Raw genomic sequence first — 57671 nt, forward strand, 5'->3', positions numbered from 1 at the left:
GGTGGCTCTGGCCGTAAAACTGCTAACATCGGTGATATCGTTGTTTGTACAGTTAAGAAAGCAACACCAGGTGGCGTTGTTAAGAAGGGTGACGTTGTTAAAGCTGTTATCGTTCGTACTAAATCAGGCGTTCGTCGTAAAGACGGTACGTACATCAAATTTGATGAAAATGCTTGTGTAATTATTCGTGACGATAAATCACCACGCGGAACTCGTATTTTCGGACCTGTTGCACGTGAATTACGTGACAGCAACTTCATGAAAATCGTTTCTCTAGCTCCAGAAGTTCTTTAATTTCATGATAGTGCCAATCAAGGAGGTGCGACAGCATGCATGTAAAAAAAGGTGACAAGGTTAAGGTTATCACTGGTAAGGATAAAGGCAAAGAAGGCGTTATTCTTGCAGCTTACCCTAAACAAGATCGCGTTCTTGTTGAAGGTGTGAACATCGTGAAAAAACACGTAAAACCTAACCAATTGAATCCACAAGGTGGCATTGTAAGCCAAGAGGCTGCAATTCACATTTCGAACGTAATGCTAATCGATCCTAAATCTGGCGAGCCGACTCGTGTAGGTTATAAAATCGAAAACGGTAAAAAAGTTCGTGTTGCAAAAAAATCAGGTGCAGTAATCGACTAATTTCTATAAAAGAAGGGAGGTACACAAATGAGCCGCCTAAAAGAAAAATATTTAAATGAAGTTTCACCTGCTCTTATGAGCAAGTTTGGATATAAATCAGTTATGCAATTGCCGAAAGTTGACAAAATCGTTATCAACATGGGTGTTGGTGACGCAGTTCAAAACTCAAAAGCATTAGATGCAGCTGTAGAAGAATTAACAATTATCACTGGTCAAAAACCAGTTGTAACTAAAGCAAAAAAATCGATCGCAGGTTTCCGTCTACGTGAAGGTATGCCTATCGGTGCGAAAGTTACATTACGCGGTGAGCGTATGTATGAATTCCTGGATAAATTAATCTCAATTTCACTACCTCGTGTACGTGACTTCCGTGGTGTTTCTAAAAAAGCATTCGACGGTCGCGGTAACTACACTTTAGGTGTTAAAGAGCAATTAATTTTCCCAGAAATCGATTACGATAAAGTTTCGAAAGTACGCGGTATGGACATCGTGATCGTAACGACAGCGAATTCTGATGAAGAAGCTCGCGAGTTATTGACACAATTCGGTATGCCGTTCCAAAAGTAATTAAACAAGGAGGGCTAAAACGTGGCTAAAAAATCTATGATCGTTAAACAACAACGTAAGCAAAAGTTTAAAGTGCAAGAATATACACGTTGTGAACGCTGTGGCCGTCCACACTCTGTATATCGTAAATTTAAACTTTGCCGTATTTGTTTCCGAGAACTTGCATATAAGGGACAAATTCCTGGCGTGAAAAAAGCCAGCTGGTAATCCCCTAATTTGGGAAGGAGGTAAATGTAATGACAATGACTGATCCGATTGCAGATATGCTTACTCGCATTCGTAATGCGAACATGGTTCGTCACGAGAAGTTAGAAGTACCGGCTTCCAACGTGAAAAAAGAAATCGCTGAAATTTTAAAGCGTGAAGGTTTCGTACGTGACGTAGAATACGTGGAAGACAACAAGCAAGGTATTATCCGTATCTTCTTAAAATACGGTAAAGATAACGAGCGCGTTATCACTGGCCTAAAACGTATTTCTAAACCTGGTCTACGAGTATATGCAAAAACAAATGAAGTTCCTAAAGTACTGAACGGTCTTGGTATCGCTTTAGTGTCAACTTCACAAGGTTTATTAACAGATAAAGAAGCTCGCGCTAAACAAGTTGGCGGCGAAGTTCTAGCATACGTTTGGTAATTAGCAATAAATGAATGGAGGTGCAACTAAATGTCTCGTGTAGGTAAAAAAATTATCGAGGTACCAGCTAACGTAACTGTTACTGTTGCAGCTGACAACTCAGTTACCGTTAAAGGTCCTAAAGGCGAACTTGTTCGTTCTTTCCACCTAGATATGAAAATTGAACAAGAAGGTAACGTTATCACAGTATCACGTCCTTCTGACTCGAAAGAACACCGCACAAACCACGGTACGACTCGTGCGCTATTAGCGAACATGATTACTGGTGTTTCTGTAGGTTTCGAAAAATCATTAGAACTAATCGGTGTCGGTTACCGTGCGCAATTACAAGGTAAAAAACTTGTTCTTAACGTAGGTTACTCACATCCAGTTGAGTTCACACCTGAAGATGGTCTAGAAGTAGAAGTTCCTTCTAACACTAAAATCATCGTTAAAGGTATTAGCAAAGAACGTGTTGGTGCTCTTGCATCTAACATCCGTGACGTGCGTCCACCAGAGCCTTACAAAGGTAAAGGTATCCGTTATGAAGGCGAATATGTTCGTCGTAAAGAAGGTAAAACAGGTAAATAATGCTTCCTAAGCATTAGAAAGGAGTGACCCTTGTGATTACGAAACAAGATAAAAATCAGGTTCGTAAAAAACGTCATGCACGTGTACGTTCTAAAATTACGGGTACTGCTGAGCGTCCACGCTTAAACGTATTCCGTTCTAACAAGAACATCTACGCGCAACTTATCGATGACGTAGCAGGCGTAACAATTGTTAGCGCATCTTCTCAAGAAAATGTTTTTGAAGGTGCTGGTAGCAATGTTGATGCTGCAACTAAAGTCGGTGAAACAATCGCAAAACGCGCTACGGAAAAAAATATTACTGCTGTAGTATTTGACCGTGGTGGTTACTTATATCATGGACGTGTAAAAGCTTTAGCTGAAGCTGCACGTGAGAACGGTTTACAATTTTAATAAAAAGGAGGGACACATTTCATGAGTCGAATTGACGCAAACAAACTTGGAGAACTTGAAGAACGCGTAGTTACTATTAACCGTGTTGCTAAAGTTGTTAAAGGTGGACGTCGCTTCCGCTTCACTGCATTAGTTGTAGTTGGCGATAAAAACGGACATGTTGGTTTCGGTACTGGTAAAGCTCAAGAGGTGCCAGATGCTATCCGTAAAGCTGTTGAAGATGCGAAGAAAAACTTAATCGAAGTGCCACGCGTAGGTGGAACAACTCCACACTTAGTGCAAGGTCGCTTTGGTGCAGGAGAAATCCTAATTAAACCTGCTGCTCCTGGTACAGGGGTTATCGCTGGTGGTCCAGTACGTGCAGTACTAGAACTTGCTGGTATTACTGATATTCTTTCAAAATCACTTGGAACTAACACACCAATCAATATGGTGCGTGCAACTGTTCAAGGTTTAACTGAATTAAAACGCGTAGAGGACGTAGCTAAATTACGTGGTAAATCAGTGGAAGAAATATTAGGATAAGGGGGGAAAGATAATGGCTAACAAATTAGAAATCACCCTTACAAAATCTGTGATTGGTTCTAAACCAGCACAACGCAAAACTATTGAAGCATTAGGTTTACGTAAATTAAACCAAACTGTTGAGAAAGCTGATAATGCAGCAACTCGCGGTATGATCGATGTAGTAGCGCACTTAGTTACTGTAAAAGAAAACTAATTTTTAATTAACGAACAAGGAGGTGCCATCCAATATGAAACTTCATGAGTTAAAACCAGCAGAAGGTTCCCGTAAAGTACGTAACCGCGTAGGTCGCGGTATCGGTTCTGGTAACGGTAAAACTGCAGGTAGAGGTCATAAAGGTCAAAACTCTCGTTCTGGCGGCGGTGTACGCCCAGGATTCGAAGGTGGTCAAAACCCTTTATTCCGTCGTTTACCGAAACGCGGCTTTACTAACATTAACCGTAAAGAGTACGCGATCGTTAATCTTGACACATTAAATCGTTTTGAAGATGGTGCAGAGGTAACAACTGCATTATTACTTGAAACAGGTTTAGTGAGCAATGAAAAAGCTGGAATTAAAGTTCTTGGAAACGGAACTCTTAACAAAAAGCTTACAGTAAAAGCTCATAAATTCTCAGCTTCGGCTAAAGAAGCAATTGAAAATGCCGGCGGAACTACTGAGGTGATTTAATGTTTCAGACGATCTCTAACTTTATGCGTGTTCGAGATATACGAAATAAAATCATTTTCACTCTTTTAATGTTAATCGTTTTCCGTATTGGTACGTTTGTACCGGTACCAAACGTTGACGCTAATGTATTAAAGGCAACTGATGAGTTCAATCTCGTTGGTTTCCTAAATACTTTTGGCGGTGGTGCTTTGAAAAACTTCTCTATCTTCGCGATGGGAATTATGCCTTACATCACTGCTTCAATCATTGTTCAGTTATTGCAAATGGATGTAGTACCGAAATTTGCTGAGTGGGCAAAGCAAGGTGAAGTCGGAAGACGAAAACTTGCTCAATTTACTCGTTACTTTACAATTATTCTTGCTTTTATCCAATCATTCGCAATGTCATTTGGTTTTAATAGAATGTATGGCGGATCATTGATTAAAGAAGAGGGAATTTTAACATATGTTACAATTTCTATTGTATTAACAGCGGGTACAGCATTCCTAGTATGGCTTGCTGACCAAATTACTGCACATGGTGTTGGGAATGGTATTTCTATTGTAATTTTCGCAGGTATTACTGCGGCATTACCGAATGCCATTAACCAAATCTATGCACAGCAAATCGAGGGTGCTGGTGATAAACTATTTATCAATCTAGTAATTCTTGGATTGCTTGTTTTAGTCATGCTTGCAGTTGTTGTTGGAGTTATTTACGTGCAACAAGCACTACGTAAAATTCCAATTCAATATGCCAAACGAGTTACTGGACGCAACCAACAAACAGGTGGTCAACAAACGCATTTACCGTTAAAAGTAAATGCTGCAGGGGTTATTCCGGTAATCTTTGCATCAGCGTTTCTGACGACACCACGTGTGTTAGCTCCATTCTTTGGTGATGGTCCTGTATCAAAATTCATTGAACACACGTTTAATTATACTAATCCTGTTGGGATGATTATTTACATTGTATTGATCATCGCGTTCACATATTTCTATGCATTCGTACAAGTGAATCCAGAAAATGTGGCAGATAACTTGAAAAAGCAAGGTGCTTACATTCCGGGTATTCGTCCGGGTGAAAGTACTCAAACGTATTTAACAAGCGTGTTATATCGTCTGACATTTGTCGGTGCGATTTTCTTAACTGTTATTGCAGTAATGCCGATGATTATCATAAACTTTATGAATCTACCTGCCACAGTGCAGATCGGTGGTACTAGTATTATTATCGTAGTCGGTGTAGCGCTGGAAACGATGAAACAGCTAGAATCTCAACTTGTTAAACGTCACTACAAAGGCTTTATGAAATAATGTTGGTTTTTAGGGAACGTTCTATCGTTTCCTGAAATCAGCAAACCTTTTGTGGGAGGAATATTTCCGTATGAATATCGTTTTAATGGGTCTGCCAGGTGCTGGTAAAGGTACACAGGCAGATAAAATTGTTGAGAAGTACGCGATTCCTCATATTTCTACAGGCGATATGTTCCGTGCTGCTATGAAAGATGGTACAGAACTAGGCTTGCAGGCTAAATCGTTTATTGATCAAGGTGCTCTAGTACCGGATGAAGTTACGATTGGTATTGTTCGTGAACGACTTGCTAAACATGATTGTGAAAAGGGCTTCTTATTAGATGGGTTCCCACGTACTGTTCCTCAAGCTGAAGCTTTAGACAGCATCCTTGCTGATCTTGGTAAAGCTATTGAACATACAATTAACATCCAAGTTGAAAAAGATGAGCTAGTTGCTCGTCTATCAGGTCGTCGTATTTGTAAAACTTGTGGTACATCTTATCATCTAATTTTCAATCCTCCAGCAGAGGAAGGAAAATGTGATAAAGATGGTGGCGAGCTTTATACACGTGCGGATGATAATCCTGAAACGGTTGCAAACCGTCTGGAAGTAAATATGAAACAAGCACAACCTTTACTTGACTACTATGAAGTAAAAAGTGTGTTAAAAAATATAGATGGACAGCAAGATATTAATAAAGTGTTTGCTGATCTTGATGCTCTATTACAGAGCAGCCGCAGCTGATACCCGGCTCCGGGCGCAGAATACTGCTTCCGCGGGAGGCATGCGGGAGCAACACCGAAACATAATTTTTTGAGAGTTGCAAAAGCATATTGTGCCCGGTATATATTTCTTTTAAAAAGTGCAACATTACTTTTGAAAGAGTATAATGGGTTTCGTGGAAGCATCTGTGTAACGGGTATGAATATCTCATCAAAGACATTCCGGTATTCGTGTAAACATGGGAGGTTCAGTCCCTTTATGGTTCTGTATGTTCCGTGGATTGTGTGAAGCGAAACCAGACGAGCGTCTTTCAAACATCTCTCATACAATCCAAACATATGTTGAAACGAGGTTGCTTCTATAGTTGCAGCAGATATCCGTTTGATGTAACGATGAGAACTTTAATTTGCATATAGAGAGGAGACAGAGTAGATGGCGAAAGATGATGTAATTGAAGTCGAAGGGACAGTTGTTGAGACTTTGCCAAACGCGATGTTTAAGGTAGAATTAGAAAATGGACATGTGATTCTAGCACACGTTTCTGGTAAGATTCGTATGCACTTTATCCGTATTCTACCTGGAGATAAGGTTACTATCGAGTTATCTCCTTATGATTTAACTCGCGGTCGTATCACATACCGTTTTAAATAATCTTTTGCGCTCCGGACTACTAAGGAGGTTAGGTTGAGATGAAAGTAAGACCATCTGTAAAACCGATCTGCGAAAAATGTAAAGTAATTCGCCGACGCGGTAAAGTAATGGTAATTTGTGAAAATCCTAAACACAAACAAAAACAAGGTTAATTCTAAAGGAGGTGCACAACGTACATGGCACGTATTGCTGGTGTTGACATTCCTCGCGACAAACGCGTGGTAATTTCATTAACTTACATTTACGGTATTGGTAAAACTACAGCTCAGAAAGTATTAGCTGACGCAGGTATTTCAGAAGATACACGCGTACGCGACTTAACTGAAGATGAGTTAAACAAAATCCGTGAACAATTAGACTCATACAAACTTGAAGGTGACTTACGTCGCGAAACTTCACTAAATATTAAACGTCTGATGGAAATCGGTTCATTCCGTGGTATCCGTCACCGTCGTGGTTTACCTGTTCGTGGTCAAAATACGAAGAACAATGCGCGTACGCGTAAAGGTCCTCGTAAAACAGTAGCGAACAAGAAAAAATAATCAGTAAAGGAGGTTCCTTCTTAACATGGCTCGTAAACAACAAACTCGTAAACGTCGTGTGAAAAAGAATATCGAATCTGGTATTGCACACATTCGTTCTACATTCAACAATACAATCGTAACGATTACAGATATGCAAGGTAACGCTGTATCTTGGTCAAGTGCTGGTTCTCTTGGTTTCCGTGGTTCACGTAAATCTACACCATTCGCTGCTCAAATGGCTGCAGAAACTGCTGCTAAAGCATCCCTTGAACATGGTCTAAAAACGTTGGAAGTAACTGTTAAAGGTCCTGGTGCAGGTCGTGAAGCTGCAATTCGTGCACTTCAAGCTGCTGGTTTAGATGTAACTGCTATTAAAGACGTTACTCCAGTTCCTCATAATGGTTGCCGTCCGCCAAAACGTCGTCGCGTGTAATGGGTGCGTCTCATATTGTATGAGAACATCATTTTTTGTACAGACTGTCTTGTGCAGATAATAAACGATACGTCAATGACGATCGAATCTATGATGGAAAGAACCTATACAATCGATGTTTTGAAGGAGGGTAAATAAAATGATCGAAATTGAAAAACCAAAGATTGAAACGGTGGAGATCAGCGAAGATTCCAAATATGGAAAGTTTGTTGTAGAACCGCTTGAACGCGGATATGGAAACACTTTGGGTAATTCTTTACGTCGTATCCTTCTGTCTTCATTACCAGGAGCTGCTGTCACTTCTATTCAAATTGACGGTGTTCTTCACGAATTCTCAACTGTAGAAGGCGTTGTAGAAGATGTAGCTTCAATTATTTTGAATGTGAAAAAACTAGCTCTTAAAATCTACTCTGACGAAGAAAAAGTTATTGAGATTGATGTAAAAGGCGATGGTACAGTTACAGCTGCTGACATTACACATGACAGTGATGTAGAAATTTTAAACCCGGATCTATATATTGCAACAATCGCTAAAAACGGTCATTTACGTATGCGTATGTACGCACAACGCGGCCGTGGTTACACTCCTGCTGATCAAAACAAACGTGAGGATCTTCCTATCGGCGTGATCCCGATCGACTCTATTTACACTCCAGTATCACGCGTCAATTTCCAAGTGGAAAATACTCGTGTAGGTCAGTCTTCTGACTACGATAAACTTTCTCTTGATGTGTGGACAGATGGTAGCATCGGTCCGAAAGAGGCGATTTCGCTCGGAGCAAAAATTTTAACCGAGCATCTAAACATCTTCGTAGGCATGACAGACGAGGCACAAACAGCTGAAATCATGGTCGAAAAAGAAGAAGATCAAAAAGAAAAAGTTTTAGAGATGACTATCGAAGAACTTGATCTTTCTGTTCGTTCTTACAACTGCTTAAAACGCGCTGGTATTAACACAGTACTAGAACTTGCAAATAAGTCAGAAGACGATATGATGAAAGTTCGTAACCTTGGACGTAAGTCACTTGAAGAAGTAAAAGCGAAGTTAGAAGAGCTTGGTTTAGGGTTACGCAAAGAAGACTAAGCGATTTAAACAAAACTTACAAGATCAGATATTTTTTATAAAGGAGGGAAACATCCATGGGTTACAGAAAACTTGGTCGTACAAGTTCTCAACGTAAAGCGATGTTACGTGACTTAGCTACTGATTTAATCATCAACGAGCGTATCGAAACTACTGAGGCTCGCGCTAAAGAAGTACGTAAAGCTGTTGAAAAAATGATTACTTTAGGTAAACGCGGTGATTTACATGCACGCCGTCAAGCTGCTGCATTCATCCGTCGTGAACTAGTAACAACTACTGATGCAGAAGGTAACGAAACAACTTCATTTGCACTTCAAAAGTTATTTGATGATGTTGCACCACGTTATGCAGAGCGTCAAGGTGGTTACACTCGTATTCTTAAAGTAGGTCCTCGTCGTGGTGACGGTGCACCTGTTGTAGTGATTGAATTAGTTTAATCATAAGAGAACAAGTGGTGGAAGAGGGTGGAATCACCACCCTCTTTATTTATAAACGATTTATACGACAAATAATTAAGCTGAGCGTTATGATGAGCGGACACTGTTGTGTGGCGTCTCGTTTAGCTCTCCGCACCTCATTCAAACGGAACAAGGGCTTGAGCACCCGTGTTTCTTGAAAATGTAACGACTAGCGCATTTCTATCGAATGAGGTGCGCGCTTTTTTATTTTTTAGGGAAGTATGATAGCGCCAACTTAGTGGTGCTTTTTTTTATAGTTTCGTTTTTAGAATGGCAGTCACCTGAATGTTTGGGGTGCTGTACTCCAATATTTGATATATTTTATAAATTACATTTAGTTCTATTTGTTCTAAATAAAATAAACGAGAAGTGATTTTAGCACTTTTCTTTTATCGACATAATGATTGTAGTAGAATTCATACATAAAAAAGTGTAAGTTAGTTAGTAGAGCTGAGCATGTAGAGAGGGGTTTCTGAAATGCCAGAAATTTTATCATTAAATAATGTGACATTTTCATATACACCAGAAGAGAAAGAAAGTCGTAATGCTGTTGAAAATGTAAGCTTTGCGGTTCAAGAAGGGGAATGGATTGCCATTGTTGGCCATAATGGTTCTGGTAAATCCACCATTGCAAAGCTTATGAATGGTTTGCTATACCCACAGCAGGGCGATGTACGTATATTACGTGAACCATTAAGTGAAGATAACCTATGGGAAAGCCGTTCACAGATAGGTATGGTTTTCCAAAATCCAGATAATCAATTCGTTGGAGCGACAGTGCAGGATGATGTTGCTTTTGCTCTTGAAAATAATGGTGTACCGTTCGAAGAGATGGTAGAACGTGTACATGCAGCACTCGAACAAGTTAAAATGAACAACTTTTTAGATCATGAGCCACACCATTTATCAGGTGGTCAAAAGCAGCGTGTTGCCATTGCAGGTGCACTTGCGATGAAACCCAAGCTTCTTATACTAGATGAAGCTACTTCTATGCTAGATCCTCAGGGGCGTGCTGAGGTATTACAAACAGTTCAAACTTTACGTGCTGAAACAGGGTTAACTGTAATATCAATTACGCATGATTTAGAGGAAGCCATGCTTGCAGATTGTGTTCTCTTTATGAATGATGGAAAGAAATTTGCTGAGGGTACACCTGCTGAAATTTTTGCATTTGGGGACAAGCTAGTTGAGTTTGGACTAGACTTACCATTTGCCATGAAGTTATCAAAGCTGTTGCAAAAGGAAGGTGTTCCGTTAATGGGACAACATATGACAGAAGAAGAGTTGGTGAATGATTTATGGACATCAAACTTCAACAAGTAAGCTATGCCTATTCACAGGGTACACCTTTTGAGAAACGTGCATTATTCGATGTAGATTTTGAAATTCCTTCACATACGTATCAAGCAATTATCGGACATACGGGTTCCGGTAAATCGACAATTCTTCAGCATTTTAATGCACTTCTAAGACCAACCTCTGGGGAAGTACATATTGGAGATCGCATTGTTGTAGCTGGAAAAAAGGCGAAGGATTTAAAGGCTGTACGACAAAAGGTTGGTATTGTGTTTCAATTCCCCGAGCATCAGCTATTTGAAGAAACTGTATTAAAGGATATTATGTTTGGGCCTATGAACTTTGGTGTTTCTGAGCAAGAGGCAGAAGCACGAGCAAAAGAACTTATAGGCTTAGTAGGCTTACCAGAGAACGTACTTGAGAAATCACCTTTTGATTTATCGGGTGGACAAATGCGCAGGGTAGCAATTGCTGGCGTTTTAGCGATGGAACCTGAAGTTATTGTTTTAGATGAACCAACTGCAGGGCTTGATCCACGCGGTCAGAAAGAGATTATGGATATGTTTTATAAGCTGCACAAGGAACGTGGCCTAACGACGATTCTTGTAACGCACAGTATGGAGGACGCAGCTCGTTATGCAGACAATATTGTCATTATGCATGAAGGGAAAAATGTACTAAGTGGCACACCACAAGAAATTTTCAAAGATGTAGAGACATTAAAAAATTTCCGCTTAGAACCACCTCGTATCGTCCGCTTTCAACAAAAAATCGAAACAATGATAAACAAATCCTTCTCAAAAATATGCTTAACGGAAGAAGAGCTAGCAACTGAAATTGCTCGGGTACTAAGAGAGGAGCGTGGACAGTCATGATGGAGAAAATGATATTTGGTCGCTTCCTTCCTGGAAATTCTCCAGTCCATAAGCTCGATCCACGATCAAAGCTTATATTTGTGTTTGCATTCATTATTATTGTTTTTTTAGCAAACAACACAGTGACATATGCTTTGCTATTAGCTTTTACTTTACTCGTTGTTCTAATATCAAATATTCGTCTGTATTTTTTAATTAATGGTCTAAAGCCGGTGATTTTTTTAATGGCATTTACCTTCTTAATTCATATATTTATGACGAAAGAAGGTGCCATAGTATTTGAGTGGAAGTTTATTACCATTTATGAAGAAGGTATCCGACAAGGGATATTTATTTCGATACGGTTTTTAGTTCTAGTGTTTATGACATCTATCTTAACGCTTACAACATCACCGATTTCAATTACGGATGGCATTGAAGTACTGCTAAATCCATTAAAAGCGGTGAAAGTGCCAGTACATGAGTTAGCTTTGATGATGTCTATTTCATTACGCTTTATTCCAACGTTAATGGATGAAACAGATAAAATTATGAAAGCACAAATGGCACGTGGTTCGGATTTATCTTCTGGACCAATAAAGGATCGTATTAAAGCGGTTGTGCCATTACTGGTGCCTCTCTTTGTAAGTGCTTTTAAACGAGCCGAGGATTTAGCAACAGCTATGGAAGTAAGAGGCTACCGTGGAGGCGAAGGGCGTACGAGATATCGCAAGTTAAAATGGGATATGAGTGATACATTTTCACTTGTGTTATTAGTAGCAATGGCCATTTTACTATTCTTCTATAGAAGTTAAAAGGAGTAAGCTTTATGCGACGATTAAAAGCAATTATAAGTTATGATGGGACGCAATTTTCTGGGTATCAAGTACAACCTGGAGAGCGCACAGTACAGGCTGAGATTGAGCGTGTTCTAGCCATTATGCATAAAGGGGAAAAGATAAAGGTAACAGCTAGTGGACGTACAGATGCAAGGGTACATGCAACTGGCCAAACATTGCATTTTGATTCACCACTCGCGATTCCAGTAGATAAATACATGAAGGCATTAAATGTTCAACTGCCAAGAGATATACGGGTAATGTCGATTGAAGAAGTAGCTGTTAATTTTCATGCGCGCTACAGTGTATCAGGAAAGCGGTACCGATATATATGGTCGTGTGAGTCTGTACAGAGTCCATTCCGCAGACAATACACTGTTGAGACAAATGGTGTTAAACCAAATGTTGAGGCAATGCAGGAGGCAGCAAAGGCTATTATCGGTACACATGACTTTTCTTGCTTTTGTGCAGCCAATACAAGTGTCAAAGATAAGGTGCGCACAGTAACTACACTGCAATTTGAATGGTGTGGTGAAGAGCTTCATATGGTGATTGAAGGAAATGGCTTCTTATATAATATGGTACGTATTATTGCAGGCACTTTGTGGGAAGTTGGTATAGGACGTCGCGACATTGAGAACGTGGAGTTAGTCGTTAAATCTATGAATCGTGATAAGGCGGGCAAAACTGCACCCCCACAAGGTCTGTATCTTGAGAAAGTCTTCTATTAAAGAATCACCACCAAAAGTTAAGATGCCATTTTAGAACGGATGCCATGCATATAAGTTGATTGGAGTGGAGGCTGGGCGACTCCTTGGGGATCAGCGAATAGAGGAACGAAGGCTAAAACCATCAGGTCCTGTGATAACGCCTTCGTGACCAACGTCGTGCTGTCGCTTCGTTGCACTACGCTTTCGCACAGAATGAACCCTTTTTGCTGTCGCTACGTTAGCACTTCGCTTTCGCGCAAAAAACACCTGTTGCCCCAAGCGGCTCATCGGACGCCCCCAGGAAGCTCTGTGCGAAAGCAAAGCGACAGCTATAAAGCGCCCAGCCGGAACGGAAATCAACCCCACGTTATGGTGACGAATCATTAAGAAGAACAAATAGCAAATGTTATAGAATTCTTGAAGCGAAATATCATTGTATTTTTATAAAATAAAGGCTCACAACTGCCCTAATTTTAACAATCAATGAATCTGAACAACTTCTCCAGGTGTTTATTGAAATTGCTTGACTTTAAAAGTCATTCATTATATGATAACAGATGGTATTTTCATTACCACCACAAATAAGCCCCGAAAACTTATAGTGTAGTTTAATGAAAAATAACGGTAATCGAATCGATTAGGAGGATATATACATGCGTACAACATTCATGGCTAAAGGTCACGAAGTAGACCGTAAATGGCTAGTAGTTGATGCAGAAGGCCAAACTCTTGGACGTTTAGCTTCTGAAGTAGCTGCTATCTTACGTGGTAAACATAAACCAACATTCACACCAAACGTTGACACAGGTGATCACGTAATCATCATCAACGCTGACAAAATCCATTTAACTGGTAACAAATTAGAGGGTAAACTTTACCGTCACCATACTCAATTTGCGGGTGGTTTAAAAACTCGTACTGCTGGTGAAATGTTAGATAAGTACCCAACAAGAATGATCGAATTAGCAATTAAAGGGATGCTTCCTAAAAACTCTTTAGGTCGCAAAATGTTCACTAAACTTAACGTTTACACTGGAACAGAGCATCCACATGCTGCACAAAAACCAGAAGCTTACGAGCTTCGCGGATAATATAAATTAAGAGGAGGATATTACTTTGGCACAAGTTCAATACATCGGCACTGGTCGCCGTAAAAGCTCTGTAGCTCGCGTACGTTTAGTACCAGGTACAGGTAAAATTGTTATCAATAAACGTGAAATCGAAGAATACGTACCATTCGCTGCTTTACGTGAAGTAATTAAACAACCATTAGTAGCTACTGAAACTACAGGAAGCTATGATATCCACGTAAACGTTAACGGTGGTGGATACACTGGTCAAGCTGGTGCTGTACGTCACGGTATCGCTCGTGCTCTACTTCAAGTAGACCCAGATTTCCGTGCTGCATTAAAATCTGCTGGATTACTTACTCGTGATTCACGCATGAAAGAACGTAAAAAACCAGGTCTACGCGGCGCTCGTCGTGCACCTCAGTTCTCAAAACGTTAATATCGTTTTTATATCAACGTTTTCAAACCCTTTCTCGAATTTTCGAGAAAGGGTTTTTTGTGTAAAAAATGCAACGCTTTGTTTCTGTACTTTTATATTAATAGCAATTGCGATGTGTATTTTATATAGAAATGGCTGATACTATTTTCAAGTTGGTTATTCTGAAAATGGAGGTCAATATATGAAAAGGCTATTAATATTATCACTTGCAGCAGTTGCACTTCTTGGTGCATGTGGTAATAAAACTGATGTAAAAAAAACTGAGGAAGTAAAAACAGGAAATACTGCAGAACAAAGACAGGCAGAAATAACAGACGGTCATGCGAATGCCAAAATTCTTAGTAGTACAGACTGGGAAGCCACAAAAGTTTATGACAAAAATAATAAAGATTTAACAGCAGAAAATTCAAATTTACTTGGCCTTGCGAAATATGACGCTGATTCCGCACGCTATGAATTCTTCGATCCAAAAACAGCTGGAAGCCTTGACGATAAAGGGGTTTTCTTTTTTACGAATGATGGAAAGCATAGAATATTGATCTCAGAAACGAAAAATTACCAAGAAATTGTGGATATTACTAAGGTAACAAATAAAATGTTTACTTATAAACGCATGGGGAAAGATGCAAATGGTAGCGATGTAGAGGTATTCGTTGAGCATGTCCCTTATACGGAAAAACACCTAACGTTTACTGCACCAGATAAACCATTAAATGAATCTACAGGCCCTATCGTTAAGGACGTAGATGGAGATAAAATTTTAGCTGGATCGCTTTGGCAAGGAACAGTTGTATTAGATGTAAACAAGAATGACGTAACACAATATAATACGAATTTTATTAGCATTGCGAAATATGATGCTAATACGAATAAATATGAATTTTTCAATACTGATACAGGTAAAAGTCGCGGTGACTATGGATACTTTAATGTGATTGATGGAAATAAATTAAGAGCTCATGTTTCAATTGGCGACAATAAATATGGGGCTGTGCTCGAAATTACTGAGCTAAATAATAAGAAATTCACATACAAAAGAACCGGTAAAGATAAAGACGGTAAGGATATAACAGTATTTGTTGAGCATGAACCTTATACAGGTAAGTTTAAACCAGAATTTACACAAAAATAAAAAATTAACGGCATTAGTCCTTGTACTATTAATGGATTAATGCCGTTAAGCATTACTAAAAAAGTATCTTCCACTACAAGTTAAACTCTCAATTTTAATACTTGAGAGTTTTTTTTACTTTCTGGAATAGTTCAATCACTAACTTCGTACACTATATGTAAAAGGGTGGTGGATATGGGTGAAGCGCTGGCTTGCACTAGGAGTAATTATGCTAATGAGTATAGTGGTCGTGGCATATGAAACGAATGCTTCGAACCGTAACTTCTTCTTACCGAACCCACTTGGTGGCATAAAAATTGTCATTGATGCGGGACACGGTGGTCAGGATGGAGGTGCTTCAAAGGGCGAAGTAATTGAAAAGGAAATTACACTTGCAATTGCTCAGCATGTGGAGAAGCAATTAAAGAAGAAAGGCGCAACAGTCGTAATGACACGAACAAAAGATGGAGATGTTATCGACGAACACGCGTCATCAGAAAAGTATGGAACATTGAGAGAACGAAAGAAGCAGGACATTTTTTTAAGAAAAGATATAGTAGAAAAAGAAAAACCGGATCTTTTTATTACAATTCATGCAAATGCCATTCCTGAAACAAAGTGGCGTGGTGCACAGGTCTTTTATCATAAAGAAGGACATGCTGAAAGTGAATTCTTAGCAAAGAGCATTCAAGATTCCATTCGCACTAATTTGAAAAATACAGACCGAGAAGCAATGTCTATACAACAAATATATTTACTGAAAAAAGCTGAGGTGCCTGCTGCACTAGTAGAAACAGGATTTATAAGTAATGATGAGGAACGTGCGCTATTGACTGATAAGAAATACCAAGAAAAAATGGGAGATGCAATTGTTGAAGGTATAGAAGAGTATCTATTAGCTAAAATTGAATAGAGCAACAAAACAACGTAAATCAAATCATTATGATATACTAACATTGAGATAATATAAGGGGAGTGTTCGTCGTGATAACTGAACAACAAGTACGAGAAATACTAGGACAACTACAAGATCCATTTTTACATAAATCATTTGCAGAAACAGACGCTATTACAAACGTAACGATAAAAGAAGAGAAGAATCATGTCAGTGTAAAAATTGCGATTGCTAAAACAAATACACCTGAACAATTACAGCTACAAATGAAAATTGTTGAAGTTTTGAAAGAAGCGGGTGCAAATACAGTTGGTATTCGTTTCGAAGAGCTGTCAGCAGAAAAACTACAGAGCTTCCGTGGCGTAGCAACTGAGGCTGAGGCACAAGATATTTTATCTCCACTTAGCACAGTACAAGTTATTTCAATTGCCTCTGGTAAAGGCGGTGTAGGGAAATCTACAGTATCAGTTAACTTAGCAGTTGCATTAGCACGTCTAGGTAAAAAGGTTGGCTTAATTGATGCTGATATTTATGGATTCAGTGTGCCTGATATGATGGGTGTTACAGATATGCCTAAAGTGGTAGACAATCGAATTTTCCCTGTTGATCGTTTAGGTGTGAAAATGATTTCAATGGGCTTCTTTGTTGAAAATAACGCACCGATTGTATGGCGTGGGCCAATGTTAGGTAAAGTGTTAGATCAGTTCTTCCGTGATGTAGAATGGGGGGAGCTAGACTATCTACTATTGGATTTACCACCAGGTACAGGTGACGTTGCATTAGATATTCACCAAATGCTTCCTTCGTCAAAAGAAATTGTTGTAACAACACCACATCCAACGGCAGCGTTCGTTGCAGCTCGTGCGGGTGCAATGGCGTTACAAACTGATCATGAAATTTTAGGCGTTATTGAAAACATGGCATGGTATGAATCGAAATCGGGTGACCGTGAATTCGTATTCGGTCAAGGTGGAGGTCCAAAGTTAGCAGAAGAGCTACGTACAGAGCTACTTGGACAAATTCCTCTTGGTCAACCTGACTGGTCAGAAGAAGATTTTGCACCTTCTGTTTATGCTGAAAAACATACAACTGGACAAATCTATTTAGACATCGCGACGAACATCATCAATAAATTAAATAAATAATGAAAACGGATTTCCTCAAACAATGGAGGAAATCCGTTTTTACATATATATATAGGGTTATTGTGTGCTCGATTGCTCCGAGTCTGAGCCTCCGCCACCAGAACCACCACCGCCAGCTTCCTTTTTCCCACCGCCAGCTTCTTTTGTCTCACCACCAGCTTTACCTGCCTCACCACCGCTCTTCCTAATAAGTTCCTGCCACTTTGTTTGCATAAGCGGACTTTCAATTGTTTCCTTGACGACTTCCTCCATTTGTTTTCGCATATTGGAGGATTTTAGAATATTCTCTAACTGCTTTTGCATATCTGGCTGGCCAAAGAAAGCCTCCATATCTTTTTGGAAAGAGGGGTCCTTTATTAATTCCTTCATAATATCCTGTTGTTGCTTCTGCATACTTTTAGCTACGGTTTCCTTAAATTTTGGATCTTCGAATGTTTTCTTCCAAAAGTCTTCTGCTTCTTTGGAAAGCAAGGTAGATTCGGTAGCTTTCTTCACTTCATCATGCTCCAAAACCAATAATTCACGGAAACTTGGTTCCTCTAAAAGCTTCCGCAACGCCTTTTTACCATCCTCGGTTTGTAAAGAGTCGATCATTATTTTTTTTATTTCTTCATAGGACATGGTAGAGGCTTTCTCTTGTGAACAGGCAGAAAGAAACAGCATTAGAATTAGTAGTAAGAAGAATTTTCGCATCAATAATCAGTCCTTTCTATAAATAGACTCTTTCAATTATTGTTCACATTTATGAGGACTTTATGTATTGGTTAGGATGAGAAATAGCTTTTTTAACAATGCATTGTTAAAATAAATACAGATATACATAAGAAATTGGGGGACTTTTAGTTGTGACGATACGAAATTGGGCAAAGTTTTTCTTCTTTGCAATGCTCGTTGGTGGCGCAGTCAACGGAATTTGCAGTTTATTTATTCGATGGGACTTCTTCCAACCATATATAACGAACGGTCACTGGGGTGAATTTTTGGCCGGGCTTTTATGGATGGTTTTCTTAGGATTTACAATGAGTGTTATTGCACAGGCAGGCTTTTTTGCTTATTTAACACTCCATCAAGTGGGAGTTAATATTTTTAGAACACTTACATTATGGAATTGGGTACAGCTATTATTGATTGCTTTTACTATTTTTGATATTATCTTCTTCCGCTTTATACCAGGTGTAAAAGATGGGCAAAGCTGGTTATTCTATGTTGGTTTGTTAATTGTATTATTAATAGGTGCTGTAGTAACAGCGATTCAAAAAGTGAAATTAACAGGAAAGAAACATGTTTTCATTTCGGCATTATTTTTTATGATTGTCGTTACGACACTGGAATGGACAATTGCATTAATGGGTCGCGATGAAAATATTAACGAGTATGTTGCACTTTTACTATTCCCACTACTCGCTGTAAATGCATATCAATTATTAGTATTACCAAAATATAATGCAAAATCCGAAGAAGATCGTCAAAAATTAGAAGCACGCCGTAAAGCACGTCGTGAACAAGCTAAAAACGCATAATTAAAGTAATTAAAGAAGTTGCCTCTATTATCTGGAGGCAACTTCTTTGTTATGGTGATTTTTTAGTTTGAACTTTATAGCCGAATATATTTTCCTCAATCGATATAAATTTATTTTGTTGTAGAAATGTATTTAGCTCTTTAAACGAGATGTTACTATTTTGGTGTAAAGACATAAAAACAAAATCTCCCTTTTGTAATTTAGGTGTCTTTTCACCTTTCCAAATTAGAGAGGGAGAAAGTATATTCATCTGCTGTTGAAATAAGTTTTTTTGTAAATCCTGCGAATACTGGTGATTTCGTGTTGCAAACCAAAGTGGTGTTTCTTGAAAATGCTTTTCATAAATATTAATATCTTTTTGAACGACGGCAAGATCAATTGGCTTTTCCACTGAATCCTCTGGCCCTAATAATCCTGTAGGTAGTTTTCGTTCTTGAATGACTTTTAGGTGCTCTGGTGAACGTTCAATCCAAGCAGCATCTAACAATAGAAGCGGATAAGGTTCTTTTACAGTTTTAAGCCAGTCCAACAGGGTTTCATCAGAGAAAGAAATTTCGACAATAAGTGATGTACCATAATGACCTTTTGTCACAACTGCTGGAGTATCAGCAATGTTAAATACAGAAATCATAGTAGAATTTATCGGCTTTATAAAGACAAACAGCATTACTATGAAAAGCAGTGAAATCAACGTTTTACGAACCATCATAACAACCTCGTTTCTATTTTTTAAACGAAAAAATAAAGTCCTTTAAAAAAACTTATGATTTAGTGTTGACTTTCATGAACAATCGATGTTATTATGTATAAGTCGCCAAGAGGTGACACAGTAAATGAAAAAATGAACCTTGAAAACTGAACAAGCAAAACGTAATCAATAAAGTTTTTAGTAGCTAACCATGAGTTAGTGAACGAAACAAAATTTTGGACATCAAACATGATGCCAGCAAAACAATTTGAGCTAATCAAATTTCTTTTATGGAGAGTTTGATCCTGGCTCAGGACGAACGCTGGCGGCGTGCCTAATACATGCAAGTCGAGCGAACAGAGAAGGAGCTTGCTCCTTCGACGTTAGCGGCGGACGGGTGAGTAACACGTGGGCAACCTACCTTATAGTTTGGGATAACTCCGGGAAACCGGGGCTAATACCGAATAATCTATTTTACTTCATGGTGAAATACTGAAAGACGGTTTCGGCTGTCGCTATAAGATGGGCCCGCGGCGCATTAGCTAGTTGGTGAGGTAACGGCTCACCAAGGCGACGATGCGTAGCCGACCTGAGAGGGTGATCGGCCACACTGGGACTGAGACACGGCCCAGACTCCTACGGGAGGCAGCAGTAGGGAATCTTCCACAATGGGCGAAAGCCTGATGGAGCAACGCCGCGTGAGTGAAGAAGGTTTTCGGATCGTAAAACTCTGTTGTAAGGGAAGAACAAGTACAGTAGTAACTGGCTGTACCTTGACGGTACCTTATTAGAAAGCCACGGCTAACTACGTGCCAGCAGCCGCGGTAATACGTAGGTGGCAAGCGTTGTCCGGAATTATTGGGCGTAAAGCGCGCGCAGGCGGTCCTTTAAGTCTGATGTGAAAGCCCACGGCTCAACCGTGGAGGGTCATTGGAAACTGGGGGACTTGAGTGCAGAAGAGGAAAGTGGAATTCCAAGTGTAGCGGTGAAATGCGTAGAGATTTGGAGGAACACCAGTGGCGAAGGCGACTTTCTGGTCTGTAACTGACGCTGAGGCGCGAAAGCGTGGGGAGCAAACAGGATTAGATACCCTGGTAGTCCACGCCGTAAACGATGAGTGCTAAGTGTTAGGGGGTTTCCGCCCCTTAGTGCTGCAGCTAACGCATTAAGCACTCCGCCTGGGGAGTACGGTCGCAAGACTGAAACTCAAAGGAATTGACGGGGGCCCGCACAAGCGGTGGAGCATGTGGTTTAATTCGAAGCAACGCGAAGAACCTTACCAGGTCTTGACATCCCGTTGACCACTGTAGAGATATGGTTTTCCCTTCGGGGACAACGGTGACAGGTGGTGCATGGTTGTCGTCAGCTCGTGTCGTGAGATGTTGGGTTAAGTCCCGCAACGAGCGCAACCCTTGATCTTAGTTGCCATCATTTAGTTGGGCACTCTAAGGTGACTGCCGGTGACAAACCGGAGGAAGGTGGGGATGACGTCAAATCATCATGCCCCTTATGACCTGGGCTACACACGTGCTACAATGGACGATACAAACGGTTGCCAACTCGCGAGAGGGAGCTAATCCGATAAAGTCGTTCTCAGTTCGGATTGTAGGCTGCAACTCGCCTACATGAAGCCGGAATCGCTAGTAATCGCGGATCAGCATGCCGCGGTGAATACGTTCCCGGGCCTTGTACACACCGCCCGTCACACCACGAGAGTTTGTAACACCCGAAGTCGGTGGGGTAACCTTTTGGAGCCAGCCGCCGAAGGTGGGATAGATGATTGGGGTGAAGTCGTAACAAGGTAGCCGTATCGGAAGGTGCGGCTGGATCACCTCCTTTCTAAGGATATTTTCGGAATACAAACCTAGGGTTTGTAAGATTACGTTTTGCGTTCAGTTTTGAAGGTTCATCATAGAATGAAATACTTCAAAACTTGTTCTTTGAAAACTGGATAAAACGACATTGAAATTGTAACAAACACATTTATTTTTTAAGTTTTTTTATAGGCTTAATAACTTGGTTAAGTTATTAAGGGCGCACGGCGAATGCCTTGGCACTAGGAGCCGATGAAGGACGGCACTAACACCGATATGCTTCGGGGAGCTGTAAGTGAGCTTTGATCCGGAGATTTCCGAATGGGGGAACCCACTACGTTTAATCGCGTAGTATCTTGACGTGAATACATAGCGTCTTGATGGCAGACCCAGGGAACTGAAACATCTAAGTACCTGGAGGAAGAGAAAGAAAAATCGATTCCCTGAGTAGCGGCGAGCGAAACGGGAAGAGCCCAAACCAAGAGGCTTGCCTCTTGGGGTTGTAGGACACTCTATACGGAGTTACAAAAGAGCGAGTTAGATGAAGCGACTTGGAAAGGTCCGCCAGAGCAGGTAAAAGCCCTGTAGTCGAAAGTTCGTTCTCTCCTGAGTGGATCCTGAGTACGGCGGAACACGTGAAATTCCGTCGGAATCCGGGAGGACCATCTCCCAAGGCTAAATACTACCTAGTGACCGATAGTGAACCAGTACCGTGAGGGAAAGGTGAAAAGCACCCCGGAAGGGGAGTGAAATAGATCCTGAAACCGTGTGCCTACAAGTAGTTAGAGCCCGTTAATGGGTGATAGCGTGCCTTTTGTAGAATGAACCGGCGAGTTACGATTACGTGCGAGGTTAAGCTTTAGAAGGCGGAGCCGCAGCGAAAGCGAGTCTGAATAGGGCGAATTAGTACGTGGTCGTAGACCCGAAACCAGGTGATCTACCCATGTCCAGGGTGAAGGTGAGGTAACACTTACTGGAGGCCCGAACCCACGCACGTTGAAAAGTGCGGGGATGAGGTGTGGGTAGCGGAGAAATTCCAATCGAACTTGGAGATAGCTGGTTCTCTCCGAAATAGCTTTAGGGCTAGCCTCGTGATGAGAATACTGGAGGTAGAGCACTGTTTGGACTAGGGGGCCATCCCGGTTTACCGAATTCAGACAAACTCCGAATGCCAGATATTTATACACGGGAGTCAGACTGCGAGTGATAAGATCCGTAGTCAAAAGGGAAACAGCCCAGACCACCAGCTAAGGTCCCAAAGTAATCGTTAAGTGGAAAAGGATGTGGCGTTGCACAGACAACCAGGATGTTGGCTTAGAAGCAGCCATCATTTAAAGAGTGCGTAATAGCTCACTGGTCGAGTGACGCTGCGCCGAAAATGTATCGGGGCTAAACGATTCACCGAAGCTGTGGATTGACATCTACGATGTCAGTGGTAGGAGAGCGTTCTAAGTGCGTTGAAGTCAGACCGGAAGGACTGGTGGAGCGCTTAGAAGTGAGAATGCCGGTATGAGTAGCGAAAGACGGGTGAGAATCCCGTCCACCGTATGACTAAGGTTTCCTGAGGAAGGCTCGTCCGCTCAGGGTTAGTCGGGACCTAAGCCGAGGCCGATAGGCGTAGGCGATGGACAACAGGTTGATATTCCTGTACCACCTCCTCACCGTTTGAGAAATGGGGGGACGCAGTAGGATAGGGTAAGCGCGCTGTTGGATATGCGCGTCCAAGCAGTAAGGCGTGTGTGTAGGCAAATCCGCACACTATAACGTTGAGCTGTGATGGCGAGTCCGTATGGACGAAGTTCCTGATTTCACACTGCCAAGAAAAGCCTCTATCGAGGTGAGAGGTGCCCGTACCGCAAACCGACACAGGTAGTCGAGGAGAGAATCCTAAGGTGTGCGAGAGAACTCTCGTTAAGGAACTCGGCAAAATGACCCCGTAACTTCGGGAGAAGGGGTGCTCTTGAGCGTGCAAGCGCATGAGAGCCGCAGTGAATAGGCCCAGGCGACTGTTTAGCAAAAACACAGGTCTCTGCAAAACCGTAAGGTGACGTATAGGGGCTGACGCCTGCCCGGTGCTGGAAGGTTAAGAGGAGTGGTTAGCGCAAGCGAAGCTGCGAATTGAAGCCCCAGTAAACGGCGGCCGTAACTATAACGGTCCTAAGGTAGCGAAATTCCTTGTCGGGTAAGTTCCGACCCGCACGAAAGGCGTAACGATCTGGGCACTGTCTCAACGAGAGACTCGGTGAAATTATAGTACCTGTGAAGATGCAGGTTACCCGCGACAGGACGGAAAGACCCCGTGGAGCTTTACTGTAGCCTGATATTGAATTTTGGTACAACTTGTACAGGATAGGTAGGAGCCAGAGATCTCGGAGCGCCAGCTTCGAAGGAGGCGTCGGTGGGATACTACCCTGGTTGTATTGAAATTCTAACCCATGCCCCTTAGCGGGGCAGGAGACAGTGTCAGGCGGACAGTTTGACTGGGGCGGTCGCCTCCTAAAAGGTAACGGAGGCGCCCAAAGGTTCCCTCAGAATGGTTGGAAATCATTCGTAGAGTGTAAAGGCATAAGGGAGCTTGACTGCGAGACCTACAAGTCGAGCAGGGTCGAAAGACGGGCTTAGTGATCCGGTGGTTCCGCATGGAAGGGCCATCGCTCAACGGATAAAAGCTACCCCGGGGATAACAGGCTTATCTCCCCCAAGAGTCCACATCGACGGGGAGGTTTGGCACCTCGATGTCGGCTCATCGCATCCTGGGGCTGTAGTCGGTCCCAAGGGTTGGGCTGTTCGCCCATTAAAGCGGTACGCGAGCTGGGTTCAGAACGTCGTGAGACAGTTCGGTCCCTATCCGTCGTGGGCGTAGGAAATTTGAGAGGAGCTGTCCTTAGTACGAGAGGACCGGGATGGACACACCGCTGGTGTACCAGTTGTCTTGCCAAAGGCATCGCTGGGTAGCTATGTGTGGACGGGATAAGTGCTGAAAGCATCTAAGCATGAAGCCCCCCTCAAGATGAGATTTCCCATTACGCAAGTAAGTAAGATCCCTCAAAGACGATGAGGTAGATAGGTTCGAGGTGGAAGTGTGGTGACACATGGAGCTGACGAATACTAATCGATCGAGGACTTAACCAAAACGTTTGAAACATTCAATGCACCGTTTATCCAGTTTTGAAAGAACAATTCTTTCAACTAAGGGTTTCAAGATACGATGTATATTGAAAGCCAACAATAGTCTAGTGATGATGGCAAAGAGGTCACACCCGTTCCCATACCGAACACGGAAGTTAAGCTCTTTAGCGCCGATGGTAGTTGGGGGCTTCCCCCTGTGAGAGTAGGACGTCGCTAGGCGCAAAAAGTCGCTGCTGATAAACTCAGTAGTGGCTTTTTTTATATTCCAAAAGAACATTAAATAATCGCAATATATATAAGAGACATTTCAGCCAAGTGATTGGTGAAATGTCTCTTTATTATTTTATACAGTTGCTGCTCGTAGCTCTATACGACGAATCTTACCAGAAGTTGTTTTTGGTAGCTCATCGATAAAAACAATACTACGAGGATATTTATAAGGGGCTGTTAATGCTTTAACATGCTCCTGTAGTTCTTTTGTTAACTCATCCTCATTACGATCTTTGTAGTTTTCTCGTAAGATGACAAATGCTTTAACAATATGTCCTCTAATTTCATCTGGTGCTGCGACTACAGCACACTCTTGTACAGCTTCATGTTTGTTTAAAGCATCCTCTACTTCAAATGGCCCAATTGTATAGCCTGATGAAATAATGATGTCATCTCCTCGACCTTCAAACCAGAAGTAACCATCTTCATCGCATTTGGCTTGATCTCCAGTAATATACCAATCTCCACGGAAGGCAGCTTGTGTACGTTCAGGCTCACGATAGTACTCCTTAAATAGAGCAGGAGATGACTTGTGTACTGCAATATCTCCAACTTCTCCAACCGGTGCCTCGTTGCCTTCATGATCTATAATACGGACAATATTGCCTGGGGTAGGAACACCCATAGAACCCGGACGTAACTCAGTATTTTCAAGTGTGCCTATTAATAAAGTATTTTCCGTTTGACCATAGCCATCGCGCACTTTTAGACCGAAGTTGTTCATAAATGTTTCGATGACTGGTCGATTTAATGGTTCACCAGCCGAAACAGCGCTTCGTAGAGAAGATAGATTATAGTCTTTTAAATTATCAGTCTTCGCCATGATTCGATATTCCGTTGGAGTACAGCATAACACATTGACCTTTTCATCATGGAGTAGTTGAAGGTATGTTTTTGCATCAAATCCTCCATGGTATACAAATGCAGTTGCGCCCAGCATTATAGTCGATAAAAATGGGCTCCAAATCCACTTTTGCCAGCCTGGAGCTGCTGTAGCCCAAACTAAGTCACCTTCACGTACACAAAGCCATTGAGAAGCAGCTGTTCTAATATGTGCATATCCCCATCCGTGTGAATGGACAACTCCTTTTGGTTTGCCAGTGGTGCCAGATGTATAAGAAAGAAATGCCATATCATCTCTTTTAGTAGCAGCTGCTGTAAATGTATCTGGCTGAGTACTTGCTAATTCATCTAAAGAAGTCCAATTACTTGTAGCAGTACCTATAACTAATTTATTATTTAAAGCCTCTACTGAAGAAGTAATTCGATCTACCTCACTTGTGAACGTTTCATAGGCAATTACTGCCCTTGCAGAAGAGTGCTCCATACGATATTCTAAATCATTTGCACGTAACATTTCTGAACATGAAATAGGAACAATTCCAGCCTTTAGACAGCCAAGAAAGACAAAATAAGCCTCAGGAAGACGTGGAATAATAACTAATACGCGATCTCCTTTTTGAAGCCCCTTCTTCGTAAAGGCATGCGCGTATTGATTCATTTTTTGAACAAGTTCAACATAGGAAATAGTTCGACGTTCCTGCTGAGTATTTAGCCATCGTATTGCTTGGAGATCGCTATCTTGAGAAAATTTCTCCAATTCTTCTGTAATATTATAGAATTCTGGTGCAATTAAATCGTTTGTTACCATGTGAACATTCCTCCCCCAAACAAATTTAATAGAAAATTCATAAAACTATTCTCATTTTAACAATTACAATAATATACAGCAAGAATATTCTGTACATAAAACAGAAATATTAGATTTAATAGAGAACTATTAGGCCTGTTGTTAATGCGCAGGAAGACTTCGACAAAAAATATAAAAATTTTCACAAAAAGTATTGCATAATTTATAATGCTTGCTATAATAATAAATGTACTTAAGAGGTTTTAAAAACCGAATTGAATAGTATTGTTCCGAAGTAGCTCAGTTGGTAGTAGCACCTGACTGTTAATCAGGTTGTCGCAGGTTCGAGTCCTGCCTTCGGAGCCATTTTTTGCCCGTTTTTAAAGATGATGTATACATAAAAATATTAAAAAAAGTATTGCATCGTACATTAAAAAATGTTATTATAATAATTGTCTTGTTTAAGACATTAAAAAATGGCCCCTTGGTCAAGTGGTTAAGACACCGCCCTTTCACGGCGGTAACACGGGTTCGAATCCCGTAGGGGTCACCATTTTTAAAGCGTTGTAGTAGTGCAAATGCTTAAAAATAAAATAAAAACTGTAAAGAAATAAACACCTGTTTTCTATGGAGGATTAGCTCAGCTGGGAGAGCATCTGCCTTACAAGCAGAGGGTCGGCGGTTCGAGCCCGTCATCCTCCACCATAATGTGTTATTTCGGAGGGGTAGCGAAGTGGCTAAACGCGGCGGACTGTAAATCCGCTCCTTAGGGTTCGGCGGTTCGAATCCGTCCCCCTCCACCAGTTTTTTTATTTATGATTGGGGTATAGCCAAGCGGTAAGGCAACGGATTTTGATTCCGTCATGCCTAGGTTCGAATCCTAGTACCCCAGCCATTTTTATTTTGAGCCATTAGCTCAGTTGGTAGAGCATCTGACTTTTAATCAGAGGGTCGAAGGTTCGAGTCCTTCATGGCTCACTTTTATAGAATAAAAAGTGTAACATTAACTACAGATACTAATCTCTTGCTAAAAACAGCAGGAGATTTTTTTATGCTCTTCTTAATTGTATAAATATTCATAAAATTGTAAGGTTGAGCCAAGCAGGATGTAGGCTTTACAATAGTCTTACAACTTAAAGGGGGTATGAAAAAATGAATAAACTAAATGTTTCTATTATTGGGGTTCCAACTGATTATGGGCAAACTCGCAGAGGGGTAGATATGGGGCCAAGTGCTATCCGTTACGCAGGTATTGTAGAGCGCTTGGAGGCAATAGGGCATGTAGTACATGATCAAGGGGATATACGTGTTAGTCAAAAACAAGATGGCACTATTGTTGATAAACAGCTACTTAATTTAGAGGAAGTTATCGATGTAAGTACGTCCTTAGCAAATAGTGTAAATGAAGCAATTGAACAAAAGAAGTTTCCACTTGTACTGGGTGGCGACCATAGCATTGCTATTGGCACTCTTGCAGGGCTTGGTGAGCATTACAAGAATTTAGGTGTTATTTGGTTTGATGCGCACGCTGACTTAAATACACCTGAAACGACACCGTCTGGTAATATACATGGTATGCCATTAGCTGTAAGTATTGGACTTGGTCATGAGCGGTTAGTGAAAATTCGTAATAATGTACCGAAAATTAAACCTGAAAACGTTATTATTATTGGAGCGCGTTCTGTAGATCCAGGAGAACGTGAATTAATTAGTCAGCAAGGAATCAAAGTGTATACAATGCACGAGGTAGATCGTCTTGGAATGACCCGTGTAATGGAAGATGCTCTAGCTTATTTAAGAGAGCGCGATGTAGATGGTTTGCATTTATCGCTTGATTTAGATGGGTTAGATCCACTTTATACTCCGGGAGTTGGGACACCTGTACCTGGTGGTATTACGTATCGAGAAAGCCATTTGGCGATGGAAATGCTTCAGGAATCAGGCATGCTAACATCCGCTGAATTCGTTGAGGTTAATCCGATTTTAGATGAAAAGAATAGAACAGCCGATGTTGCAGTAGCGTTAATGGGCTCCTTATTTGGTGAGACCCTAGTTTAAAGAAATTTAACAAAAAATTTCCTATTGTAACAATATATAAAAATCTTTTGTTATAATTAATAACAAAATGAAACTTTTCTTATCGATGTGCCGTATAGTATAAGACAGTTGTAAAGGTGGAGAAATAAACACAATGGATGCGTTAGTAAACAAGAAAATAAAACAAGTGCTTAAAGGCGATCAAAACGCATTTGCAGATATTGTGAGTCTCTATCAGCACAAACTGTACCAAGTATGCTATAGGATGTTAGGGAACAAGCAAGAATCTGAGGACATTGCACAAGAAGCATTTGTTCGTGCCTATATGAACTTGCATACTTTTGATCAGAAAAGAAAATTTGCGACGTGGCTTTATCGAATAGCGACAAACCTTTGTATAGATCGTATCAGGAAGAAAAAGCCGGATTACTATTTAGATGCAGAAGTAGCTGGCACAGAAGGGCTTGATATGTATTCGCAGATTGCAGCAGATGGCCAGCTACCAGAAGAACAGATAGAGCAAATGGAATTGCAAGATCGCATTCAATATGAAATTGGACGTTTGCCGGATAAATACCGTTCAGTTATAGTATTGAAATATATTGAAGAATTATCATTACAGGAAATTAGCGAGATTTTAGATATGCCTCTTGGAACGGTGAAAACGAGGATTCACCGCGGACGTGAAGCATTACGTAAGCAATTAAACAATCTGTAGGAGGGGGAGCGTCATGAATACTTGTCCAGAGCATATAATAGACTATATCCATGATTATTTAGATGGTGACATTAGTCGTGAGCATGAGCAAGAATTAAAACGACATTTGCATACATGCAGCGATTGTAAACAGTTGATGCAGGAATTAAGTGAAACAATCGCCTTTGTGAAGAGTGCTTCCCACATTACATCACCTCCGCATTTTGAAGAAGCCGTGATGGCTCGTTTACCGAAACCCAAAAGTCGTGTAGGTATGCAAAAGTGGATTCGCCGACATCCGCTATTTGCGGCAGCAGCAGTTTTTTGTTTATTCATGAGTGCAACTTTACTAGGTAATTTCATGGATGACAGACAGTTCTCTGTGACTAAACAGCCAAACCTAGTTGTTGAAGGTCAAACGGTAATTGTGCCGGAGGGAGAAGTTGTAAAAGGCGACATTGTTGTTAAAAATGGTGATTTAATTATTGAGGGTGAAGTGGATGGCAATGTTACCGTTATTAACGGACAGTATATGGCATCTTCGGCAGTTGTTTCAGGAAAAATAGAAGAAATAGACGAAGTATTCGAATGGCTTTGGTATACGATTAAAAATTCAGTGAAGTCTGCTGTAACATTCGAGGAGAAACAAGCAACTAAATAACACTCTATACGTCCTAATAGATAGTGCACGTGAGAGGCTGAAAGGTCTACTCTTTTGAGTAGACTTTTTATTTGAAAAAAGTTACATTTGATAAGAATGTGCTATACTTAAATGTGTATGGATTCGCAATGAAAAGTGGGGGATGCCACGTGCAAATTATCGAACATTTCGCTAATTTAACACCTGTGAATATTGTTATTAACTTATTAGATGTACTGCTCGTATGGTACGTTGTTTATAAAATTTTAACCCTCATTAAAGGTACAAAGGCTGTCCAATTATTAAAAGGGATTTTCGTAATTATTATTGCACGCCTTGCTACAGACTTTTTTGGGCTAGAGACGTTAGGTTGGATGTTACAACAAGTCATCGAATTCGGTTTCTTGGCGATTATTATCATTTTCCAACCAGAAATAAGACGCGGTCTTGAACAAATTGGTAGAGGGAAGTTATTCCAACGTTCAATAAGTCAAGTCGAGGAAGAACAAACAAGGCTTATTGAGGCAATGAAGAAATCTGTTAGTTATATGGCGAAACGTCGTATAGGGGCGTTAATTTCTATTGAAAAAGAAACTGGTCTAAATGAATATATTGAAACGGGCATAGGTCTAAATGCTGAGATTTCATCTGAGTTACTGATCAACATTTTTATACCTAATACTCCGCTACATGATGGAGCAGTTATTATGCAGAAAGATAAAATATCAGCAGCAGCTTGTTATTTACCGCTTTCTGAGAGCCCGTTTATCTCAAAAGAGCTTGGGACACGTCACCGTGCTGCACTTGGACTAAGTGAAGTGACAGATGCCATTACAATTGTCGTATCAGAGGAAACCGGTGCCATTAGTCTTACACTAAATGGTAATCTACATCGGAATCTTTCTTTAGAGGAATTCGAAGGACTGTTACGTAAAATGTGGTTCGGATCAGCACAGGAATCAAATGCAGCCTCTAAGTTAACTTGGAGGGGGAAAAAGAATGGATAAAATGATGGATAGCCCTTGGGTATTACGAATCATCGCGCTATTTTTAGCATTGTTGCTATTTTTCTCTGTACGTACCGAATTATCTCCTGCAAATAAAACTATAACGAGTGAGCAAACAGAGGTAATTCGCGATGTACCGGTAGATGTTTTTTATGACGATAAGAATCTCATTGTAACGGGAATACCAAAGACAGTAGATGTTACAATAAAAGGTCCAATGCCACTTGTTATTCAAACAAAGGCAACGAAAGACTTTTCTGTTTTTGTGGATTTGAGTAAATTACTTATAGGTGAACATAATGTTAAACTTCAATACGAAAATATTTCGGATAAATTGCAAGTATCATTTGACCCTGCGACTGTAAAGGTAAACATTGAGGAAAAGGTCACACAGGAGTTTCGTGTTGACCCTGAGCTAAACACTCGTTTAATTGAAGAAGGATATGTTTTAAATGGCATGACTGCTAATCCAGCTACGGTGTATATTACAGGTGCCAAAAGTGCAATTGAAAATATTAGCTATGTAAAAGCTACAGTAACGGGTGAACAAGGCTTGAAAGAACCGTTCTCACAAGTAGCTGCGGTTAAAGTACTAGATCGTGATTTAAATAAGTTAGACGTGACGATTCAACCTGAAACTGTGAAGGTACAAGTAGATATTGGAGCCTACAGTAGAGAGTTGCCTGTTGTGCTTAAGGAAATAGGGAAAGCGGCGGATGGTATTACCGTCAACCAATTAACAACAATAAGTCCTACAAAGGTAAGAGTATACGGTAGAAAATCTATCATAGATTCTTTAACTGCAATACCAGTAGAGGTTGACTTATCAAACATTACAGAATCAAAAACTTATGAATTTGATGTGAAATTGCCAGAAGGTGTGACAAAAATATCTGATTCAAAAATTAAAGTGAAAGCAGATATTACGAAGGTAGAGCAGGAAAAAACAACAACGACAACAACGACAACAACAACAACTCCTGACCCTAAACCTAAACCTACTCCTCCGCCACCTTCGGAGGAGACTAGCACTCCTTCTGAGCACAACACGCCGCCGCCTGATAAAACAGAAGAAGTAGAAGAAGATATTGATTCTTAAACAATAACTGACTATAATTTTATTTTGATTCAGTAGAGATTTCGTTCTCTATCGGTAAGGGTACTCATTTTCGGATTTGAAACGTTAACGAGAATAAGTTGCTCAGGCTAAAATCGAAATACCTATGCTGAATTTATCTGTGCTAATTACAAGGCAAGATAAATTTACATAGGGGTATAATTAATAGTTACCAGTGAATGAACGAAAATAGACTTTTCCAAAAGTAAGCAGACGAGTGGTTTAGTTGTCAGGTAGACAAGCGTAACCACCGTCTTGCATTGAAGGAGAGAATAATCAAAATGGGTAAATATTTTGGAACAGATGGCGTCCGTGGCGTCGCGAATAGTGAATTAACACCGGAGCTTGCATTTAAACTTGGCCGCGTAGGTGGCTACGTTTTAACGAAGGATGCAACTGACCGTCCAAAGGTTTTAATCGGTCGTGACACACGTATTTCAGGTGAAATGCTTGAAGGTGCACTTGTAGCTGGTCTTTTATCAATCGGCGTAGAGGTAATGCGTCTTGGTGTTATTTCGACACCAGGTGTGGCTTATCTTACTCGAATGATGAGCGCAAATGCAGGCGTTATGATTTCAGCCTCACATAACCCAGTAGCTGACAATGGTATTAAATTTTTCGGTCCTGATGGCTTTAAGCTAACAGATGCACAAGAAGCTGAAATTGAAGCAATATTAGATGCTCAAGAAGATACTTTACCACGTCCAATCGGGGCAGATTTAGGTTCTGTAAGCGACTACTTCGAGGGTGGACAAAAATATATTCAATACTTAAAACAAACAGTGACTGAAGAATTTGATGGCATTCATGTAGCATTAGATTGTGCGCATGGCGCTACTTCTTCACTAGCGACACACCTTTTTGCAGATTTAGAAGCAGATATCTCAACGATGGGTGCATCACCAACAGGCTTAAATATTAATGAAGGTGTTGGTTCAACACATCCAGAAGGATTAGCTAAATTTGTCACAGAAAAGGGTGCTGATGTTGGTTTAGCCTTCGATGGCGATGGTGACCGTTTAATCGCAGTAGATGAAAACGGTAAAATTGTTGATGGTGATCAAATTATGTTCATCATCGGTAAGCATTTGAATGCAGTTGGTCGCTTGAAAAAGCAAACGATCGTTTCGACGGTTATGAGTAACATGGGCTTCTACAAAGCTGTTGAAGATAACGATATGCATAGTGTACAAACAGCTGTAGGTGATCGTTATGTCGTGGAAGAAATGCGTGCTAATGATTATAATCTAGGTGGCGAGCAATCTGGTCATATTGTTTTCCTAGACTTTAACACAACTGGTGATGGCTTATTAACAGGTATTCAGCTTGTCAACATTATGAAAGCTACTGGTAAAAAACTATCAGAGCTTGCTTCTGAAATGAAAATTTTCCCGCAGCGTTTAGTCAACGTACGTGTAACAGACAAGCATGCTGTGACGGAAAATGCTAAAGTTGCCGCAGTGATTGCTGAGGTAGAAGCAGATATGGCTGGTAACGGTCGCGTGTTAGTTCGTCCTTCTGGTACTGAGCCACTTGTACGAGTAATGGTGGAAGCGGCTACAGAAGAAGATTGCGAGCGTTACGTAGAGCGTATAGCAGATGTTGTCCGAACTGAAATGGGCTTAACTGAATAATTAAATAGAATATTAACTCGATTTCCTTTATAGGAGGTCGAGTTTTTTTATTTTTTCGGTTCCGTATAAATGAAAGTGAATGATAGAAAACATGACCTTAATTATTGAAAGCTCTACCAATGGAAGAATGAATGTTTTCAAAGAGAATGGGAACAGTAGTACAGAGTCACAATGATAAGGAGTGTTGTATTGCAATGGTTAAAATTGCTACAGTGATTACCAATATGTTTGAGGACGCTGAATTTACGAGTCCTAAAGGAGCATTAGAAGCGGCAGGTCATGAACTAATAACGATTGATACGACAGCAGGCATTGAGGTAGAAGGTAAGCACGGTGAGAAAGTAAAAATTGATAAAGATATCGATGAGGTAAGTGCTTCAGAATTCGATGCGTTGTTCATCCCAGGAGGTTTTTCTCCTGATATACTACGCGTAGATGATCGTATTGTGGCATTTGTAAAAGAATTTATGGATGAGATGAAACCAACCTTTGCTATATGTCATGGACCTCAGCTACTTATTACAGCAAAAACATTAAATGGTCGTGACGCTACTGGCTACAAATCAATTCAAGTAGATTTAGAAAATGCAGGTGCGATATTCCACGACGAGGAAGTATTTGTTTGTCAAAAACAATTAGTAACAAGTCGTACACCGGAGGATCTACCAGCATTTAATCGAGAAATTGTAAAATTACTGGAGAGTAAAGAAAGCTAAGCATAAAAGGCACAAGTGAGTTTGCCTGTGCCTTTTTTCTATAAATTCAATTACAACAGTCCTACTTCTTTTTCAACGCTATAATAGCATTGGTAATTTGCCCAAGTCCGATACCAATGATAATACCAACGCCAGCACCAATTGCAGTATCGATCCAGCCTCTATCAAAGAAAGCTTCATATCCACCGCCAGTTAGAAAACCAGTTAATCCGCCGATGCCTAATCCTAAAAACAGGAAGCCGCCATAAAACAACCCGATTGCCTCATAATCTGCGGGATCACGATTTTCGTAATATTGCTGGAAGCGTTCATTTAAATCCTCAGATTGCTCAGAGTTACTGGCGAATTTTAATTCCTTGCTAGCCTTATCAAAAGCTTCTTGTTCCGTTAAACCTTGTGACATCAAATCATTCATATAATCACTCATATAGAGTATCATGTCGTCTTGCGCCTCGCGTCCCTGATCGGAACGTCCTCTAAACTTGGACAGTTGCTTGTCGATTTTACGTTTAGTTTGCCCGCTTTTCTTGCGCAACTTCTCCATATAAGTCATTTCGGCGTCCTGCAAATAATTCTGGGATTGTTCTTTCGAAAAACGATTAATTCTCTCCTGAGTATCACGACTAAAGCTCATGTTTGTTCCCTCCATTATTTCTTAAAATTTCAATACGACTACTTAAAAAATCCCATTTAGCCCAGAAGGACATCAATTTTTCTCGTCCTTGTTCATTAAGTGTATAAAATTTCCTCGGTGGACCCATTTCAGATGGCTTCTTGGCTATATTGACAAGACGATTTCTTTCCAACCGCATAAGTAACGCATACACAGTCCCTTCAGCTATACCTTCGAACCCCATCTGCGTGAGATACTTGACAATCTCATAACCATATATTTCGCCACGGCTGATGATTTCTAATACAATACCTTCTAAAACTCCTTTGAGCATTTCACTCAGATTATCCACGATCTCACCCCCAGGCTTAGCCTTACATGTACTAAGCGTTGCTAAGTACTGTATATAGTATTGCTAAGTAGTGGCTTTGTCAAGCGATTAAAAGTGGAATTTTTATCTTCGGCTCTGTTCAAAACAAATCTATAACAGAAAATATTTGTTGCTGACTTAAGGAAAAAAGCATCATATTTTTAATTTCTTTCAGCAAATGTTTTATGTAGCGAAAGCAAAGCGTCAGCGGCAAATGTTTTATGTAGCGAAAGCAAAGCGACAGCTACAATGCCCAGTTATAATTGATTAAGAGTCTCAAGATAATGTTTTATAGCAGATTGTTTGTCTACTTTTTGTCAATAAAAAGTAGGATAAATAGGTGTTTTTTATAACGAAAATTTGACGTGCAGCATATGATTGAGTATGATGGAGAAGTTGAATATGAGGTCCGACCTTATCATTTAACGAGAGCGCATAAGGAGGGAAGAAAGCGCAAAATCGGAAAACAATTATAGCGCCTGAGCTGGAGAAATTGGACGAAACTATCTTCAGCAGACGAGGTGGAGGTTTATCGAAAATTCGGCGGATACCTCCCGATCGACATACCCGATTGTCACTTTCCGTTTTGAAAGCATTTGAGTGATTGAATGTACAGAAAATGGAGAAGGTATAGTTAAAGCAATAGATAAATAGAGAAACCTCACGTATCGAATGGTTACTATTCAGATGGCTGAATGAGTGTTAACAATGTGCATGTATTGAATGCTAATTTTAAGCATAATTGATTTAGCAAAGCATTTACATTCACAAAAAATTCGATAGGTTGAGGTCTAGTTTGTCATTGCGTCAAATTGACAATATCGGAGGATAAGAAATTTATGTGTGGAATTGTAGGATATATTGGAGAATCAGATGCAAAGGAAATTTTATTAAAAGGTTTAGAAAAACTAGAGTATCGTGGCTATGACTCAGCGGGTATTGCAGTACGTAACGAAGATGGTGTAACAGTCTTCAAAGAAAAGGGACGCATTGCAGATTTACGTGACGCAGTAGATGAGGACGTTGCTGCAAAAGTTGGTATAGGTCATACACGTTGGGCAACTCATGGTGTGCCAAACCGTTTGAATGCACACCCTCACCAAAGTGCATCAGGACGCTTTACGCTAGTACACAACGGAGTTATTGAAAACTATCATTTATTACAAAAAACATATTTAAAAGGCATTCCGATGAAATCTGATACAGACACGGAGGTCATCGTGCAATTAGTTGAGCTATTTGTGAAAGAAGGTTTAAGCACGGCTGAGGCGTTCCGTAAAACTTTATCTTTGTTACACGGCTCTTACGCATTAGCTCTTTTAGATGCAGAAGCGGCAGATACAATTTTCGTTGCGAAAAACAAATCTCCACTTTTAGTAGGTGTTGGTGAAGGCTTTAATGTTGTAGCTTCAGATGCGATGGCGATGCTACAGGTAACAGATCAATATGTGGAACTACACGATAAAGAGGTCGTAATCGTACACAAAGCTAGCGTTGAAATTACTAAGTTAGACGGTACATTAGTAGAGCGTGCACCATATACAGCAGAGCTTGATATGAGCGATATTGAAAAAGGTACGTACCCTCACTATATGCTAAAAGAAATGGATGAGCAGCCAACAGTTATTCGTAAAATCATTCAAGCGTACGAAGGTGAGAATGGCGATTTAACAATTGATGCGAATATTTTAGAAGCATTACGAGCAGCAGACCGCCTATATATTATTGCAGCCGGCACAAGCTATCATGCAGGTCTAATCGGTAAGCAATATTTCGAAAAAATGGCTGGTATCCCAGTGGAAGTTCATATTTCAAGTGAATTCGGCTACAATATGCCATTGCTTTCAGAAAAACCATTGTTTATCTTTATTACACAATCAGGTGAAACAGCAGATAGCCGTCAAGTACTTGTGAAAATTAAAGAGCTTGGTTATCCAACATTAACTATTACAAACGTACCTGGCTCTACACTTTCACGTGAGGCGGACCATACACTGTTATTACATGCAGGCCCAGAAATTGCAGTAGCTTCTACAAAAGCATATGTAGCGCAAGTAGCTGTACTTGCTGTAACAGCATATGTAACGGCGAAAGCTAATGGCAAAGGCTTAGAATTCGATCTAAAACAAGAACTTGCAATTGCAGCCAACGGTATCCAAACAATTATCGATTCAAAAGATGTTTTAGAGGATATCGCTGAAGACTACTTAAAAATCGCACGCAACGCATTCTTCATCGGCCGTAACATAGACTTCTATGTAAGCCTTGAGGGTGCTTTGAAGCTAAAAGAAATCTCTTATATCCAAGCAGAAGGCTTTGCAGGTGGCGAGCTAAAACACGGAACAATTGCCTTAATCGAAGAAGGTACTCCGGTGTTTGCCCTTGTTACACAACAAGCAGTAGGATTAAACATCCGTGGTAACGTCAAAGAGGTAGCTGCACGTGGAGCATACCCATGTATTATTGCCATGGCTGGCGTAGATGAAGATGGGGACCGTTTAGTAATCCCTCAAGTTCACGAATTACTAACACCACTTGTATCTGTAGTGCCATTACAGTTAATTAGCTATTACGCAGCACTACACCGTCGCTGTGATGTGGATAAACCACGTAACTTGGCTAAATCGGTGACTGTTGAGTAATTGTTGAGTTAGAGTTCCCTTGTGTTGTTGATTACAAATAAAATTGTTTAATTACAAATAAAGTTGTTTAATTTACAATAAAGATGTTTAAAAATAAAACACATTCAATTACAATATATGTAATTGAATGTGTTTTTTTTATTTGGAGGGATATAATTGTTAGACTTTAATATGAATGGTTCTTCAAAAGACTTCAATCTTATTATTCATGTGCTTTTAGAGAACGTTGTAGATTTTTTTATGGAGATTGGTAGTAACCTTGATTATGAAGAAATATATGCAGATGTATTTCCATTGCATTGACAAAGCGACAAAGAATATGGAATGGTTTTATTGAAAAAACTTCAGAGAAACATAAGAGATAACTTTGTTCATAGCCTATCTCCTCTGGATGAGTACGTACTATATCATATAATTGTATATGTTGTTGAAGGATCGGAAGATGATTTTACTCTAAGTGATATTATTAACGAATTTTTTAATAAAGAAGATATTTTTGAAAAATTACATGAGGATGAAATAAATATCTTGAAGTTATTAAATACCCCAAAAGATCTAATTGGATTATTATTTGAGGATATAGATTTTTTAGAATTAGGAAATATTTTAGAGCTATATAAGAAAAACCCTGAAATTATCACTGATTTTTTTCACATTAATTTAGAGGATTATATTGAATTAATGCCAGAGGACATTTTGAAGGAGTATAAAAGGTATATCTAATAATCTAAACTTAAAAAAGGAAAGAAAAAATGAAATTACTAATAACGATGAGTTTTTTGGAGTAGTGGAGGACTTAGTGAAAAGTTTTAATCATTATGTGGTCCACAGAAAAATTCACAAGGTTATGAATGGTAGCTTGGGACAATTAGATGAAAAGGGTGTTCAGGCTTTATTTGGAATGTTTGCAACAGAATATTTAAAACACTTTAATATAGTTATTTCATCAGAGGTTGATACTGGTAGAGGAACCGTTGATTTTTATATCTCTTATGGTTATGAAAATAGAGCTTTATTAGAATTTAAATTAGGGAGTCATCAAAGAGTTAATAATGGTATTGAATTTCAATTACCAATTTACTTAATTTCAGAAGAAATTAGCTTTGGAATATTTATTCTGATTTGTTATACACAAGAAAGTTATTTAAATTCTGAGTATTTATATGAAGAGGCAAAAAAGCAGAGCAAAAAATATAATAAAGAAATTAGTTTTTACAGAATAGATGCTACTGGTACTCTAAAAACCGGTTCAACGATTAAAACTATGAAAGATATGAATTTAGAAGATTGGAGGAGGCAGAATGGCCAAGCGTCAAACGGGTTGGACGGAAGATAAAATTGTTCGCTATTACAAAGAAGGACGAGGCAGTGGGGAGTTGGGAAACTATAAACCATGGCTAACGATTCAAGATGTTCCTTCAGAGGGAAGAGCACATCGTGATAAAGGGTGGAAAACAAAGCGTGATCATCATTTATTATCTGATAAGGAATACGCTTACTTTTGTCTACTTGATTGGTCTGAAGATGTTATTGATATAAGAGAACAGTATCCATTAAACAGAGAAGTTACTACTAAAATAGCTGATCGTTTGCATATTAAACATCCACTATGTAACACAACTCAGACGCCTATTGTAATGACTACGGATTTCCTAATTACATGTCGAAGAGAGTTGGAGGTAGTTACTTTTGCGAGGACAATTAAAATGGAGAATGAGCTAAATAAATCTAGAGTTATCGAAAAATTCGAAATAGAAAGGGTTTATTGGGAAGAACAAAATGTTGATTGGGGCATAGTGACTGAAAAAGAACTTCCAAAAGATGTTATAAATAATTTGAAATGGATAAGATCCTCGTTTGAGCTGCTTGATTTTGAAGAGAAATCTTTTTTAAATTTACTGCTTGAGGAAATTAAGATGAAAAACGGTCCGATTTTACAAAATCTTAATCGATTCGATGAGCAATATAGCCTCGAAGGAGGAACCGCATTGATGTTATTTCGACATGCTATTGCTAATAAGCTAATAAAGATCAACTTATATAATAAATTTCGCTTAACGGATGACATATCAACTATAGAAATTATAGATAAAGAGCAAAATGAAAAGAGGTGGGCTACCTGAACTTTTATGTTAATGAAATCTTAAATGAAGTTCAAGATAATAAGTATTACCGAATTTTGTGGATTGATGAAGGAAATAAAATAGCCTATATAATTGACTTGAATGATGACAAAGCTCTCCCAATTAAACGACGTATTTCAGAAATGAAAGAAGATATACTCACAGGAACTATAAAAAAAATGAAAGAAGATCCCTATATAACTAATGGAGATGAAGAATACTCAAAAAAACATATAGATACACGTAATCGAGCTTGGGAAGTAATTAAAGATATGGTAGTAGATGAACCAAATATATTTGATAAACAGATTAGGACAAACTATACAAAAGAGGCTATGGGGAAACATGGGGTATCTTATCCTGCTATACGAAAATATTTAAGGAAGTATTGGCAAAGAGGTAAAACAATTAATGCGCTTCTTCCAGATTATCAAAATTCCGGAGCTAGAGGTAAAGTAAGAGAAGCAGGAGACATAAAACGAGGTAGGCCATCGAAGTATATAACTACAAAAGTAAATGTAGATGAAAAGACAAAACAGATATTTAGAGTTGCTCTTGAAAAGTATTATTTGACGTCAAAGAAGAACCGATTGACAGATGCATACAATATGATGATTAAAGAGTTTTATGCCAAAGATATTTATTTTGAACATGGGATTGAAAAAGTAATTATTGAAGAGCCAGAGAACTTACCAACCATACGTCAATTCCGATATTGGTATGAAAAAGAATATACAATTCCTGAATCAATAATTGCTCGTAAAGGAAGGAAGAAATTCAATAAAGATTATCGTGCAGTATTAAATAATTCACTATCTGAAGTGTTTGGGCCTGGTTCACGTTATCAAATTGATGCAACAGTTGGTGATGTTTATTTAGTTTCAAAATATAATCGGAATTGGATAATTGGTCGACCAATTATCTATGTAGTTATTGATGTTTTCAGTCGGATGGTTGTAGGTATATATATTGGGTTAGAAGGTCCATCTTGGTTAGGTGCAATGATGGCGATATCTAATACTGTAATGGATAAAGTGAAATTCTGCGCTGAATACGATATAGAAATTTCAAAAGAACAGTGGCCATCTGAACATTTGCCTGAAATTTTACTGGCAGATAGAGGTGAGTTTGAAGGATTTAATGTAGACAGATTAGTAGATGCTTTTAATCTACATGTAGAAAATGCAGCACCATATCGTGCTGATTGGAAAGGAATTGTTGAGAAGCATTTTGATTTAATTCAAAAAAGAGTAAAACCTCTATTACCTGGATACATAGATACTGATTACCAAGAACGTGGTACAAAAGACTACAGATTAGATGCGACATTAACTTTGGATGAATTTACAAAGATCATAATAAGGCAAATTCTACATTATAATCAAAAGCATTACCTTAAAGACTATGTTCGTGATGAGGATTTAGTAGAAGATGGAGTGATGCCTATACCATTAGAACTGTGGAATTGGGGCATTCTCAATCGAACAGGTAAACTAAAATATTTCCCTGAAAAATTAGTGAAAATTAATCTGATGCCAAGGGATAAGGCAACCGTTACTCATAAGGGAATCCGTTTAAAAGGGATTCTCTATAGCTGTGAACGGGCAGTTAAAGAATCTTGGTTTGAAAAGGCCAGACAAAAAGGCTCTTGGAAGGTTGAGATTTCGTATGATCCAAGGAATATGTCTATCGTTTATTTAATTGATGATAGAAGCAATTTTAATGAATGTTACTTGCTTGAATCCTCGAAAAGATTTGAAAATGCAAGTATAGATGAAATAAATCTTGTGCTTAAAAATGAAAAGCAAACATTCAAAAGAGTCAGTCACTCACAATTGCAGAAAGAAGTAGATTATTTATCAGAAGTTGAGGCAATAGTTAAAACTGCGAAAAAGAAGAAGGAAGAAGTGCAAGATCAAAGCTTAAGTAAAGTAGAGAGGGTAGGTTCAATAAAAGAATATAGAAAAGCAGAAAAGAATGCTCAGAGAGGAGAAGAATCCTTTGTTTTAAATAATGATAATGGTATTGATCAAAATACTGATATTATTCCTTTTAAATCGAGACAAGAAACCACCTCAGATTATTCAAGGTTAAGTGTAAGGGAATTTATGAAGAAAAGGAAGGAGAGAGACGATGAATAATGAACTCCATCTGAAAAATGCAGAAGTGGCTAATTATAAAATACAGCAAATTGTTGATTTCAAAGGTAACCCTTTGATAGAAGCCCTTCCAGATATTCTATCCCCTGAAGAAGCATTTGATGGGCTTAGTTATTTTCCGGATTTTGATGAAAAAGAAAGGATATTGCCAACCCACATTCGCTATCACGCAATACTAAGATTGAATCGTTTTTTCCAGCCAGTTATGCAACATTTAGATTTAGAGCAACGCTTTTCACGTTTGATTAGACATGGATATATAAGTCGAAATCCCTTATATCCTAATTTTGTTGCTAGTCTTGCAGATGGGCATAATCAGTTAAATGGAGTGGAAACTAAAAATGATATAAGGTCTACTGCATCTAGTATGACCTTGATGGGTTTTTCTGGGATTGGCAAAACGACAGCAATTGAGCGTGTATTATCTCTTTATCCACAATTAATAATACACAAGCATCCACTAAATATTACTCAAGTAGTTTGGCTAAAATTAAATTGTCCGCATGATGGATCGTTGAAATCTTTATGTATGGACTTCTTTTTAAAAATGGATCAACTATTAGAAACAAATTATTTAGAGAAATATGGTAGTAAGAGAAATTCAATTAGCACTATGGTAACAAGAATGGGGCAAGTCGCTAGATTACATTGTGTAGGGGCTCTAATTATTGATGAGATTCAGCATTTGCTGGCCTCACGTGAAAATAACTCTGAGAAAATGATGAACTTTTTTGTAACGCTTGTAAATGAAATAGGGGTACCTGTAATGATGATAGGTACAATGAGGGCTAAAAGTGTTCTTCAAAAGGATTTTAGACAAGCTAGAAGAGGTAGTGGACAAGGTGATATGGTATGGCAACAAATGAAAAAGGATGACGATTGGGATTTACTGATAGAGAGTATTTGGGATTATCAATGGATTCAAAATAAAGTGGTATTAACAGAAGAGTTGAACCAGACTATTTATGAAGAGAGTCAGGGTATTGTTGATATAGCGGTAAAATTATTTGCATTATCACAAGGCAGAGCTATTGAAACAGGGCAAGAAACAATTACCTCTGCTTTAATTAGAAAAGTTGCTAAAGACGATTTGAAATTAGTTCAACCTATGTTGAAAGCACTAAAAGATGGAAGACTATCTGAGCTTGAGAAGTATGAAGATATAATGCCGATGGATATCGCTGAATATTTACAGCATCATAAGTCAAAAATTGATTTACGTGCCTCAATTCAAAGGAAAAAAGAGCTTATGGCTGAACGGAAAAAAGTACAGAGAGCTTCGTTAGTGGAGAAGATTATGTTAACGCTTATAGATTTTAATGTAGATCCTTTACTTGCTGAGAAATGCACTACTAAAGCAATTAATGAACTACCTCAAAGTTCAGAGTTTGAAATAGTTGGTAGAGCAATGCTGCTATTAGCTGGTGAGAAAAACGAAAAGGAGAGAAGTAGAGTTAAGGCACAAGGCAATGAACTAAAAAAATTAATAGACAGAGGAAAAAAAGATAAGAAGTCTGCATATGAAGCATTAAGAGAAGCAGGATATATCAAGTTGCCACAAAAAGATTTCGTAATCTAAGGAGGAACTAATTTTGCTTGCGTATTTTCCTAAACTTTATGAAGATGAACTTTTATATAGTTGGTTTGCTCGTTATCATGTACATTCAGCAAATATTAGCCCCAAACAGACAATGAAAGACTTATTTGGAACAGTGACCGTTACAGCAATACCAGATTTACCTACTCATTTAAATTCAGTATACGAACGTATAAAGCACTTTGATATCCCATCACTAGATGAATTAATAGAAGAACATACCTTATTTCGTTACTACACAGCATTTCAACCAAAACATATTATGGAATCAATTTTAGAAGCAATGAAAAATGGAAATCACTCAAGCAGGATTTATTTAATGGCAGGAATAGCATCGAGTTCGGTGAAAGAATGGGATTATTTTCGATTTTGCCCTTCTTGTATGGAAGAAGATACTAAATATAAAGGAGAGCCATACTGGCACCTCTCTCATCAAATACCAGGTGTTCATTTATGTTTAAAGCATGGGGATTATTTGTGTAATTCTACTGTGAAATTCAGAAATGGAAAAAAGCATGAGTTTTTTGCAGCTTCATTAGAAAATTGTTTATTACCTAGTGAAATATATCACTATGCAGAAAAAGAAAGAAACTTTTTAAAAATGATTGTTGAACAAAGTGTCCTTCTGATTTTGAATGATTTTTCATCAGGGTTTAAAAATATTCAAAAAACTTACAGTCAGTTACTTCTAAATGAAGGTTTAGCAAATGCCAATGTACAATTAACCAACATAAATTAGCGCAGCAATTCAAGTCTTTTTACGGTGAAGAGCTTTTAAATATTGTTCAGTCTTCAGTCAGTTATGAAAACTCATTTTGTTGGTTGAAAAGTATTACACGTAAGCATAGGAAAGCCTTTCATCCAGTTCGACATATATTGTTTATTCATTTCCTTTCGGCTTCGATAGATAACTTTAAAGATTTTTTGAATATTAAATATCATCCATTTGGTGAAGCACCTTTTTATTGTTTAAATCCAGCTGCGGTACATTATAAAGAAAGAGTATTATTTGACTTGCAAATTAGCATATGTAAGGATACTAAACGTCCTGTTGGTACATTCAGTTGTTCTTGTGGATTTATATTTTCAAGAAGAGGTCCGGATGAATGTCCAGAAGATATATTCAAAATTGGGCGCATTAAGGAGTTTGGTTATATATGGAGAGATAAACTAAAACAGTTGGTACATCATGAGAAAAAAAGTTGGAACGCAGCAGCGAAAGAGCTAAATTGTGATATTAATACTGTTAAAAAGTATTCTTCAAAAAGAATATTTGAAGAAAATCAATGTAACCAAGAGAAAGTTGAAATAGTTCATAAACGAGTTGAATGGTTAGCATTAATGAAACAGTATCCAGAGTATTCAGTTACGGCTTTACGTAGAATGGCTCCAGCATTATACATGTGGCATTATCGAAATAACTTAGAATGGTTAAAAAGTACATCTCCAAAACAAATGGTAAAAAACACAACTTCAAAAAGGGTAGATTGGTCGAAAAGGGATATTCAAATGCTCACGGACATAAAGAAAGCAATTATTAAATTGAAAGCAAATGATAGACCAATATTTATCAATAAGAGTAGGATTGGAAAAGAAATTGGATGTCTATCTTTTATTGAAAAACATTTGGATAAAATGCCAAGAACTAAAGAATATTTAGAATATCATGTCGAGTCCCGCGAAGAATTTCAAATACGCAGAATTATTTGGGCATGTAGAGAGTTGAATGAGAATAGTCAGGATGTTAAGAAGTGGAAAGTTAAAAGACTAGCAGGCATTAGAGAAAACGTGAATAAATTTGTTTTGATATTCATGGAGAAAGAAATATCGAAGTATAAAGAAGGTGTTCAAAATGCTGAAAATAAGACCTTGGCCATTTTCGAACGAAATAGTGAACCTTCAATGGCTTGGGAATGTTACATTGAAGAACAATCAATGGTTCATACAGACTGGTTTTATATGTAAAGGGAATTGTCAAATCATTGATTTGCCGATTGGTGTACTACCGATTTTGAAAATAGGCGTTCCATATCAAGATGGAATACCACTTTTAACACAGAAAATTGGAACCCTGTTTGAGGTGAGGGTTGAGAATTTTAGAAATGGTAGAATTTCTAAAGCAATAGATGTTTGTCGAAGATTAAATTATTATCTTCATAAGAAACCAGAATTAATGATACAAAATATATGGTCTTTTGAATCAGATGAAATGATTTATCATATTCCTCAAACAGAAATAGTTCGTGCTTTATTTGGAGTCAATAAAATAATGTCAAATGCTCTATTTCGTCCAAATGGATTAGAACTACTCGTAAATAGAGTATCGATGAGTAAGGATCAACTTGCAATTATTGATTTCTTAGATGATATACCTAATTCAATAGTGACGGATGACTTCGCTCGATATTTTGGCTGGATTTTTCTTCATCCTGAAATGAAAAAATCTTATGCATCAGTTCAGAGTAATTTATATGGGATGATGGTAAGGTCGTCTAATTCAAAAGGTATACCAATAGAAGTTGCAGTCCCTAAGATGAAGGGATTTCATCTTGCTGTTAGAGGCATAAGACATAACAATGAGGTGCTTATCTTGGAATGGCTTGGATCGGATATTGTTGATCCCCCATTTAGAGCACTTGAATTGCATCACAAATCAATTAAGAAGCGAATCTATTCCCCAGGTGGGAGGAAAACGAGGCTTTCAAATAAAGAAAAAAATGAAGATTATCTATTAAATGAAAATAACGGAGAGCGATCGAGAGAAGATACAAATCAACCAGTCATTGAAACAGATCCTATTCAGATAGCTTTCCGCCATTTACCTATAGTTAATAGAGTATCAAACTATGAGCAAAAAGTGAATCAAGGTGATGAATACATATCAAATGTAGGAAGTGGTGGCGGAATAAAACAAAACATAGTTGGGTTAGACGAATCTATATTTGGCGGCGGTATACTTAATCCTCTCGAATTTAATTCATTAGAAGTTACTAAAACCTATTTGGATTATGGATTGGATAAATTCATGGAGATGATTAGGCGTTTGGCTAATTATAATCCCCACCTACGTGTAAACGTTACCTTGATTTATTTACCATTAGGCAGAAAGTTCTCTTATTTAGCTGATGGTAGAAGGCGTATTTGTGCTGTAGTGAAAATTACTAGTGATCTTAAGAAATCTTATGTAATTGAGGTAGCTGTCCCTGATAATCACTCGATATCAACTCTTATAATTCCTTCTTTAGAGGACATACATATGGATGAGGTAAGATTGAGTTTTTTACTAAAGGGACTAATAAATAAAGGGGGCAGTTGGAGTAATCAGTTTTTATTTAATATACCACATTTAAAATTGAAACATATGCATGATAACATCGATCGATGGACTAAGAAACTACTTGAAATGGTATAATTGACATTGTTATGGATGTTCCATACATGTAAAAATAGGGGAAAAGACGTATAATAGTACAAATGAAATTGAAAAGACATGAGAGATTACAAAGGAGTTTGAAAAGGAGGCTTTCTTATGAATAGTATTTATTTACCTAGCTTAAAGAAAATACAGGTAAAAAACTTTTCTTTATATAATCAAGATATCGAATATAACTTTGTTAATGGAGTTAATTTAATTATCGGAGGAAATGGAGTAGGGAAAACAACGTTTCTAAATCTTGTTAAATATGGAATTATTGGTTTATATAAGAAGGAATTGAGTGTAAGAACCTACAGAGGCGAAAAACGCTTAAGTAGAACCTCTCATCCGATGAGTTATTTTAAAAATCGGATGAAAAATAAAATAACAAAAGCAGAAGTAATATTAACATTTACAGTTAATGAAACAACATTCACTACAATAAGAGGATTGGATGAAATAATTTTAAAAGAGGTAATTGTTTCAGAGGGTAATAAAACGTATAAATTGGAAGGAGAAATAATAAAACAAGACAAATATGAAAAGTTGGATGAAGCTGAAAAAGGGGGATATTTACAATATAAATTTGAAGAACTAGTTAAAGCTAATTCAAATTTAAATAGTTTCAATGACTTAATCTTCTTTGTAAATAACATTTTATTCTTTGGCGAAGATAGAAAAACTATTCTCTGGGATCCGGAAGTTCAATCAATTCTTTCAAGTAAGTATTTTAATAATCCAGAATTAGATAATTTATATCAGGAATACAGACGACAAGAAAAGTATAACGATAGTATTTCAAGACATAAATCTGAGGATATAAGGGCGATAAGTAAGGTTCTGAAGAAAATAAAAGATTCTGATTCTAATAATGAAGAAATAAATGCTTTAAAGGCACTAAATGAAATTAGAATAAAGAATGAAAAGTTGAATACAATATTAAATAATACTCAATTAGAAAGAAATGAATTGGAGAATAGGTTAAAAGTACTTAGGGCAAAGAAAACAAAAGCGCATAATCAATTACAAGAAATTGAAAATAAAATTCAAGAAACTGAGGCAAATATTTATAAAGAGGTATGGGAAAATCTAAATCCAAAATATGATTTATATATTGAAAATATAAGATCGATGCATAGTTGTCCGATGTGTAATCAAGAAATAGAGGAAAGAGAAGTAAAGAGAATTTTATCCAAAGATTCTGCGTGTTTTTTATGTGAACAAACAATAAAAGTTAAAGAGCAAGAGCCTGAGGAATTGAAAGAAATTAAAAAAAGAAATGATACTATATTAAACGAAATACAACAATATGAAATTCTAATATATAAAGACGAGAGTAATCTAGAAAATTTAGATAATGAATATAGAGAAATAAAACATAAATTATTTGATAATAAAATAAAGATTAGAGATCTAGAACATAATATAGTGGGAAACACAAATAGCCAAGATGATTTTGTTACATATAACGCTATGTTAAATGAAATCGAAGAATTAGAAAATGAAAAAAATAAATATTTAAAATTAAGTAAAGAAAATTCCGAAAAGGCGAATGCTATCTTGGCAGAGATTGAAGGTAATTTAATATCAATTACAAAAGAATTATCAGGTATATTCTCAGAATTCGCTAATAGTTTTCTTGAAATGAAAAGTTATCTTACATTTGATAATCTAATAGACTCAAGCGTAAAAATGTATATACCAGTTATTAATGATACGGTACGATTAGATTCAGAAGAGCTTTCGGAGTCACAAAGATTTTTTATTGATCATTCTTTTAGAATGAGTTTATTGAGCTATTTCTATACAAAACCTTCTTTTTTTATATGCGAGACACCGGATAGTAGTTTAGATATTTCATATGAAGAGAATGCAGCTAATATATTTCTTCAGTATTTAAATAATCCAAATGCTTTAATAATTACTTCGAATTTGAATAATAGCGAGTTTTTAGAAAAAATTATAGAAAATGCAACTGTAATTGATTCAATAAATTTATTAACGCTTGGAAATCCTTCAATTATTCAAAAAGGAAATAATAAACTAATACAACTTTCTTTAAAAATTGAGGAGGATATTAATGAAAAAAAGAGAAAAAATTCTAAGAATTAATGGTGATATTCTTTCTGTTTTTAGAATATGTAATGAAGTTGGTTGGGAAAGTTTGAAAGAAATTTCAGTTTATAGAATTATATATATATCTTCGGTACTTTATTCTTTCAAGTATCCTAGTAAAGAAAATCCATTTTCAGAGGACTATGATTTTGTGACATCTTTAAGGGGTCCATTTACAGAAGATATAAAAATCTCATTAACAAACTTATTAGTTAATGAATATTTAGTGGAAAATGGCAAACAACTTTCTTTAGGTAAAGAAACCTCAAATAAAATAGATGATTTGCCTAAATACAAAGAAAAATACAACTGGTTCGAAGTTGTAATATATATTTTGGCCATTTATGGGGAAGAAAAAATTTATGATTTTGTAGTAAGGGATCCCGAATATCAAGAAAATCTGCAAACTAACTCAATTAAAGAAATTAATATAGAAAAAGGTAATAAAACATATTCAAACTTAGTTAAATTGAAAGAGACTTTTGAGAGAGCATTAGGAGAATCAGCAAATGAATTAGACGATAAAAAGTATTTAGAATACTATTTTGACTATATTTTTTCTAAAATACTTAGAGGTGAATTAGACCATGAACTTTAATGATCCAGACATAGTAAATAAAATAATAGAAAATGCAGGACATATATTAAGGCAAGCAAAATCTACAGTTATAAATCATCCGAAATTTAAAATATTAAGCTCTAATTATTTGGAGAAATATTGGATGAATAGAGTTAATAAAAAGAATCTGTTTACAATTTATATTAAAGAATCTTGTCTAGATAAATTAGATTTTAAAAAAATAAAATCTAATTTAGATACAGTAATTCAGAATACATTACATACATCCAATTTTCTCGAAGTGAATGAAAACTTCGAAGTTTTACTTTCTGAAAATCATTTTTTTAAGGATACACAGGAAGCTAAAGGATATTTAAAAAGTAAATCAGAAGAAGGTTATTGTGTATTTTTCTTTGGACCAGTTGGAGTGGATGCTTTTGTTAAAGGTGAAAGTGTTACGGACTTAAACTTCTTTTATAGTAATGAGGATGTTGAAAGATTTTATGAGAAAGGAGATATTTCAAGCATTAAGGATGTGTTAAGAAGTTATCAAAATCACTGCTTAAGAAAACAATTTGAATATAGTAGATTTTTTGTAGATAAAGGTACTATTGATAAATTGGGGTTCGGTAATAACACTTTAGTTAATAAACCGGAAAAATTTATGAGGGATCATCTTAGAAATTTTCTTGCAGAAAGAATTAGACATACTTTTAGAATTGAAATGGAATTAGAGGCAACTAAGAGAGAACTCGATATTTATACTGAGGCAGAAGGTGAATCCTACTTTTTCGAAATAAAGTGGTTAGGTAAGTCAATTAATCAAGAAAGAGATAAGATTAGTGTGAATTATGCTGATGCTAGAGCAAGAGAGGGTGTCAAACAAACATTAGAATATATTGAGGAATTGGTTGAAGTAATGGGCGCTAATGTAAGAGCGGGTTATTTGGTTATTTTCGATGCAAGAGAGGAGAAAAAGGAAATAGATTTCCAAGGTTTCTCCAACGTAGATGATAATCTAAAAGAATACATGGAGTTGTTTGATATAATGCCCCCACTTAATTTGTCTAATGTTCACCCTTCTTAAAAGGTACTTCCGGAAAAATGAAAAGTGGTATATACTTATATAGGATACCAAGTTTACGATTCAAAATAAAAACCTTGTATTAAAATAAATACAAGGTCTATTTTTCCTGAAGAAGGTGTTTTTATTGAGAGAATTTAAGTACACTGATTGCTTTGATAAATATGATAGAATCATGCAATTTAATAAAAATAAAAAAACATATATACATGGTTGGTATCCTTTTGTAGAAGGATACTCAAAAGAATTCATTAATAGTATTTTGTCAGAACTGGATTATATACCGCAGCATTGTTTAGAGCCCTTTTCAGGAAGTGGCACTACAGCTCTTGAGCTCCAAAAAAATAATATAAAATGCTCTTCATTTGAAGTTAATCCTTTTATGTTTTCCTTAGCAAGGAGTAAGTTGCGTACTGATTATACTGTTAGAAGTTTAAAAAAACACTTAAATTCTATTGAAAGAGCATTGGAAGATGTAGTACCAGAAATTGAAACAGTTTATCCACCTCCAATCTATAAAAGTATGATGCAGAGAGATAGTTTGGATAAATGGATTTTTAATTTAGAAACGATGCGAGGGTTACTAGATATAAAATTTGCTATAGATGGAGTAAATGATAATAAGTATAGACAATTGTTTAAAATATCTTTAGCTTCTTTACTACTAGAAATAAGTAATGTATATAGAAATGGAAAGTGCTTATCTTATAAAAAAGGTTGGAAAAAAATTAACGAAATTCAGAGGGGGAATGTTCATGAATTATTTGTTGAAAAGATAGAAAATGTGATTCTCCCTGATATAAAAGAAATTAATAAATACAAAAGAGCAGAAGGTAAGCTTTTTAGTAATCATAACTTTTGCCATTTAGGAGATTGTAAGGAAAAAATATCATTATTAGAAGATGGAGCAGTTGATTTAGTAATAACATCTCCACCATATTTAAATTCTAGAGATTATACAGATACCTATATGATTGAATTATGGATGTTAGATTTGATTAACGATTATAATGAGTTAAGAGATTTGAGAAGGAAAACTTTTAAATCACATGTACAGGTTGCGTGGGGAAATATGCCACTTTTGAGTATAAAAGAATTATCAGATGCCATTGAAAAACTAGAACCTCATAAGGATAAATTTTGGAATAAAAATTTATTAGAAATGATTAAAGGCTATTTTTTAGATATGGATATTCTTTTTAGTAAATTAAAGAGAAAAATGAAGTCAAATGGGAAAGTATATTTGAACGTTGCAAACTCTGCTTATTATGGAGTAGAGATTGAAGTGGATAAAATTATATCTACAATCGCTGAAACCCATGAGTTTGAAGTTGAAGAAATAAGAAAAGCAAGAAAAATAAAACCTAGTAGTCAACAAAAAGAACAAATACCATTCTTATTAGAAGTCGTCATAGTAATGAGGAAAAAATAGAATGTTTTAAAATTAAATAACTTTATTGTCACTTCTTTAATAGATCACATTATATACAAGCAAAAATTAAACAACTTTATTTTAACGCTGTCTAAATTCATAGACGGCGTTATGATGTTTTTGGGTTCGGAATTAAACAACTTTATTGTCAACCAACATGTGTGTCGAATGATAACAAAGTCGAGTACTGAAATTCAACTATATAAATGAAAGTCGAATAAATAAAAACAAATTTATAACTCGATCCATTACCCGTGGGTCGAGTTTTTTATTGCGAATATTTTAATGAATGTCAAAATCAAAAGGATATATAAATAACAATAATAATATAATTAAAAACAATACGTATTTATCGCAAAACGATAAATGATGTGTTAAGTTTATTATGTTATTAAATAAGTGAGGTGCTTAATATGAATGTTAAACGAGGTTCAACAACTTTCTTAAAGGTAATTATTTTTCTGGCTGGAATTGCAGTTCTTGCTTTATGTATATTTTTAGTACCCAATATGGCGAATTTCGCATCAAATTTGTATCCAAATATTGCCCCAATGAAATATCTCATTTTCATCGTGATGTATGGATCGGCTGCGCCTTTTTACTTTGCTCTCTATCAGGCTTTTAATCTTTTACGGTACATTGACGAGAACAAAGCGTTCTCGGAATTATCTGTAAAGGCGTTAAAGAACATAAAGTGCTGTGCGATTATAATCAGTGGTTTGTATGTATTAGGTTTGCCACTCTTCCATTTTATAGCGAAAAAAGTTGATCCTCCTATTGGAATAATGGGATTCATCATCATTTTTGCTTCGTTGATTATCGCCGTTTTCGCTGCTATTCTCCAACGGCTTCTACAAGAAGCGATTAATATAAAATCAGAAAATGATTTGACGGTCTGAGGTGGATGATATGGCAATTATTATTAATATTGATGTGATGTTAGCAAAACGAAAAATGAGCGTAACGGAGCTTTCGGAAAGGGTTGGAATTACTATGGCGAATCTTTCTATTCTGAAAAATGGGAAAGCAAAAGCGGTTCGTTTTTCAACATTAGAAGCGATATGTAAGACTTTGGATTGTCAGCCAGGCGATATTTTAGAGTACAAAGGTGACGAAGACACTCAATAAAAAAGACAACAAATTTATTTAACCTCTTTGGGTCTTGCCCTTAAGAGGTTATTTTTGCTTTTCTAAAAGTCATAAATTAGGAGGTGGTATTGATATTTAGAGTAGTTAATAATCAAACTTTTTATCTAAACCAACATCCTTTGTGATATATTTCTAAGTATTGGCTTTTTAGGAAGGAAGTAAGTAAGTGAAACGGCAGTTACAAGTCTTTCCGGCGGATGTCATGGGATCGGAAAGGAGTTCTTAAAGGATGGTAGCCTAAAATCATCGCATCCATGCGATAACGGCTAACTGACCTGCATCGGTGCTGTGTTGCCGCTGTCGCTTTGCTTTCGCGCAGATAAAATCCTTTTGCTGTCGCTTCGCTTTCGCACAGACAAAGACACGTTGTTGCTGTCGCTTCGCTTTCGCACAAAAAACATTTGTTGCTGCCACTGCGTTAGTACTACGCTTTCGTACAAAAAACATTTGCAGGCCTAAGCACAAAGCCGATTCCGGGACGCAATTATGCCGAGGCATAATTGATATGTATTGAAGTAAAGGGGAAAAATATGAGAAATAAAATTATTTTATCATTAATGTTAATGACATTTCTTTCTGCTGTAGAAGGAACAATTATTAGTACAGCAATCCCCCGTATAACGAGTGATTTGTCAGGTGTAGAACTTGTTAGTTGGGTATATGCAATTTATATGCTTGCTACAGCTGTTTCGACGCCAATATACGGGAAACTGGCTGATTTATTCGGTCGTAAAAAAGTTTTACTTATCGGAGCTACAATATTCTTAATCGGCTCTGCACTTTGCGGTGTTGTGACATCGATGGAACAGCTCATCGTCTTTCGTGCCCTTCAAGGTCTAGGTGCTGGCGCTATTATGCCAATAACAATGACAATCATTGGTGACTTATATAGCGAAGTGAAAGACCGTGCAAAAGCACAGGGTTGGATTAGTGCTGTTTGGGGCGTCTCTGGTGTAATCGGACCATTAGTTGGAGGATTTTTAGTTGATTCTCTTTCTTGGCGCTACATCTTCTTCTTAAACGTTCCATTTGGAATTATCGCTTGCTTGATGATCGTAATTTATTATAAAGAATCTACGAAGCCTGCTAAGCATCATATCGACTATCTTGGTGCAACAGTATTTTCATTAAGTACAATCGCTCTACTATACGCGTTATTAACAGGTAGCAGTAAGCAAAACTGGGGGGACATTACAATTATTAGCCTCTTAATCTTTGCAGCTGTTTCATTCATTATTTTCTTATTTATTGAGAAAAAATCTCCGGAACCATTAATTCCGCTAGCGCTTTTCTCTAACCGTACATTATCTATTATAAACATACTAACTCTTATTTCTGGTGCAATGATTATTAGTATTACAATGTATCTTCCAATTTGGAGCCAAGGTGTACTAGGGAAAAATGCGACAGACGCCGGACTCATTTTAATGCCACTTCCTGTTATGTGGACATTTGGCACTATTTTTTCTGGTAAGTTAGTTGGTAACTTAAAAACGAAACAAATCATTCTACTTGGAGCAAGCGTTCTATCAATTGCTACCTTTTCACTATTTTCGTTGTCAACAGAATCTCCAGCATTCCTTATTTATGTTGCAGTCGGATTATTCGGCTTAGGAATGGGGCTTATTGTACCTATTTACATGGTAACAATTCAATCAGCTGTTCCAACTCATACGCGTGGGACAGCAATTGGCTTAAACACATTTATCAATACGTTTAGTCAAACATTAGGTGCTGCAGTTTTCGGGGCGATTTTCAACACTATGATCCATGCACACGGTATTAAAAACCTTGATCTTGTAACTTCTGGTGGACATGAAGGAACTACAGCAAACGTAGTAACCAAATCACAAGAGGCATTAGCTTCAAGTGTACATTCCATATATATGAGTACTTTTATATTAGCACTAGCAACTTTAGTAATTGTTTGGTTGTTATTAAAGCCATCCACACAAACTAGTGAACAATAAAAGTAATTACTATAAAAATAGGCTATGAAGAGATTGATATGCTCCCTATTAGGAGACAGATTAAAAAATAAAATCTGTTTATCTAAGGGAGTATTTTTTGTATACGCACGTGTTAAGTTCAACCCCGGTGCCACAATCAAGGCCAAATAGAAAGGGTCAACTGGGCTTAAATGTAGGAAAGATTACATAAACATTAGAAAAGAATCCATTTTGATCTTTTTTCAAAATGGATTCTTTTATTTGTTGTGAGGATCACTGCAAAGCAGAATTCTCATATTCTAAAAATTAGTAGGACTTAACTTAATGAAAATACTACCAAATAAAATCTTTATTAGGCCATCTATTACAAAAAAGACATCTAGACTTACGTTAGTAATAATTAATCCTATGAATGCATTGATTATTAAACTGATTGATAGAAAAAGCATTAATTTCCCATGTACCGGAATAAAAGGTAAGAAATGAACGCCGACAGCTAAAATAATTAATAGCCAGCAAGTTCTGTAATCATCGGCAAAAAATTGAAAACTGACAAAAACTAAAATGGCTAATAAAAAAATTGAAAAATTAGACCACTTTTTTTGTTCCATTGTACCAGGACCGACTGCTAATTTCTCCCGGGTTTTAGGGTTTAATTGCCAAATCATACCTAGTACATAAGCGATGGTAAAGGGCCAAATATTTGGATAACCATTATATTTAATTAACAGTAAGAACATTGCAATGCCAGCAATTATTAGCCAAATCCCATTAATCTTTTGTCTAGGATATTTGTAAGCGTGTGTTTCCATGTCCTATTCTCCATTCTCTATTCTCGAATTATCTATATCCTCGAATAATAGATTTCTAGAATAATATATCAGACTGAAATGGATCTTTTTGTCGCAATCTGTCGAAGTGAGAAATATATTGATTTTAAAAAGTCATCCTTTTTTTCGATAAATAATATAGTTCATAAGATATTTTTAATCATACTTAATTTCCAAACTCCAAATGACCCTCCACTTTTAGCTAAAGTAATTAACTTTGCTAATTCATCGTTTAATATAATCGCTTCAACATGTTTCGTTTCCATCTATTCACCCCTTGCTGTGATATTTTTAAATCTTTCGTTAATTAATATTCAGTCTCACCTTCTACATAAATTTATTTTCTATTTTATGGATAGTGTGTATGGTATACACCAATATATTAGGGATAAATTACCTGACTAACCAATGGTATGTTAACATTACCTTATTTTTAGCATTTATTTATTGGAAGTATAGTAATATCATTGTATTGTAAAGCAAAATTTGATTGGGAAATATAGACCTGGTAAGTTTGGAAGATGGCTTTACATATAATTTTTTTGTAATAAATATATTGTTTTCGAAAACTTATTATACATATTTTAAAAATTAATAGAGCGATAATATTGTTTTCGCAGAATAATTTAATTTTACTAAAGTTCTGGAGGAATAAAATAATGACAAAGCAAAACAAAGGTCGTAAATTTTTCGCAGCTACAGCTACAGCAGCTCTAGTAGCATCAGCAATCGTACCAGTAGCATCAGCTGCTGAATTTAAAGATGCAGATAGCATTTCATCTTGGGCAAAAGAAGCCGTACAATTTTTAACTGACAAAGGTTTCATCCAAGGCGATGAAAAAGGAAACTTCAACCCAGCTGGTACTCTTACTCGTGCAGAAGCTGCTGAAATTTTATCAAAAGCATTGGATTTAAAACCTACAGGAACAGAAGATTTTTCTGATGTAAATGAAAATGACTGGTTCTATAACGCAGTGCTTGCAACTTCACCAGAATTATTTGACGGTATGGGCAATGGTAAATTTGAACCTAAAGCTCAATTAACAAGAGAACAAGCTGCTAAAGTTATCGTGCAAGGTTACCAATTAACAGGTAAAGCAGATCTTAGCAATTTCTCAGATGCTTCTAAAGCTTCTAAATGGGCTGTATCTTACTTAGAAACAGCTGTTGAAAACGGAGTAATCAACGGTAAAGGTTCATTATTAGCACCACAAGATAAAATTAGCCGTG

The 57671-nt window shown here is 37.5% G+C and carries 62 protein-coding genes, 6 tRNA genes, 3 rRNA genes and 1 pseudogene (2 of these 72 cut by a window edge); 63 read left to right on the plus strand and 9 right to left on the minus strand.

Annotation, left to right across the window (positions count from 1 at the left end; genetic code table 11):
* The 23 genes and pseudogenes from rplN to truA form a co-directional block, all read left to right on the plus strand.
* Positions 1-294 carry the 3' portion of a 50S ribosomal protein L14 gene (gene rplN, locus ACZ11_RS01015; RefSeq protein WP_004233650.1) on the plus strand. Its footprint begins 75 nt before the window's first position, so only the last 294 of its 369 coding nucleotides appear in the window; its start codon lies off the left edge, out of view; the stop codon is at positions 292-294.
* 35 nt (positions 295-329) lie between these two features.
* Positions 330-638: a 50S ribosomal protein L24 gene (gene rplX / locus ACZ11_RS01020; RefSeq protein ID WP_049662858.1), complete on the plus strand. Its 309-nt coding sequence runs from the start codon at positions 330-332 to the stop codon at positions 636-638.
* Between the two features lie 27 nt (positions 639-665).
* Entirely contained in the window at positions 666-1205 is a 540-nt protein-coding gene (rplE, locus tag ACZ11_RS01025; RefSeq protein WP_008181719.1) for a 50S ribosomal protein L5, read from the plus strand.
* A 21-nt stretch (positions 1206-1226) separates the two neighbouring features.
* The gene (locus ACZ11_RS01030; protein WP_004233656.1) at positions 1227-1412 is read left to right on the plus strand and encodes a type Z 30S ribosomal protein S14; all 186 of its coding nucleotides are present in this window, start codon (positions 1227-1229) and stop codon (positions 1410-1412) included.
* 29 nt (positions 1413-1441) lie between these two features.
* On the plus strand, positions 1442-1840 hold the full coding sequence (gene rpsH / locus ACZ11_RS01035) for a 30S ribosomal protein S8 (protein WP_008181717.1): 399 nt from the start codon (positions 1442-1444) through the stop codon (positions 1838-1840).
* A 30-nt stretch (positions 1841-1870) separates the two neighbouring features.
* Positions 1871-2410, plus strand: a complete 540-nt coding sequence (gene rplF / locus ACZ11_RS01040) for a 50S ribosomal protein L6 (RefSeq protein ID WP_049662864.1) — start codon at positions 1871-1873, stop codon at positions 2408-2410.
* Between the two features lie 32 nt (positions 2411-2442).
* Positions 2443-2802 carry a 50S ribosomal protein L18 gene (gene rplR, locus ACZ11_RS01045; protein ID WP_053093182.1) on the plus strand — a complete coding sequence of 120 codons (360 nt, stop codon included), beginning with the start codon at positions 2443-2445 and terminating at the stop codon, positions 2800-2802.
* A 21-nt stretch (positions 2803-2823) separates the two neighbouring features.
* Positions 2824-3327, plus strand: a complete 504-nt coding sequence (gene rpsE / locus ACZ11_RS01050; protein ID WP_049662867.1) for a 30S ribosomal protein S5 — start codon at positions 2824-2826, stop codon at positions 3325-3327.
* A 13-nt stretch (positions 3328-3340) separates the two neighbouring features.
* Positions 3341-3523, plus strand: coding sequence for a 50S ribosomal protein L30 (gene rpmD, locus ACZ11_RS01055; RefSeq protein WP_049662869.1), 183 nt, complete (start codon positions 3341-3343; stop codon positions 3521-3523).
* Positions 3524-3557: 34 nt separating this feature from the next.
* Entirely contained in the window at positions 3558-3998 is a 441-nt protein-coding gene (gene rplO / locus ACZ11_RS01060; protein WP_010860592.1) for a 50S ribosomal protein L15, read from the plus strand.
* Positions 3998-5293 carry a preprotein translocase subunit SecY gene (gene secY / locus ACZ11_RS01065; protein WP_049662870.1) on the plus strand — a complete coding sequence of 432 codons (1296 nt, stop codon included), beginning with the start codon at positions 3998-4000 and terminating at the stop codon, positions 5291-5293. The genes rplO and secY overlap by 1 nt, the downstream gene beginning before the upstream one ends.
* 70 nt (positions 5294-5363) lie before the next feature.
* Entirely contained in the window at positions 5364-6017 is a 654-nt protein-coding gene (locus tag ACZ11_RS01070; protein WP_049662872.1) for an adenylate kinase, read from the plus strand.
* Positions 6018-6264: 247 nt separating this feature from the next.
* Positions 6265-6342: pseudogene (locus tag ACZ11_RS25445) on the plus strand (type I methionyl aminopeptidase); the annotation flags it as partial.
* Positions 6343-6428: 86 nt separating this feature from the next.
* The gene (infA, locus tag ACZ11_RS01075; RefSeq protein ID WP_004233690.1) at positions 6429-6647 is read left to right on the plus strand and encodes a translation initiation factor IF-1; all 219 of its coding nucleotides are present in this window, start codon (positions 6429-6431) and stop codon (positions 6645-6647) included.
* A 38-nt stretch (positions 6648-6685) separates the two neighbouring features.
* Entirely contained in the window at positions 6686-6799 is a 114-nt protein-coding gene (rpmJ, locus tag ACZ11_RS01080; RefSeq protein WP_000868344.1) for a 50S ribosomal protein L36, read from the plus strand.
* A gap of 24 nt (positions 6800-6823) precedes the next feature.
* A complete protein-coding gene (rpsM, locus tag ACZ11_RS01085) occupies positions 6824-7189 on the plus strand; it encodes a 30S ribosomal protein S13 (protein WP_049662875.1) in 366 nt (121 codons plus the stop codon).
* 25 nt (positions 7190-7214) lie between these two features.
* On the plus strand, positions 7215-7604 hold the full coding sequence (rpsK, locus tag ACZ11_RS01090; RefSeq protein WP_049662876.1) for a 30S ribosomal protein S11: 390 nt from the start codon (positions 7215-7217) through the stop codon (positions 7602-7604).
* A gap of 139 nt (positions 7605-7743) precedes the next feature.
* Complete coding sequence (locus ACZ11_RS01095; protein ID WP_004233733.1) at positions 7744-8688, plus strand: DNA-directed RNA polymerase subunit alpha; 945 nt, start codon at positions 7744-7746, stop codon at positions 8686-8688.
* A gap of 56 nt (positions 8689-8744) precedes the next feature.
* A complete protein-coding gene (gene rplQ / locus ACZ11_RS01100; protein ID WP_012296051.1) occupies positions 8745-9125 on the plus strand; it encodes a 50S ribosomal protein L17 in 381 nt (126 codons plus the stop codon).
* Between the two features lie 498 nt (positions 9126-9623).
* Entirely contained in the window at positions 9624-10469 is an 846-nt protein-coding gene (locus tag ACZ11_RS01105) for an energy-coupling factor ABC transporter ATP-binding protein (protein ID WP_049662878.1), read from the plus strand.
* Positions 10445-11317 (plus strand): energy-coupling factor ABC transporter ATP-binding protein, encoded by an 873-nt coding sequence (locus ACZ11_RS01110; RefSeq protein WP_049662880.1) that lies wholly within the window; start codon positions 10445-10447, stop codon positions 11315-11317. The genes ACZ11_RS01105 and ACZ11_RS01110 overlap by 25 nt, the downstream gene beginning before the upstream one ends.
* Complete coding sequence (locus ACZ11_RS01115) at positions 11314-12111, plus strand: energy-coupling factor transporter transmembrane component T family protein (protein WP_049662882.1); 798 nt, start codon at positions 11314-11316, stop codon at positions 12109-12111. Before ACZ11_RS01110 ends, ACZ11_RS01115 begins: the two co-directional genes overlap by 4 nt.
* Positions 12112-12125: 14 nt before the next feature.
* Positions 12126-12866: a tRNA pseudouridine(38-40) synthase TruA gene (truA, locus tag ACZ11_RS01120; protein ID WP_049662884.1), complete on the plus strand. Its 741-nt coding sequence runs from the start codon at positions 12126-12128 to the stop codon at positions 12864-12866.
* 90 nt (positions 12867-12956) lie between these two features.
* Here truA and ACZ11_RS26125 read toward each other — a convergent pair whose 3' ends face one another.
* Positions 12957-13133 carry a hypothetical protein gene (locus ACZ11_RS26125; protein WP_161804416.1) on the minus strand — a complete coding sequence of 59 codons (177 nt, stop codon included), beginning with the start codon at positions 13131-13133 and terminating at the stop codon, positions 12957-12959.
* Positions 13134-13498: 365 nt separating this feature from the next.
* Between ACZ11_RS26125 and rplM the strand changes: the two genes are divergently transcribed.
* From rplM to ACZ11_RS01145, 5 genes are all read left to right on the plus strand, one after another.
* On the plus strand, positions 13499-13936 hold the full coding sequence (gene rplM / locus ACZ11_RS01125) for a 50S ribosomal protein L13 (RefSeq protein WP_049662886.1): 438 nt from the start codon (positions 13499-13501) through the stop codon (positions 13934-13936).
* A gap of 25 nt (positions 13937-13961) precedes the next feature.
* Complete coding sequence (rpsI, locus tag ACZ11_RS01130; RefSeq protein ID WP_004233744.1) at positions 13962-14354, plus strand: 30S ribosomal protein S9; 393 nt, start codon at positions 13962-13964, stop codon at positions 14352-14354.
* Positions 14355-14535: 181 nt separating this feature from the next.
* Complete coding sequence (locus ACZ11_RS01135) at positions 14536-15486, plus strand: DUF4822 domain-containing protein (protein ID WP_049662888.1); 951 nt, start codon at positions 14536-14538, stop codon at positions 15484-15486.
* Positions 15487-15664: 178 nt separating this feature from the next.
* Complete coding sequence (locus ACZ11_RS01140) at positions 15665-16378, plus strand: N-acetylmuramoyl-L-alanine amidase (protein WP_049662890.1); 714 nt, start codon at positions 15665-15667, stop codon at positions 16376-16378.
* Positions 16379-16449: 71 nt separating this feature from the next.
* The gene (locus ACZ11_RS01145; protein WP_049662891.1) at positions 16450-17505 is read left to right on the plus strand and encodes a P-loop NTPase; all 1056 of its coding nucleotides are present in this window, start codon (positions 16450-16452) and stop codon (positions 17503-17505) included.
* Positions 17506-17562: 57 nt separating this feature from the next.
* On the opposite strand, the gene gerD is transcribed toward ACZ11_RS01145, so the two are convergent.
* On the minus strand, positions 17563-18198 hold the full coding sequence (gene gerD, locus ACZ11_RS01150; protein ID WP_049662893.1) for a spore germination lipoprotein GerD: 636 nt from the start codon (positions 18196-18198) through the stop codon (positions 17563-17565).
* A gap of 152 nt (positions 18199-18350) precedes the next feature.
* On the opposite strand from gerD, the gene ACZ11_RS01155 reads away from it, so the two are divergent.
* Entirely contained in the window at positions 18351-19025 is a 675-nt protein-coding gene (locus ACZ11_RS01155; RefSeq protein ID WP_049662894.1) for a KinB-signaling pathway activation protein, read from the plus strand.
* Between the two features lie 49 nt (positions 19026-19074).
* Here ACZ11_RS01155 and ACZ11_RS01160 read toward each other — a convergent pair whose 3' ends face one another.
* Positions 19075-19734, minus strand: coding sequence for a hypothetical protein (locus ACZ11_RS01160; protein WP_236690754.1), 660 nt, complete (start codon positions 19732-19734; stop codon positions 19075-19077).
* Positions 19735-20000: 266 nt separating this feature from the next.
* Between ACZ11_RS01160 and ACZ11_RS01165 the strand changes: the two genes are divergently transcribed.
* The 3 genes from ACZ11_RS01165 (at position 20001) to rrf (ending at position 24875) form a co-directional block, all read left to right on the plus strand.
* Positions 20001-21552: ribosomal RNA gene (locus ACZ11_RS01165) — 16S ribosomal RNA — on the plus strand.
* Between the two features lie 179 nt (positions 21553-21731).
* Positions 21732-24659: ribosomal RNA gene (locus tag ACZ11_RS01170) — 23S ribosomal RNA — on the plus strand.
* A 100-nt stretch (positions 24660-24759) separates the two neighbouring features.
* Positions 24760-24875, plus strand: a 5S ribosomal RNA gene (gene rrf / locus ACZ11_RS01175).
* Together the 16S, 23S and 5S rRNA genes form the textbook arrangement of a ribosomal RNA operon.
* A gap of 124 nt (positions 24876-24999) precedes the next feature.
* On the opposite strand, the gene mbcS is transcribed toward rrf, so the two are convergent.
* Positions 25000-26577, minus strand: a complete 1578-nt coding sequence (gene mbcS / locus ACZ11_RS01180; RefSeq protein ID WP_049662904.1) for an acyl-CoA synthetase MbcS — start codon at positions 26575-26577, stop codon at positions 25000-25002.
* A 268-nt stretch (positions 26578-26845) separates the two neighbouring features.
* Between mbcS and ACZ11_RS01185 the strand changes: the two genes are divergently transcribed.
* The 13 genes from ACZ11_RS01185 (at position 26846) to ACZ11_RS01245 (ending at position 34404) form a co-directional block, all read left to right on the plus strand.
* Positions 26846-26922, plus strand: a tRNA-Asn gene (locus ACZ11_RS01185).
* A 112-nt stretch (positions 26923-27034) separates the two neighbouring features.
* A tRNA-Glu gene (locus ACZ11_RS01190) sits at positions 27035-27109 on the plus strand.
* A gap of 76 nt (positions 27110-27185) precedes the next feature.
* Positions 27186-27261 (plus strand) — tRNA-Val (locus tag ACZ11_RS01195).
* Positions 27262-27275: 14 nt separating this feature from the next.
* Positions 27276-27359, plus strand: a tRNA-Tyr gene (locus ACZ11_RS01200).
* Between the two features lie 17 nt (positions 27360-27376).
* Positions 27377-27451, plus strand: a tRNA-Gln gene (locus ACZ11_RS01205).
* A 10-nt stretch (positions 27452-27461) separates the two neighbouring features.
* Positions 27462-27534: transfer RNA gene (locus ACZ11_RS01210), tRNA-Lys, on the plus strand.
* Positions 27535-27708: 174 nt separating this feature from the next.
* The gene (gene rocF, locus ACZ11_RS01215) at positions 27709-28614 is read left to right on the plus strand and encodes an arginase (protein WP_049662907.1); all 906 of its coding nucleotides are present in this window, start codon (positions 27709-27711) and stop codon (positions 28612-28614) included.
* Positions 28615-28747: 133 nt separating this feature from the next.
* Positions 28748-29311, plus strand: a complete 564-nt coding sequence (gene sigW, locus ACZ11_RS01220) for an RNA polymerase sigma factor SigW (protein WP_049662909.1) — start codon at positions 28748-28750, stop codon at positions 29309-29311.
* A gap of 13 nt (positions 29312-29324) precedes the next feature.
* The gene (locus ACZ11_RS01225) at positions 29325-29951 is read left to right on the plus strand and encodes an anti-sigma factor family protein (RefSeq protein WP_049662910.1); all 627 of its coding nucleotides are present in this window, start codon (positions 29325-29327) and stop codon (positions 29949-29951) included.
* Between the two features lie 149 nt (positions 29952-30100).
* Positions 30101-30937 carry a diadenylate cyclase CdaA gene (cdaA, locus tag ACZ11_RS01230; RefSeq protein WP_201778486.1) on the plus strand — a complete coding sequence of 279 codons (837 nt, stop codon included), beginning with the start codon at positions 30101-30103 and terminating at the stop codon, positions 30935-30937.
* Positions 30930-32036 carry a CdaR family protein gene (locus ACZ11_RS01235; protein ID WP_049662913.1) on the plus strand — a complete coding sequence of 369 codons (1107 nt, stop codon included), beginning with the start codon at positions 30930-30932 and terminating at the stop codon, positions 32034-32036. Before cdaA ends, ACZ11_RS01235 begins: the two co-directional genes overlap by 8 nt.
* A gap of 299 nt (positions 32037-32335) precedes the next feature.
* Positions 32336-33688 (plus strand): phosphoglucosamine mutase, encoded by a 1353-nt coding sequence (gene glmM / locus ACZ11_RS01240; protein ID WP_049662915.1) that lies wholly within the window; start codon positions 32336-32338, stop codon positions 33686-33688.
* A 194-nt stretch (positions 33689-33882) separates the two neighbouring features.
* Entirely contained in the window at positions 33883-34404 is a 522-nt protein-coding gene (locus ACZ11_RS01245) for a type 1 glutamine amidotransferase domain-containing protein (RefSeq protein ID WP_049662918.1), read from the plus strand.
* Positions 34405-34465: 61 nt separating this feature from the next.
* On the opposite strand, the gene ACZ11_RS01250 is transcribed toward ACZ11_RS01245, so the two are convergent.
* Both ACZ11_RS01250 and ACZ11_RS01255 read right to left on the minus strand, forming a co-directional pair.
* Entirely contained in the window at positions 34466-35038 is a 573-nt protein-coding gene (locus ACZ11_RS01250; protein WP_049662921.1) for a hypothetical protein, read from the minus strand.
* Positions 35028-35369, minus strand: coding sequence for a PadR family transcriptional regulator (locus tag ACZ11_RS01255; protein ID WP_201778488.1), 342 nt, complete (start codon positions 35367-35369; stop codon positions 35028-35030). The genes ACZ11_RS01250 and ACZ11_RS01255 overlap by 11 nt, the downstream gene beginning before the upstream one ends.
* An 857-nt stretch (positions 35370-36226) precedes the next feature.
* On the opposite strand from ACZ11_RS01255, the gene glmS reads away from it, so the two are divergent.
* The 16 genes from glmS to ACZ11_RS01330 all read left to right on the plus strand — a co-directional run bounded on the left by glmS (position 36227) and on the right by ACZ11_RS01330 (position 53641).
* Complete coding sequence (glmS, locus tag ACZ11_RS01260) at positions 36227-38029, plus strand: glutamine--fructose-6-phosphate transaminase (isomerizing) (RefSeq protein WP_049662923.1); 1803 nt, start codon at positions 36227-36229, stop codon at positions 38027-38029.
* A 156-nt stretch (positions 38030-38185) separates the two neighbouring features.
* Entirely contained in the window at positions 38186-38332 is a 147-nt protein-coding gene (locus ACZ11_RS26855) for a hypothetical protein (RefSeq protein ID WP_236690755.1), read from the plus strand.
* A gap of 30 nt (positions 38333-38362) precedes the next feature.
* Positions 38363-38752 (plus strand): hypothetical protein, encoded by a 390-nt coding sequence (locus tag ACZ11_RS26860; RefSeq protein ID WP_049662926.1) that lies wholly within the window; start codon positions 38363-38365, stop codon positions 38750-38752.
* Positions 38753-38828: 76 nt separating this feature from the next.
* Positions 38829-39365 (plus strand): hypothetical protein, encoded by a 537-nt coding sequence (locus ACZ11_RS26865; protein ID WP_049662929.1) that lies wholly within the window; start codon positions 38829-38831, stop codon positions 39363-39365.
* A complete protein-coding gene (locus ACZ11_RS01275; protein ID WP_161804417.1) occupies positions 39331-40152 on the plus strand; it encodes a TnsA endonuclease N-terminal domain-containing protein in 822 nt (273 codons plus the stop codon). Before ACZ11_RS26865 ends, ACZ11_RS01275 begins: the two co-directional genes overlap by 35 nt.
* Before the next feature lie 56 nt (positions 40153-40208).
* Positions 40209-42293 carry a Mu transposase C-terminal domain-containing protein gene (locus tag ACZ11_RS01280; protein ID WP_236690756.1) on the plus strand — a complete coding sequence of 695 codons (2085 nt, stop codon included), beginning with the start codon at positions 40209-40211 and terminating at the stop codon, positions 42291-42293.
* Entirely contained in the window at positions 42286-43890 is a 1605-nt protein-coding gene (locus ACZ11_RS01285; protein ID WP_049662930.1) for an ATP-binding protein, read from the plus strand. The genes ACZ11_RS01280 and ACZ11_RS01285 overlap by 8 nt, the downstream gene beginning before the upstream one ends.
* Positions 43891-43903: 13 nt before the next feature.
* On the plus strand, positions 43904-44647 hold the full coding sequence (locus ACZ11_RS01290; RefSeq protein ID WP_049662933.1) for a TniQ family protein: 744 nt from the start codon (positions 43904-43906) through the stop codon (positions 44645-44647).
* Positions 44629-45873 (plus strand): TnsD family Tn7-like transposition protein, encoded by a 1245-nt coding sequence (locus ACZ11_RS01295; protein WP_082172630.1) that lies wholly within the window; start codon positions 44629-44631, stop codon positions 45871-45873. Before ACZ11_RS01290 ends, ACZ11_RS01295 begins: the two co-directional genes overlap by 19 nt.
* On the plus strand, positions 45830-47320 hold the full coding sequence (locus ACZ11_RS01300; RefSeq protein ID WP_049662937.1) for a Tn7-like element transposition protein TnsE: 1491 nt from the start codon (positions 45830-45832) through the stop codon (positions 47318-47320). Before ACZ11_RS01295 ends, ACZ11_RS01300 begins: the two co-directional genes overlap by 44 nt.
* Positions 47321-47437: 117 nt before the next feature.
* Positions 47438-49435, plus strand: a complete 1998-nt coding sequence (locus ACZ11_RS01305; RefSeq protein WP_049662939.1) for a coiled-coil domain-containing protein — start codon at positions 47438-47440, stop codon at positions 49433-49435.
* Entirely contained in the window at positions 49404-50036 is a 633-nt protein-coding gene (locus ACZ11_RS01310) for a hypothetical protein (RefSeq protein ID WP_049662942.1), read from the plus strand. The genes ACZ11_RS01305 and ACZ11_RS01310 overlap by 32 nt, the downstream gene beginning before the upstream one ends.
* The gene (locus ACZ11_RS01315) at positions 50026-51084 is read left to right on the plus strand and encodes a hypothetical protein (protein ID WP_049662943.1); all 1059 of its coding nucleotides are present in this window, start codon (positions 50026-50028) and stop codon (positions 51082-51084) included. Before ACZ11_RS01310 ends, ACZ11_RS01315 begins: the two co-directional genes overlap by 11 nt.
* Positions 51085-51208: 124 nt before the next feature.
* Positions 51209-52513 (plus strand): DNA modification methylase, encoded by a 1305-nt coding sequence (locus ACZ11_RS01320; protein WP_049662945.1) that lies wholly within the window; start codon positions 51209-51211, stop codon positions 52511-52513.
* A gap of 413 nt (positions 52514-52926) precedes the next feature.
* Entirely contained in the window at positions 52927-53412 is a 486-nt protein-coding gene (locus ACZ11_RS01325; RefSeq protein ID WP_049662946.1) for a DUF2975 domain-containing protein, read from the plus strand.
* Positions 53413-53422: 10 nt separating this feature from the next.
* Positions 53423-53641, plus strand: coding sequence for a helix-turn-helix domain-containing protein (locus ACZ11_RS01330; RefSeq protein WP_049662949.1), 219 nt, complete (start codon positions 53423-53425; stop codon positions 53639-53641).
* A gap of 264 nt (positions 53642-53905) precedes the next feature.
* Here ACZ11_RS01330 and ACZ11_RS01335 read toward each other — a convergent pair whose 3' ends face one another.
* Positions 53906-54109: a hypothetical protein gene (locus tag ACZ11_RS01335; protein ID WP_134008287.1), complete on the minus strand. Its 204-nt coding sequence runs from the start codon at positions 54107-54109 to the stop codon at positions 53906-53908.
* 83 nt (positions 54110-54192) lie between these two features.
* On the opposite strand from ACZ11_RS01335, the gene ACZ11_RS01340 reads away from it, so the two are divergent.
* Positions 54193-55632: an MDR family MFS transporter gene (locus tag ACZ11_RS01340; protein ID WP_049662953.1), complete on the plus strand. Its 1440-nt coding sequence runs from the start codon at positions 54193-54195 to the stop codon at positions 55630-55632.
* 278 nt (positions 55633-55910) lie between these two features.
* On the opposite strand, the gene ACZ11_RS01345 is transcribed toward ACZ11_RS01340, so the two are convergent.
* Positions 55911-56423, minus strand: a complete 513-nt coding sequence (locus ACZ11_RS01345) for a DUF6609 family protein (protein WP_049662955.1) — start codon at positions 56421-56423, stop codon at positions 55911-55913.
* A gap of 161 nt (positions 56424-56584) precedes the next feature.
* On the minus strand, positions 56585-56707 hold the full coding sequence (locus tag ACZ11_RS27160; RefSeq protein WP_269079304.1) for a hypothetical protein: 123 nt from the start codon (positions 56705-56707) through the stop codon (positions 56585-56587).
* 393 nt (positions 56708-57100) lie between these two features.
* Here ACZ11_RS27160 and ACZ11_RS01350 point away from each other — a divergent pair, with 393 nt between their 5' ends.
* Positions 57101-57671, plus strand: partial view of an S-layer homology domain-containing protein gene (locus ACZ11_RS01350; protein WP_049662956.1) — the 5' portion only. The gene runs 1895 nt beyond the window's last position; only the first 571 of its 2466 coding nucleotides appear in the window; the start codon lies at positions 57101-57103; its stop codon lies beyond the right edge, outside the window.

The sequence above is a fragment of the Lysinibacillus xylanilyticus genome (assembly GCF_001183605.1).
GTDB lineage: Bacteria > Bacillota > Bacilli > Bacillales_A > Planococcaceae > Lysinibacillus > Lysinibacillus xylanilyticus.

Coding starts and splice junctions, on each gene's coding strand:
- rplX (WP_049662858.1), top strand. CDS start 330: ATGCATGTAAAAAAAGGTGACAAGGTTAAGGTTATCACTGGTAAGGAT.
- rplE (WP_008181719.1), top strand. CDS start 666: ATGAGCCGCCTAAAAGAAAAATATTTAAATGAAGTTTCACCTGCTCTT.
- rpsH (WP_008181717.1), top strand. CDS start 1,442: ATGACAATGACTGATCCGATTGCAGATATGCTTACTCGCATTCGTAAT.
- rplF (WP_049662864.1), top strand. CDS start 1,871: ATGTCTCGTGTAGGTAAAAAAATTATCGAGGTACCAGCTAACGTAACT.
- rpsE (WP_049662867.1), top strand. CDS start 2,824: ATGAGTCGAATTGACGCAAACAAACTTGGAGAACTTGAAGAACGCGTA.
- rpmD (WP_049662869.1), top strand. CDS start 3,341: ATGGCTAACAAATTAGAAATCACCCTTACAAAATCTGTGATTGGTTCT.
- rplO (WP_010860592.1), top strand. CDS start 3,558: ATGAAACTTCATGAGTTAAAACCAGCAGAAGGTTCCCGTAAAGTACGT.
- secY (WP_049662870.1), top strand. CDS start 3,998: ATGTTTCAGACGATCTCTAACTTTATGCGTGTTCGAGATATACGAAAT.
- ACZ11_RS01070 (WP_049662872.1), top strand. CDS start 5,364: ATGAATATCGTTTTAATGGGTCTGCCAGGTGCTGGTAAAGGTACACAG.
- infA (WP_004233690.1), top strand. CDS start 6,429: ATGGCGAAAGATGATGTAATTGAAGTCGAAGGGACAGTTGTTGAGACT.
- rpmJ (WP_000868344.1), top strand. CDS start 6,686: ATGAAAGTAAGACCATCTGTAAAACCGATCTGCGAAAAATGTAAAGTA.
- rpsM (WP_049662875.1), top strand. CDS start 6,824: ATGGCACGTATTGCTGGTGTTGACATTCCTCGCGACAAACGCGTGGTA.
- rpsK (WP_049662876.1), top strand. CDS start 7,215: ATGGCTCGTAAACAACAAACTCGTAAACGTCGTGTGAAAAAGAATATC.
- ACZ11_RS01095 (WP_004233733.1), top strand. CDS start 7,744: ATGATCGAAATTGAAAAACCAAAGATTGAAACGGTGGAGATCAGCGAA.
- rplQ (WP_012296051.1), top strand. CDS start 8,745: ATGGGTTACAGAAAACTTGGTCGTACAAGTTCTCAACGTAAAGCGATG.
- ACZ11_RS01105 (WP_049662878.1), top strand. CDS start 9,624: ATGCCAGAAATTTTATCATTAAATAATGTGACATTTTCATATACACCA.
- ACZ11_RS01110 (WP_049662880.1), top strand. CDS start 10,445: ATGGACATCAAACTTCAACAAGTAAGCTATGCCTATTCACAGGGTACA.
- ACZ11_RS01115 (WP_049662882.1), top strand. CDS start 11,314: ATGATGGAGAAAATGATATTTGGTCGCTTCCTTCCTGGAAATTCTCCA.
- truA (WP_049662884.1), top strand. CDS start 12,126: ATGCGACGATTAAAAGCAATTATAAGTTATGATGGGACGCAATTTTCT.
- ACZ11_RS26125 (WP_161804416.1), bottom strand. CDS start 13,133: ATGAGCCGCTTGGGGCAACAGGTGTTTTTTGCGCGAAAGCGAAGTGCT.
- rplM (WP_049662886.1), top strand. CDS start 13,499: ATGCGTACAACATTCATGGCTAAAGGTCACGAAGTAGACCGTAAATGG.
- ACZ11_RS01135 (WP_049662888.1), top strand. CDS start 14,536: ATGAAAAGGCTATTAATATTATCACTTGCAGCAGTTGCACTTCTTGGT.
- gerD (WP_049662893.1), bottom strand. CDS start 18,198: ATGCGAAAATTCTTCTTACTACTAATTCTAATGCTGTTTCTTTCTGCC.
- ACZ11_RS01160 (WP_236690754.1), bottom strand. CDS start 19,734: ATGATGGTTCGTAAAACGTTGATTTCACTGCTTTTCATAGTAATGCTG.
- mbcS (WP_049662904.1), bottom strand. CDS start 26,577: ATGGTAACAAACGATTTAATTGCACCAGAATTCTATAATATTACAGAA.
- rocF (WP_049662907.1), top strand. CDS start 27,709: ATGAATAAACTAAATGTTTCTATTATTGGGGTTCCAACTGATTATGGG.
- sigW (WP_049662909.1), top strand. CDS start 28,748: ATGGATGCGTTAGTAAACAAGAAAATAAAACAAGTGCTTAAAGGCGAT.
- ACZ11_RS01225 (WP_049662910.1), top strand. CDS start 29,325: ATGAATACTTGTCCAGAGCATATAATAGACTATATCCATGATTATTTA.
- ACZ11_RS01235 (WP_049662913.1), top strand. CDS start 30,930: ATGGATAAAATGATGGATAGCCCTTGGGTATTACGAATCATCGCGCTA.
- glmM (WP_049662915.1), top strand. CDS start 32,336: ATGGGTAAATATTTTGGAACAGATGGCGTCCGTGGCGTCGCGAATAGT.
- ACZ11_RS01245 (WP_049662918.1), top strand. CDS start 33,883: ATGGTTAAAATTGCTACAGTGATTACCAATATGTTTGAGGACGCTGAA.
- ACZ11_RS01250 (WP_049662921.1), bottom strand. CDS start 35,038: ATGAGCTTTAGTCGTGATACTCAGGAGAGAATTAATCGTTTTTCGAAA.
- glmS (WP_049662923.1), top strand. CDS start 36,227: ATGTGTGGAATTGTAGGATATATTGGAGAATCAGATGCAAAGGAAATT.
- ACZ11_RS01275 (WP_161804417.1), top strand. CDS start 39,331: ATGGCCAAGCGTCAAACGGGTTGGACGGAAGATAAAATTGTTCGCTAT.
- ACZ11_RS01285 (WP_049662930.1), top strand. CDS start 42,286: ATGAATAATGAACTCCATCTGAAAAATGCAGAAGTGGCTAATTATAAA.
- ACZ11_RS01305 (WP_049662939.1), top strand. CDS start 47,438: ATGAATAGTATTTATTTACCTAGCTTAAAGAAAATACAGGTAAAAAAC.
- ACZ11_RS01310 (WP_049662942.1), top strand. CDS start 49,404: ATGAAAAAAAGAGAAAAAATTCTAAGAATTAATGGTGATATTCTTTCT.
- ACZ11_RS01315 (WP_049662943.1), top strand. CDS start 50,026: ATGAACTTTAATGATCCAGACATAGTAAATAAAATAATAGAAAATGCA.
- ACZ11_RS01325 (WP_049662946.1), top strand. CDS start 52,927: ATGAATGTTAAACGAGGTTCAACAACTTTCTTAAAGGTAATTATTTTT.
- ACZ11_RS01330 (WP_049662949.1), top strand. CDS start 53,423: ATGGCAATTATTATTAATATTGATGTGATGTTAGCAAAACGAAAAATG.
- ACZ11_RS01335 (WP_134008287.1), bottom strand. CDS start 54,109: ATGTTTTTTGTACGAAAGCGTAGTACTAACGCAGTGGCAGCAACAAAT.
- ACZ11_RS01340 (WP_049662953.1), top strand. CDS start 54,193: ATGAGAAATAAAATTATTTTATCATTAATGTTAATGACATTTCTTTCT.
- ACZ11_RS01345 (WP_049662955.1), bottom strand. CDS start 56,423: ATGGAAACACACGCTTACAAATATCCTAGACAAAAGATTAATGGGATT.
- ACZ11_RS27160 (WP_269079304.1), bottom strand. CDS start 56,707: ATGGAAACGAAACATGTTGAAGCGATTATATTAAACGATGAATTAGCA.